This is a genomic window from Chitinophaga sp. sic0106 (genome assembly GCF_019219075.1).
In the GTDB taxonomy this organism is placed as follows: domain Bacteria; phylum Bacteroidota; class Bacteroidia; order Chitinophagales; family Chitinophagaceae; genus Chitinophaga.
This window is the reverse complement of record NZ_JAHUWJ010000010.1, coordinates 57,672-115,342: the sequence shown is the minus strand read 5'-3', so window position 1 is coordinate 115,342 and position 57,671 is coordinate 57,672. Positions and strand designations below refer to the sequence as shown.

The following is a 57,671-nucleotide window of genomic DNA, read 5'->3' as shown; positions in this document are numbered from 1 at the left end:
AACAACGCCTCCTGAGCTGGCATCAGATATTTACCGCAGAGGACTTTACCTGACCGGCGGCGGTGCGCTGCTGCGTGGTCTGGATAAACGTCTCGCCCAGAAAATTAAATTGCCTGTGCATGTTGCCGACGATCCACTGCGCGCAGTAGTGAGAGGTACCGGCATCGCACTGAAGCATGTGGGTAAATATCCGTTCCTGATGCAATAAACCTATTTTGAGATTTAGGGTAACAGCAACCCTGTTACCCTAAATCAATACATCTCAAAATTCTAGCGCGCTTGTGCGAAACCTAATCATTTTCTTAAGGCGATATTTCAACTTCTTCTTATTTCTGCTGCTGGAAGTGATTTGTATTGTATTGGTCTTTCAAAACAACAGCTTTCAGCGTACCGCCTACATTAACTCCGCCAATAACATTAGCGGGAAGCTGTACGACAAATACAACAACGTCCAGTATTATTTCCACCTCAAAGCCACCAACGATAGCCTCGTAGCCGAAAATACCCGCCTGCACAATGCCATCGCTACCAGTTTTGACAGCATTACTACCAACAACGGTGTAAAAACCGATACTATCCGCAAATACAGCGATGATAGCACCCATAAGGTGATCAGCACTGAAATACGTAAATACAACTATGCAGCGGCTAAAGTGGTGAACAACTCACTGAACAAGCCCATGAACTATATTACCATTCACCGCGGCAGCAAACAGGGCATCCGGCCTAATATGGGCGTGATCAGCTCCAGCGGCGTGGTTGGCGTGGTACGCAGCGTTAGCGATAACTATGCGGTTATTCTCTCCCTACTGTCTAAATCCAATTCCGTATCTATCAGTGCCAGACTGCAAAATGGAAAGGAAATGGGCTCCGTACACTGGGATGGTGATGATCCTGAGTATGCTACCCTGCGTGATATCCCTAAAAGTGCGGTCATGCACAAAGGCGATACCGTAGTTACCAGTGGCTTTTCCGCTCTTTTCCCCGAAAATATTCCCATCGGATATATCGTAGGGTACCTACAGGGCGACAAATCCAGTACCTCTCGTCCGATTAAACTGAAGCTGGCCACCAACTTCTACAACCTTCAATACGTTTACGTGATCGAGAACCTGCTGAAAGACGAACAACAAAGTTTGGAAGACTCGACTTACAAGCTGATTAAATGAGTATACTGTTAAGAAATATTATCCGATTTGTGCTGCTGTTGCTGATCCAGGTATTCGTCCTGAACGAAATCCTGTTACATCAGCTGGTTAGTCCGTATATATACATGCTGTTTATCCTGGCGCTGCCCTTCAACCTCCCCCGCCCTGCCTTACTGCTGCTGGGTTTGCTGATGGGCCTCTCCCTCGATATGTTTATGAATACCATGGGTATGCACGCCGCAGCATGCGTGTTTATCGCCTACCTGCGCCCGTTCATCATCAACGTACTCTCCCCGCAGGGAGGTTTCGAAACTACCCAGAAAACCCCGTCCATGACCAGCATGGGCGTGTCCCAATTCCTGATCTATGCAGCCATCCTGGTATTTCTGCATCACGCCGTGTACTTCACTTTAGAAGTCTTCGGCTTTGCCAACCCGTTATACCTGTTGCTGAAAATTATTTTATCCTCCGCAGCCAGCCTTTTCCTTATTATTCTTTACGAAATGTTATTCTTTTCGAGAAAATAACGGAAAACATATATGGCTGATCGTAGGATCAATTGAAGGTTTAAATTTGCAAAAGCTACAACAATTGCATGTCTGTTTTTAATCAGCCCAGGAGAAGAGTAATTCAATTGATCATACTCGGGATGACGACCATCATTATCGTCCGACTGTTTTTTCTGCAGGTGGTGGAAAAGAAATACGCGAAACTCGCGGATGCCAACGCCGTACTCAGAAAAGTAGTTTACCCGAGCCGCGGGATCATTTATGACCGTAAAGGTAGACCCATACTCAGTAACGATGTACTGTACGACCTCGTGGTAACCCCCAGAAGCGTAAAGAACATCGATACCGCCTACATGTGCACCATCCTCAAAATCGATAAGGAAGAATTCAGAAAGAAAATTGCCGACTGTATCAAGAAAAATGGTCCGGTACGACAAACTGTATTCATGGCCCTGCTGCCTGCCGAAGTATACGGACAGCTGCAGGAAAGCATGTACCTCTTCCAGCCTGGCTTTGAACTCATACCACGACAAATACGATCCTATCCATACGGCGCCGGCGCAAATATCCTGGGATATATCGCTGAGATTTCGCCTACCATGCTGAAGGACTCCAATTACGTATCGTATAACTCGGGCGACTACCTCGGTTTTACCGGACTGGAAAAAACGTATGAGAGTGTGCTGATGGGGCAGCGCGGTATCCAATATCTCGTTAAAGACAACCTTAACAGACCGCAGGGTCCATACGAAAATGGAGAGTTCGACAGTGCTGCCGTTGCAGGGAAAAATTTACGTCTCACCCTGGATATAGAATTACAGGCTTTCGGAGAAAAACTCATGCACGGAAAAATAGGTAGCGTGGTAGCTATTGATCCTACCGATGGCGGTATCCTCGCCATGGTCAGCGGGCCTAGCTTCGATCCAAACCTGCTCACCGGCTCCTTCAGAAGTGCCAACTTCAACCGGCTGTACCAGGATACCACCCTCCCGCTGTTTAACCGTGCCATCCAGGCACAATACCCGCCAGGGTCCACCTTCAAGCCAATGATCGCACTCGTGGGACTGGATGAAGGAGTGATCACACCGAGCACAGGTTATCCGTGTGGTGGTGCCTACTATGGCTGCGGCAGACCTATCAAATGTGAACACCATGATGCCGGTCACGCCGCGAACCTCCGCCTGGCGCTATCGCACTCCTGTAACTCTTACTTCTCCCATACCTACCGGCTCAGTGTAGACGCCGCAAAATGGGGCGGTATACGCGTAGGCGGTATGCAGAAGTGGGCGGACTATATGAACAACTTCGGTTTCGGTCATAAAATTGGTGTGGATATTCCAAGTGAAAGACCAGGCCGCATCCCTGATAAAAAATATTACGACGCTAAATATAAAGGCTCCTGGAACTCCTGCACCAACGTGTTCCTAGGCATTGGCCAGGGTGAGGTGGAAACTACGCCGCTCCAGATGGCCAACGCTATGTGTATCGTTTCTAACAGAGGGTCCTTCTTTATCCCGCACTTCGTGAAAAGTATCGACAACGATAATACACACCTGCTGGACAAGTATAAAGAACGCCATGTGGTAGCTCATATCTCCGATACCGCCTACAGTGCCGTAATCCACGGTATGACAGACGTAATCGAAAGCGGTACCGGCCGTGTGGCGCAAATCGAAGGCGTTACAATGGGTGGTAAAACAGGTACCGCAGAAAACTACGCCATCGTAGAAGGTAAGCGTACCAAAATGCCTAACCATGCGCAGTTTGTGGCATTTGCACCGGCAGAAAATCCTAAGATCGCCATTTGCGTGATCGTGGAACGTTCCGGTTTCGGTGCCCGCTACGCCGCGCCTATTGCCTCCCTGATGATTGAGAAATACCTAAAAGATTCTATTTCTTCCAATCCAAAACGTCAGGGACTACTGAAAACCGTACTGGAAACAGTGACCATACCGGAAGCCATGAGAGCTAAGTCCAAGCTGGATTCACTGAACAGTACCGTTATCAAAAAAAGACCATAACAATCACCCGTAAACGCACAAACAGATAAACAGATAATGAACCGCCCGCAAACCAAATTGACGCAAGGGATCGACTGGCCAATAGTTGGCCTGTACCTGGCATTGGTGATCATCGGATTGATGTCCATTTTTGCTGCGGAGTACAGAGGAGATGATAATATCTGGCAAAACATCATCCACCTGAATAAAAACTATTCCAGGCAGCTGATGTGGTTAGGTATTTCTATTGTAATTGCATCGGTGATATGGCTGACCGACAGTAAATTTTTTACTGCCACCGCCAACCTCGTATATGCATTCGGGATATTGTTGCTACTATTGGTACTGGGGATTGGGAAAGATGTAAAGGGCTCGCATTCCTGGCTGGTACTCGGAGGTTTCCAGTTTCAGCCGGCAGAGCTGACCAAGTTATGTACCAACCTGGCACTTGCCAAATACCTCAGCTCACAGGAAACAGATTTCAATAAACTCCGCTCCAGGCTTATTGCTGCGGCTATTGCCCTGGTACCTGCAGGCATCATCATCCTGCAATCAGAAACAGGTCTGGCACTGGTGTACTTCTCGTTCTTCCTGGTAATGTACCGCGAAGGCTTGCCGGGTGTACTCCTCGTGATTGCCTTCTCCGGCATTGTGCTGGTACTATCGGCTTTGCTGGTAGATAAAATGATACTATTCATTATTTTCTCGGTCATCACCGCGCTGGTCATATATTTCAGCCGGCGGGAGATAAAGCGAAAGCGGAGCCGGCTTTTGGTGATACTTGGTATCTATGGTTTCTGCTCGCTATTCGTCATGTTTGTAGTGCCATTTGCCTTTACCAAAGTGCTCAAAGATTATCAGGTACGCCGTATCGAGGTAATGCTGGGTAAGGAAAATGATCCGAAAGCTACTTATAATACCCGTCAGAGTATGATCGCTATTGGCTCCGGAGGCTTCTGGGGTAAAGGGTACCTGAAGGGCACACAAACCCGTTTCGACTTCGTGCCGGAACAAAGTACGGACTTCATCTTCTGTACCATCGGGGAAGACTTCGGTTTTGTGGGCAGTGTACTGTTTATTGCCATCTATGTGGCCCTGCTCTTCCGGATCATCCATGTGGCTGAGCGACAGCGATCGACATTCACGCGAGTCTACGCCTATGGGGTGGCCAGTATCATCTTCTTCCACCTGGCCATCAATATCTCGATGACGATAGGTCTGGCGCCGGTGATCGGTATCCCGCTACCGTTGGTGAGTTATGGCGGTAGCTCGTTGCTGGCGTTTACCATGTTAATATTTATTATGTTACGACTGGATGCCGACCGGCAGATGGTGTTGAGATAAGATGTTATTTTTTATCGGAAGAGGGGAAAGCACCGCGGGTGCTTTCCCCTCTTCCGATTTATACCCCCACCGCGGGTGGTGGTATAAATCGGATCAAACTACTTAGTATCTTTGTTCAATGGCACGTATTATACCATTATCCGAAGGGTCATTTACCGTAGACGGAACCAAGCAATTCACTCCTTTTAACCTGGAGACAGACAAAATGCAGGACAGGCCTCACGGCTCGCTCCTGGTAGAGATTCAGCCATTTCTGGTGATTACTGACAGGGATTATATTCTCTTCGATGCTGGCCTGGGCTTTCGTACCAAGGACGGTGTGATGCAGATCCATCAGAATCTGATCAACGCAGGTATCAACCCGATGGAGATCACCAAGGTGATGATGAGCCACCTGCACAAGGATCATTCCGGCGGTATATCGTCGGTAGATCCGGTAACCGGTGAGCGTAGCCTTTCTTTCCCCAGCGCTACTTACTATGTAAATAATGAGGAAATGCTGTATGCACTTGAGCATGCCGGCAAGTCCTACCATTCCGAGGATATTGTGATTTTGCAGCAGCGTGATAATATTGTGTTCACCACCGGCAACGGTACTATCGATGGCTACATTCACTATGAAGTAACCGGTGGGCACTGCCCCTACCACCAGGTTTTCCTGGTAGATGACGGGGAGGATAAAGTCTTTTTTGGCGGAGATGTGGCCCCTCAGATTTCCCAGATGAAGAATCGCTTTGCTGCCAAATATGACTATGACGGCAAGCGCAGTATGGAATTACGTCAGGAGTTCCTCGAGCGCGGCAAGAAAGAAGGATGGACGTTTATGTTCTATCATGATGTTAAACAACCAACCGCCAGGTTTGAATAATACGCTTAGCAGTTTTTCAGTCGCACATTGTATTTTGTAGTCAAAAAACCATGACGGACAAACAAGCATTCGGACAAGCCTGGGTAGCGGCCTGGAATTCACATGATATAGAAGAGATTTTGTCGCATTACGCGGAGGATATTACGTTTTACTCCCCTGTGGTGCAGCGTATAAACAATGAGCCAAGTGGCAGATTATCCGGTAAGGTAGCGCTGCGTGAATATTTTTTACGTGGATTGGCGGCTTATCCGGATTTACATTTTGAGCTGTATCACATTCTGGAAGGAGTTGACTCTGTGGTGTTGCACTATAAGAGTATAAATAATAGTTTGAGTGCGGAGCTGATGGTGCTGAATGAGGAGGGGTTGGTAAAGGAAGTGAGGGCACATTATAAGCCGCAATAATCATAATCAGTATTACATTCAATAAAAAGCCTTCGCCTATGGTGAGGGCTTTTTAATGAAAAAAGTTTAATGTTTTGGTTGGGTAAGCTGTTGCTGATTTATCCGCTGTGATCTTTTATTGCTATTGAGGTGGCGGATCATCATCCGTCTGAACTCCTGCTCGCTGCTAAAAACGGCGCCGGCTTTACGGGCGGGCAGTACGCGTTGGAATTCCGCGGTATACCTGGTTTTAATATCGAGCATACGTTTATCATAACCGAGGTCTTTATCCATATTGCTCCTGGCGATGGCATCCGCATCTAGGCCACGGTTGGCTTTATCGTTTAATTTCCTGTTACGTTGTTTATCCGCGATGAGTTGGTCTATTTCACCCCGGTAGTTATTATATACCGGCCAGAATTTCTGGGCTTCATCGGGGGTAAGATCCAGTGTACGTGCGATGTAGGCTATTTCTATTGATTTCAGTTGCTGCTTGGCTGTTGCATCATCCTGCTGGGCAAAGGCGCGAGGGATGCAGGTGAGCAAAACGACTATCAGAATCAATATGCTGTAAAAATTTCTCATTTATTACTCATTAGGTAATTCATCATTATGTAGAGAGGCTTCGAGCATATAATGCTGGAGGGCTTCGCTGGGTACTGTTTCATGGATTTGATTTTCCAGTTGCGGCATGGCTGCTGATTTGGCGGCCTGTGCAAAGATCGTTTCGTTATCAAAGGCATCCGCATGGTTTTGCAGGTAGGCGATAATGTCTTCGTCGCTGATGGCAGTGAGTTGATTTTCGATATCACTGTAATCGTGGCGGTAGTGTTCTTTTCCGATAAAGAAGAGTGCACTGGCACCGAGAATAACGATGATGCTGGCAGCGGCGGCCCACCGGGTCCATGTACTTTTCCGGGTTTTACTAATGGGTATAACCGGGGTAGGTTCGGTAACAGTGGTTTGAATATGGTTAAAATAGTTATCCGGCAGGGAGAAGGGATTGCTTTTGGGCAGGGAGGCCAGGAATGGCGACACTGCTTCCAATTCTTCTCCTACGGAAAGGTGCTTAACCTGGCTGAGAATAGCGTCAGGTAAGTGCTCAAAGTAGTTTTCGGGAGGGAGGGAAAAAGGGGAATGTGGTGCCACGGAGGCGTTTACGGCATCCTGTAAACGAATTTTATCGGCGATAATTTCCGGAAGCTGATCAAAGTAGCCGGTAGGTACCGAAAACGGTTGATCTGCAGGCCAATTGACCCCGGGAGCTATCTGCAGTAATTCGTTTAATATGTCGTTCCCTTTTTTCATTACTGTTTTTAGACAGTTCGTCAAATAAATGGTTTAATTAGATTTTAATCTTCTCCCAAAAAACTTTAAAAATCGCTTAAAAAGGCTGTGTGGATAGACTTTATCAGCTGTTTTTAATATATTCCTCGATTTTTTTGACCGCGTGGTGGTAGGAGGCTTTGAGGGCGCCTTCGGAGGTATCAAGTACTTTGCTCATCTGTTCGTAGGGCATTTCGTCGTAGTACCGAAGGTTAAATACAATCCTTTGTTTTTCAGGTAATTGTAAGATGGCCCGCTGCAGTTTCCATTCCAGCTTATTGGGATCAAACTGCGTATCTGCCTTGAGTTTATTACTGAGTCCTGATTCTACCTCTGTGAGGGAAACTGCTTGTTTGCGTTTCTGTTGCTCCAGGAATGTCAGCGATTCGTTGGTGGCTATTTTATAAAGCCAGGTATAGAGTTGTGCATCTTCCCTGAATCCTTCGAGATTTTTCCAGACTTTAATAAACACATTCTGTAGCACGTCGTTGGCGTCGTCATGGTCAATAACGAGTCGCCTCACGTGCCAATACAGCCGTTCCTGATATTTTCTTATGATGAGCGTAAAGCCTTGCTCCCTGGTTTCCGCGTTGCGGTATATGGCCAGTAGCGATTTATCGTCCTGTGAAACAGCCATAGGTTAAATGGTTCATGACAGGTTTAGTACTCAAATTAGATAAAAAAAGTGGGTGTAGGTTTAATGCAGTTTTTGTAAGTTTTTAAACACTGCCTATGGCACTGTTTAAAAATTCAATTCCCCCGCACCGAAGGGGCGGGGGAATTGAATAAAAAGGAAAAGCCACCGTTTTGCGGTGGCTTCTTCGTGTTTATTTCTTTTTACGTGCGATTGCTTTTTCAGCAGCGGCAACGATATGAGCTGAATCAAGACCATACTTGGTGAGCAGTTCAACTGGTTTACCGCTTTCACCGAAGGTATCGTTGGTACCTACGTATTCGATAGGTACCGGAATGTGACGGGAGGCTACTTGTGCGATGGAATCGCCCAGGCCGCCGAGTACATTATGTTCTTCAGCGGTAACGGCGCAGCCGGTTTTGCTGAGGGATTTGATGACAGCTTCTTCGTCCAGTGGCTTGATCGTGTGGATATTGATGATTTCCACGCTGTAGCCTTTTTCTTCCAGGATTTTGCCGGCTTCCACTGCGATCCACACCAGGTGGCCACAGGCGAAGAGGGTGATATCAGTACCTTCGTGGAGGATCTGTGCCTTACCGATTTCGAAGGTTTGATTTTCCGGGGTGAAGTTAGGCCATTTTGGACGGCCAAAACGGAGGTATACCGGTCCTTCGTGGTCAGCGATGGCGATGGTAGCAGCTTTGGTTTGGTTGAAATCGCAAGGTACGATCACGGTCATGCCAGGCAGCATTTTCATCATCCCGATATCTTCCAGGATCTGGTGGGTAGCACCATCTTCTCCGAGGGTAAGGCCTGCGTGGGATGCACAGATCTTAACGTTTTTATTGGAGTAGGCTACGGACTGACGAATCTGGTCGTAAACTCTACCGGTGGAGAAGTTAGCAAAAGTAGTGGTGTATGGAATCTTTCCGCCGATAGTCATACCTGCAGCGATGCCGATCATATTAGCTTCGGCGATACCTACCTGTACAAAACGGTCTGGAAATTCTTTAATAAAAGCGTTGAGTTTCATGGAACCGAGCAGGTCGGCTGTCAGTGCCACGACATTAGGGTTTTTACGACCCACTTCAAGGATACCCTCACCAAATCCGGCGCGGGTTTCTTTTTCATTCAGCGGTTGAATATCTTTTACCATAACGGATTTTTAAAATGATGCGTAAAAGTAAACAATTAGAATGATGAGTTCTAATTACTTAATACTTTATTACGGAGGCTTACTTCCCACTGCCAGGCGGTGCGCATGCAGTCTTCTATACCAATTTGTGGCAGCCAGCCAAGTTTCTCTTTGGCTTTGCTGTTATTGGCGTAGATGGCGATCACATCTCCCGGGCGACGTGGGCCCATGGCGTAATTCAGTTTAACACCGGAGATCTTTTCGAACGCCAGGATTGCTTCCAGTACGGTCACGCCGTTGCCGGTACCCAGGTTAAAGATTTCGCAGTTGCTTTCATTTTTATGGTCCAGGAGGTATTGGAGTGCTTTGGTATGAGCCGCAGCAATGTCAGTCACATGAATATAATCACGTACGCAGGAGCCATCGCGGGTATCATAATCAGATCCGAAAACGGTCATTTTAGGAATTTTTCCAATAGCCGTTTGGGTGATTACAGGTACCAGGTTATCTGGTTTGCCCAGTGGCAGCTCGCCGATCAGGCCGGACGGGTGCGCACCTACCGGGTTAAAATACCGGAGGATGATGGACTGGGTATCGTTTACATGGCTGTAATCCTGGATTATCTGCTCGCCCATTTGTTTGGTACGTGCGTATGGTGATTGTGCTTCTCCGAGCGGGGTTTCTTCTACCACCGGCAGGGCATTGGTATTGCCGTAAACGGAGCAGGAGGAAGAGAACACCAGATTAGGAATATTGAATTCCTTCACGCATTTCAGCACATTGACGAGGGAGGTCAGGTTATTGTGGAAGTACAGTAAAGGGTCAGCCACTGACTCAGGAACGGTTTTCAGTGCTGCAAAGTGGATCACCCCTACGATATCCCTGTTTTCATGGAAAACGGCATGGGTATCTTCCAGGTTGCACAAATCCACTTTATAATTACGGACTTTCTTTCCGGTAATTTTTTCGATGCCGTCCAACAATTGTGTGGTGCTTCTGATGTTGCTGTCAACAGACACTACATCGAATCCATTATTAATCAGATCTACAATAGTATGGGCGCCAATATAGCCACAACCACCGGTAACAAGAACCTTCATGATAATTTTAGATTTACGATTTAATTTTTCAGATCAATTTTTGTTGGAGTACGGATTCAAGATATTGTCCGTAGCCGCTTTTCAGCAGTGGTTTAGCCAGTTGCTGTAATTGTGCAGCATCGATAAAGCCTTTACGGTAGGCGATTTCCTCGATGCATGCGATTTTAATGCCCTGGCGTTGTTCGATCACCTGTACAAACTGCGAAGCCTGCATGAGGGAGTCGAAGGTGCCGGTATCCAGCCACGCGGTACCACGGGGTAAGATAGACACTTTTAACTTTCCACGCTTCAAATATTCTTTATTAACATCAGTAATTTCGTATTCACCACGTGGGCTTGGCTCCAGGTTCTTAGCGATTTCCACCACGGAGTTATCGTAAAAATAAAGGCCTGGTACGGCAAAGTTAGATTTAGGTTTTGCTGGTTTTTCTTCGATGGATACTACTGTCATATCATCGGCAAATTCAACCACTCCATATCTTTCCGGATCGGATACCTGGTATGCATATACGATACCACCGTCCGGATGCACGTTGTTTGCCAATTGGGTACCTAATCCGGCGCCATAGAAGATATTATCTCCCAGAACCAGTGCAACATTGTCTGTACCAATGAATTGTTCACCGATTACGAATGCCTGCGCCAGACCGTTTGGCTGTGGCTGTTCTGCGTAGCTGAGGGAGAGCCCCAGTTGGCTGCCATCGCCGAAGAGGCGTTGAAAAGCAGGGAGATCATGAGGTGTGGAAATGATAAGGATATCTTTAATACCTGCCAGCATGAGGGTAGACAGCGGGTAGTAGATCATAGGTTTATCATAAACGGGCATTATCTGTTTGCTGATCGCGTAAGTGATGGGGTGTAATCGGGTGCCGGACCCACCAGCCAGGATAATTCCTTTCATTGGTAATTCAATTCAGTTTAGTAATCCTACAAAAATAATAGTTTATAGGTATAAATGTAAGGCACACGTTTGCGTAAAATTCTTAGAGGAGCGAATTTATAGCAGCTGTAAAGCTATTAAAGCAAAAAACCTGCGACAGGCGCAGGTTTTAGCTAATATTATTCCGGAGGTGATCCGTATTATTTAAATGAAAATACTTACGATACCATAAGTAATAGCTGCCAGGAGGCCGCTGATTGGAATGGTGAGTACCCATGCCCAGAGCAGACTAACGGTAACGCCCCATCTAACGGCAGACAGGCGTTTGGTAGCTCCTACCCCCATAATGGCACCGGTGATTACGTGCGTGGTACTGGCCGGGATACCCAGGTGTTCGGTAAAGAACAGGGTAACGGCACCGGCACCTTCTGCGGCTACGCCCTCCAGTGGGGTTACCTTGGTAATACGGGTACCCATGGTTTTAACGATTTTCCAGCCACCGCTCATGGTACCAAGCGCAATGGCAGTAAAGCAGGCCAGCGGAATCCAGTTGGGCATCGCCTTAATGTTAGGGATATGTCCGGCTGCTACCATGGCAGCAGCAATGATACCCATTACTTTCTGGGCATCGTTACTACCGTGGCCAAGACTCAGGGCCGCACTGGACAGCAGCTGTAAACGTTTGAACCAGTTTTCGGCCTTATACGGATTTGCCCGGCGGCAGATATTGACAATAATCAGGGTGAAGATGAACGATACGATCATACCGATCAGTGGCGCCAGCACGATAAAGTACACGATTGGCAGTACTTTATGGTAGTTGATCACATCCAGGGTACCTGCGCTGGTTACAGCGGCACCGATGAAGCCCCCGATCAGGGTGTGGGATGAACTGGAAGGGATACCCAGCCACCAGGTAAACAGGTTCCAGGTAATGGCAGCCACCAGGCCGCTCAAAATAACTTTTAGTGTAATGAATTGTTCAAACACTGAGCTGGCAACGGAGTTGGCTACTTTAAACTCTCCAATGATATACTTGGCAATGAAAAACGCAGCAAAGTTGAAAACTGCGGCCCAAAGTACAGCCTGAAACGGCGTCAGTACCTTGGTGGATACTATCGTGGCGATAGAGTTGGCAGCATCATGAAAACCATTGATATAGTCAAAAATGAAGGCCAGTATAATAATAACAACTAGTAAGGTCATGGTGATACCGTAATTATACGTTCAGGACAGGCAGGCACCCCTTAGGAGTACTTGATGATAATGGTTTCGATCACATTGGCGCAGTCTTCGCACTTATCAGTAGCGATTTCCAGGGCCTGGTAGATCTCACGCATCTTGATCAGTTCAGCTGCATTTTGCTCTGTTTCGAACAATTCGGCAATGGCCATATCATAAATGTCATCAGCATGGTTCTCCAGGCTGTTGATTTTAACACAGGCATCGGTGATGATACGCATGTTGGACATGGTGCGGAGCTCGTGGATAGCCTTGTGCAGCTCCAGAACGCCCAGGTGGATCAGTTCTGCCAGCTTGCGGATGCTATCGTTAATATTATGAACTTTATATATATCCATTCTCTTCGCAGAACCATGGATATAGTCAGCAACATCGTCCAGGGTGGCAGCCAGGTAGTGAATGTCTTCACGGTCAAACGGGGTGATGAAGTTCTGTCCCAGCTCAACAAATATACGATGGGTGTAATCGTCGTTTTTGTGCTCCAGGCGCTCGATCAGGTGCACTTTATCTTTCCGCACAGACAGGTCGGTGGTAGCTACGAGCTCGTTCAGGACCTGAGACATTTCAACCAGATTGGAAGCAACATCTTCAAAAAGAGAATAAAATACCCGGTCTTTCGGCATGAATAATTTTACAAAAGAGTTGAAGCCTCCCATACGTTTGAGTTTAAAAATTTGCCGCAAAAATAGCCCGCACAACCCATTACTGCCAACTTCCTGTAGGAATTAATAATTCCTTAACATTGGATTAATATAAAAGTAATATAGCGATTTTTCCTTTGCATTGTCAATTTAACTAATAAAACAAGCTGCCCGGCAACTTGTTCATACCTACAATTGAATGTCAGACAAGCGTCCTTTAGATATAGCCGTTATCTCAGATGTACACCTCGGCATCTTCGGCTGCCACGCCAAAGAGCTCATACAATACCTGGACAGCATCGATCCAAAGATATTGGTGCTCAACGGGGATATTATCGATATCTGGCAGTTCAGCAAACGATACTTCCCGAAGTCCCATACCAAGGTTATCCGCCGTATCCTCAAAATGATCGGTAAAGGTACCCAGGTGGTATACCTCACCGGCAACCATGACGAAGCCATGCGCAAATACTCCGGCTTTGAACTCAGCAACTTCAAAATCGACGATAAGCTGATAATCGACATCGACGGCAAAAAGCACTGGTTCTTCCATGGCGACGTGTACGACGTTACCATGAAAAACTCAAAATGGCTGGCCAAACTGGGAGGAAAGGGCTATGATCTCCTGATCATCCTGAACCGCCTCGTTAATAATGCCCTCGAAAAATTTGGCAAAGAGAAGATGTCCTTCTCCAAAAAAGTAAAACAAGGGGTAAAACAAGCCGTGAAATTTATATCAGACTTTGAACAAACCGTAGCAGAAATTGCCGCCGATAAAAATATTGACGTTGTTTGCTGCGGCCACATCCACCAGCCACTCATTAAAGAAATGCAGGTGGGTAATAAAACCGTTACCTATCTCAACTCCGGTGACTGGGTAGAAAGCCTGACCTCACTCGAATATGCCAACCAGCAATGGACCCTCTACCATCATCCTGTTTCCAAAACCCGCGTCGTTATCCCGGAAGACGAAGATGACCTGCCGTTGGTGTTCCCTTCCAATGCCTTTTAATTTTTTACACATTTTATTAAAAAATCATAAGTTTCACATAAACATAACAGGTACTTAATATTAAATTAAAAGTAGGGTCCTACTTTTGCCAGTAAATAAACAAGTATCCGTATTGGACCTTTTGGAACAGAAAGATCATACATCAAGATGAAAGTACTGAAGTTACATCCACTCATGACAATTTCCCTCCTGCAAATGCAAATGCAACGTTTGCTGTCTTGTAACGTAGCAGTATATATGCGTCATTCTCTTGCAAATGCGTTTGATACCCTTAAAGAAGCCGGCTTCGATGATGAAAACCTGGTGGAATTTCCTATTGATGAAACATTGAGCCTCCGCGAGTTTGAAGAAGAAGTAGAAGAACGGTTCAACTTCACCCTGGAATTGTGCAACAAAGACAATAAACCTTTTACGAATAAAAGCCAGCACCTGTTTCAGATCTCCTCTTCCCAACCTAAAAAAGAAGAGAAAAATTACCAGCTGGATATTTCGCTGGATATGCTGATGAATAACAGACAGTTTCCCTCCCAGAATATTTCCTATTAAATAAATCATTTTTACTTTCGATCGTGTGCCTTTGGCACGCGATCGAAAGTAAAGAGGGGGCACGGCCGCAGGCTGTGCCCCTTTAATTTTTGGATGAAAGAAATTTTCGTATGCCCGATGCAGTTAGTACGATTTAATATTAGCATAACCATCCGTTAATACTGTGTTAATATCTACCGGATACTTTTGTATCAGAAATTAGAATGCGATTAGCACCAGATTAAAATCAACGTTCTGTATACATAGCTTATAAAAATTACATCATCCGTGCAACGAATTTATTCTGTACCGTTTTTCACACTGATAGTTGTATGTTTCCTTTCACTATCAGCCTTTGCCACAGGACCGGGAAAAGTTACCGGAAAAGTTACCGATAAAAAAACCGGTGAAGCCATTCCAGGTGTTACCATTATAGTGCAAGGCACTGCCCAGGGTACTGTTACCGACGTAGAAGGCCGCTATGCGCTTACTGTTACTACCGGTACCTATACCATCGACTTCAAATACATGGGCTATCAAACGAAGTCCATCAGCGAAGTTGCCGTGAAGGAAAACCGCGCTGCAAGTCTCGATGTAATATTGGAAATTGCTGCCTCCAAAGATCTGAAAGAAGTAGTCATCAAAGGCTCCTATAAACAGGAAACCATCAACGCGCTCTATGCAGCACAAAAGAATAGTGCCGTAGTATCTGATGGTATCTCTGCTGACCTCATTCGTAAATCACCTGATAAAAATACCGGTGAAGTACTCAAACGTGTGAGTGGTACCAGTATACAGGATAATAAATTTGTAGTAGTAAGGGGGTTAAGTGAGAGATATAATACTACACTGATGAATAATGCAGTGATGCCGAGCACCGAACCGGATAAGAAAGCATTCTCCTTTGATATCATCCCTTCTAACCTGATTGATAATATCACCATCTTTAAAACGGCTTCTCCTGACCTGCCAGCTGACTTTGCCGGCGGAGCAGTGAAGGTATCTACCAAAGACTTTCCTGATCAGGCTTTCCTGGATGTACAGCTGAGCACTGGATACAATACCCAAACTACATTTAAGGATTTTTATACCACTCCTCCTAAAGGAAAAACAGACTGGTTAGGATTTGACGATGGTTCAAGAAAATTGCCGGATGCATATAAAAATGCCTCAAAAGGAAATTACAGCCTGCTCCCGGATGCGGATAAAATTGCCATCGCCAAACAATTCCCTAACAGCTACAGTAGCGGTGAACTGCAAGGAAAGAGCCGTCCTCCTTTTGGAGTGCAGCTGGCCAATGGTAACAGCTGGCATACAAAAGGCAATAACCGTTTCGGCTATATCTTCTCCCTGAACTATAGCAACAGCCTGCGCCGCGTATACCGCGAGCGTAGCGAGCAAAACGTAACTGAACACCTCTTTGATTATAAAGATTATTCCTATACCCAAGCCAATAACCTGGGTGCTGTACTGAACCTCGCTTACAATTTTGGCAATAACAAAATTGCATTCAAGAACTTCTTCAACAACGACTTCAATAACGTATTCACCAATCGTACCGGATTGCTGTATGATAACAATGCCGGTCAGCCTCGTATCAGCTACAACGCTGAAATGACGCAGAACAGCCTGTACAATTCCACCGTAGAAGGTACGCATGTACTGGGTAACAGAAAATGGAATGTGGACTGGAATATCGCTTATGGCCGTGCCGCAAGAAATCAGCCTGACCAGCGTATCCTCTCTTTCAAAAAATATGACGGAGATGATTTCTACACCTTAACCCTGTCAAACGAAAACAACCCTAACATCCGCGAGGCAGGCCGTGTATATACCAAACTGACAGAAAATATTTACAGTGCTAATCTGAATATCGCGCTGCCATTTGAAATGTTTGGACAGTCCCAGAAATTTAAATTTGGTGGTACCAAAGTTTACAGAAGCCGCGATTTCTCTGCGGTAGCGCTGGGTTATGCTTCCGCTGTATCCAACACTAATATTCCGCTGGATAAAGGCCTGACTGTTGATCAGATTTTCACCAATGAAAACATCGACAAATACAAGATCCTGCTGGCGAAAATTGACCTGAATAATAAAGACTATAAAGGTACCGGCGACCTTACCGGCGGCTACCTGATGCTGGATAATAAAATTGCTGAAGCGCTGCGACTGGTATGGGGTGCAAGAGTGGAGTCGTATACACAGGAACTGACCACCATTGGCGAGCCAAAGCAGCATTATAACAATGTGGATGTATTGCCTTCATTGAATGCTACCTATGCACTGAATGAACAATCCAATCTCCGCTTTTCCTATTCACAAACAGTGAACCGTCCGGAGTTCCGTGAGCTGGCTACTTTCCGCTACTACGACTTCGATAACGAATACCTGATTGAAGGTAACAAGAACCTGAAGCGCAGTCTCGCCAACAACGTGGATCTGCGATGGGAAATGTTTCCCGGCGCCGGCGAAATACTTTCTGCATCTGTGTTCTACAAACATTTCAAAAATCCGATCGAACAAACCAACGACGGCAACAGCATCTTATCCTACAATAATGCGCCAAGCGCTACTGATATTGGTGCAGAACTGGAGTTCCGCAAGCGTTTAAACTTTATTTCTTCTTCTTCCATATTTGATAACCTCGTATTCTATGCGAATGCGGCCTACATTAATTCCAATGTTGACCTGCCAGCCGGCAGCGCCGATAAGAAAACACCGTTACAGGGGCAATCACCTTACCTGATCAATGGCGGATTGACTTATGCACCGGCAGACAATGACTTCTCCCTAAACCTCCTGTATAACAGAATTGGCCAGCGCCTCCGGTTCAGAGGAACTGCTGACGGGCTGGATACCTACGAGCGTCCGAGAGATATCATTGACTTCCAGATCAGCAAAAAAGTATTTCATAAAGCGGGTGAATTCAGGTTAAATATCAGCGACATTCTGGCGCAGCCGATTGCATGGTATTACAAGTTCCCGGGCAGTGATAAAACTGCTTACCAGGCAGGACACGATTACATCGTGAACTCCGTGAAACCGGGCACCACCTTCACCCTTTCATTCAGATATAATTTTCTTTCAAAAAAATAATTAAATCTGCACACAACATGAACAAGAATTATGTACTGGCACTGATGGCCGCTGCATCACTCGCTGCCTGCAGTAAGAATGATGACAACAACACCACGCCACCGCCAACAACACCTACTGACACGGTAATGGTTAGAAATACTATCGCTGCTAACACTACCTGGTCTAAAAACAAAGTATATGTACTCCGTGGATATGTATACGTAGATGCTCCTGCAAAACTGACGATCGAAGCTGGTACTAAAATTATTTCTTACCGTGACTCTGCTGGTGTTTTGTTAGTGTACAAAGGCGCAAAAATTGACGCGAACGGTACTACTGATAACCCTATCGTATTCACTTCCGGTCATAAAGATGCCAAGCCTGGTGACCTGGGTGGTGTAATCCTGGTGGGTAATGCCACCGGTAACGGTAACCACTCTAAACTGGAAGGTGGTGTGGATGCTGCACACAACCAGTTTGGGGGTACGGATGATGCGGATAACTCTGGTAGCCTGACTTACGCCCGTATCGAATACGGTGGTAAAGCAGTAGCGCCAAATGATGAGATCAATGGTCTGACACTGTATGGTGTTGGTAATGGTACTACCCTTCATCACCTGCAGATCCTGAACGGTCTGGATGATGCTATCGAAATTTTTGGTGGTACAGCCAACCTGAAATACATTATCGCTTACAACAACGCTGATGATGATTTCGATTTTGATGATGGTTACAGAGGTAAAATCCAGTACGCGGTTTCCATCAAGCAACCATCTTTCACGGATGCTAAAACCAGCGGCGATGTTTCTAACAACTTCGAAGTAGACAATACCAATCCTAATACCAAGCCGGTTACATCTACTCCTATCACCAATCCAATCCTGTCTAACTTCACAGCTATCGGCCCTGGTGTTGGTACTAACGTTAGTAAAGATTATGGTTACGGTATGCGTTGGAGAAGAGGTTCTAAATTCACTTTGGGTAACTCTATCGTAGCTAACTCTTACCTGGCTGCACTGCGCATTGATGATCAGGAAGGTATTGCTTTCTACACTGCCGGCGACAGTAAATTTGTAAACTCTCTGCTGCAGGGTGCTGGTGCTGATACGATCTCCCTGTTTGCAGCTGGTGCTTTAGTAAACAACGCTGGTATCACTGCGCTGGTTACAGGTCGCGATGCTTCTACCATTTTTGCTGCCAGCAAACTGGCTGATCTGAAACTGACAGATCCAACCAATAATGCAAATCCAAACCTGGTTCCTCAAACTGGTTCTCCTGCTGCTTCAGGTGCTAAATTTGATGGTACTCTGAATGATACATTCTTTGATAAGGTAGCTTACCGTGGTGCGGTTGATCCTGCGAACGACTGGACTAAAGCGAAGTGGGTTTCCTGGAACAGAATTGTAGTTACTCAGTAATAAACTTTTTAGCTTAAACGTTGATTTTATAAGCTGTATTTACAATTTAATCCCCCGTCCCGGTTTTCCGGGACGGGTTTTTTATTTAGTGGATTATTTGCCGAGTTTGGCCATGTATTTATCCGGTGCTTTCAGGAAAACTTCTTTGCAGGTGGAAGAGCAGAAGTGCAGGGTATCGGTTTTATAAACGGTCCATTCCTGGTAGCTGGTGTCGTAAGGCATTTCGCATACCGGATCTGGCAGTTTATCGCTTACTGCTGCAGTGGTGGTGGCGGGTTCAGTGGCTGCTGTGGTAGTGGTTTCCGCTGGTTTTGACTGCTGCGCACATGACATAATAAACAGGGCAGCTGCTACGAGTACATATTTCATTTTCGTTCTATTTTCTATCGAAGTTACGGAGTATTAAAAAAAATGGAGAATCACGGGAGATATTAGGGCCCATGATTCTCCAATTGCTATTTCCCGGAACGGGAGTAGTGAGTTGTTATTACCAGATTACCACACGTTTTGCAGCAGGCAATACCATTTTGCTGGAATCGGTACAAGCCCATGCCTGCTGGAATTCAACCAGGTGAGGCAGCGGACCGTTGATACGCCATCTTGCAGGAGAGTGAGGATCTGTTTGTACCTGGTTGCGCAGGGCAGCGTCGGTGATGTTACCGTGCCATACCTGTGCCCATCCGAGGAAGAAGCGTTGCTGCCAGGTGTAGCCATCGATAGGTTTAGGTTGTTCTTTACCTTCGAAGGATTTTTCCAGTGCATGGTAAGCAAGGGTCAGACCACCCAGATCCGCGATGTTTTCACCGATGGTGAGTCCGCCGTTGATATTGAAGCCAGGCAGTACCTGGATGCTGCTGAAGTAGTCGATATAGCTTTTGGCCAGTTTATCGAAGTTGGTACGGTCAGAAGCAGTCCACCAGTTTTTCAGGTTACCCTCTGCGTCGAACTGAGAACCCTGGTCGTCGAAACCGTGGGTGAACTCATGACCGATTACAGCGATGATACCACCGTAGTTGATGGCATCGTCAGCATTGGCATTGTAGAATGGCGGCTGGAGGATACCTGCAGGGAACACCACTTCGTTATTCAGTGGGTTATAGTAGGCATTCACTGTTTGAGGTGTCATCCCCCATTCAGATTTATCCACCGGCTTACCGATTTTAGCTACGGCTTCTTTATGCTGGTAGTTCATGGCGCTGATAGCGTTTTCTACCAGTTTATCTTTTTCAACTACGATAGTGGAATAGTCTTTCCATTTATCAGGGTAGCCGATTTTGTAGGTAAATGAAGCCAGTTTTTTGTGTGCCATTGCTTTGGTAGAATCGCTCATCCAGGTGAGTTTGTCGATTCTTTCGCCATACACTTTGCGCACGTTTTCGATCATTTCGGAAACTTTCTTCTTGGAGCTTTCAGGGAAGTATTTAGCTGCAAACAGTTTTCCCAGTGGCATGCCCAGCGTACCATCGGTAGAGCGGATAGCACGCTCCGGACGCGTTTTTTGCGCTTTTTTACCGGTTAATACGGTGCCAAAGAAGTGGAAGTTTTCGGTATCGAAATCTTTAGGCAGGTAGCCCGCAAAACGGGTCAGCAGTTGCCATTTGGTATAAGTTTTCAGTACGTCCAGCGGGGTCGCTTTCAGCAGTTTGTTAGCGTTGGTGAGGTAGCCTTTGTTCTGGATAACGAGGGTATCGGTTTTGATATCCTGTTTGCTGGTAAAGCCGTCCCAATCGAAATCAGGCGCCAGGGCTTTCAGTTCGCCGAAGGCTGCACGGTTGTAGGTTGCAACAGGGTCGCGCAGTTCTACGTTGGAGAGCTGTACTTTAGCCAGTTTAGTTTCGAAGTCCAGGATAGTTTTTCCTGGGGTAGCCTCTTTGAAGCCGGCCAGGGAGAACATTTTGTTTACGTGTGCTTCAAATTCAGCGCGTACGTTTTTGGTGGCGGAGTCTTGTCTCTCGTAGTAGCTTTTTTCACCCAGCGACAAACCGTCCTGACCCTGGTACAGCACATTCATTTTGCTGTCTTTAGCATCTGCCTCTACGTAGAAGCCGGTAAAGGTGGAAACACCGATTTTACCCAGCTCACCGTTAACAGCGGACCATTCAGCAAGGGATTTGATGCCGTCAATTTTGTCGAGGTAAGGTTGTAAAGGGGAGATACCGCGTTTTTCGATGGTAGCGGTGTCGAGGTAGGAGGTGTAATAGTCAGCGATCTGCTGCTCTTCTGTACCTTTTTTGAGGTCAGTTTTGGCACTGATTTCGGCGATGATGCCTTTAAGGCGAACTTCCTTGTTTTCTTTGTCAAGGATGTTGAATGCGCCCCAGCGGCTTTCTGTAGAAGGAACAGGGTTGTTTTTCTTCCAGTTGCCGTTTACGAAGTTGTCGAAATCGTCACAGGCTTTAACGGTGCTGTCGATATCAGCGAGGTTGAAGGCGGGTACCTTAGTTGTGTCGGTCCCGGTGGATTGCGTGGAACTGCCGGAGTTACAAGCTGCAAATGTCACCATTGCAGCGAGTAACGGTAGCTTTACCGCATTAGTTTTACTCATATTATAATCAGGTTTTACTTAAAGTTATAGAAAAGGTACCAAGTATCACAATTGGTATTACATGAGTGGCAAACTTCGGGAAAAGTGCCAGAAATACCTAAAAGCCGGAAATTTCTGATTATTTAGGTAGGTTTGTAGCTTATAAAAGGTACTTGAATGACATTTAAGTTTAGATTATACAGGATTCTGACGTCGATTTGCTTGTTTATGTCCAGTTTTACGACGCTAATGGGAATTATTGGATTGATCAGCAGTGGTTTAAACCCACAGATTTTCATCAATGTAGCCTTTTTGAGCGTGTTTTTTGTGCATAGCCTGCTGTCACTGTATCTCCAGCGGAGCCTGCTGATACCTCAGATTCCACTGAAAGAAAGTACCCCGGGTGGCATTCGCATTACTGGCGGCATCATCATTTTTTTCACCGCACTGTCCATCATCAGTGGGCTGATTATGCTGGCAAATGCAGATGTTTTGCTGGAGCCATTGCGTGAGCGGCTGGCGGCAGAAAATCCAGAAGCATTTAAAGAGATGAATGTGAGTGTGTTGCGACTGATGGGAGCCATTCTGATCATTTTCCCGGCCTTGTACCTGATCAATGCTATCCTGAGCTTCGGCTTCCTGAAAAAATGGAAACAACAGCAACAGGAACTGGAAGATAGTCGCCCGGAAGATGATAACCTGCTATTATAAATATTTATCGTACTACTATGGAAAAGCATGACATAAAAACAAGAGCAGATATAGAGTTGATGGTGAGGTCGTTTTATGACAAGGCTACCAAAGATGACCTGATAGGTTATATTTTCAATGACGTGATGAAGGTGGACTGGCCAAAGCATCTCCCGGTAATGTATGATTTCTGGGATAGCTTGCTGTTGGAAGGTGCCTATCGTGGTAACGCCATGCAGCCGCATTTTGCCATTAATAAGCTGGTGCCGCTGGAAACACCTCTGTTCCAGCGCTGGCTGCAGATTTTTGAATCCACTGTAAAAGAGTTGTTTGCCGGCGAAACTGCTGACCTGGCCATAACCCGGGCCCGCTCTATCAGTGAGATCATGAATTTTAAGATGAATAGTATTAATCATCCTGAACAACAGAAAGAGAATATTCCGCTCGTTAACCCGGGCAATCAAAACGGATAGCGTATGCAACCATTAGCTGAGCGACTCAGGCCCGCCACCCTCGATGAGCTGGTGGGACAGGAACACCTGACCGGAAAAGACAGTATTTTAAGAAAAGCAATAGAGCAGGGGCGCATTCCTTCCATGATCCTTTGGGGACCTCCGGGAGTGGGTAAAACCACTATCGCCAATATCATTGCACATACCCTCAACGTGCCTTTTTATACGCTGAGTGCTATATCAGCGGGCGTAAAAGAAGTGCGGGAGGTGATTGAAATTGCGCGCAGGCAATCGCACGCAGTTTTGTTTATAGATGAAATTCATCGTTTTAATAAATCCCAGCAGGATGCATTGCTGGGCGCGGTAGAAAAGGGAATTATCACGCTGATAGGCGCTACCACAGAGAATCCTAGCTTTGAAGTGAATGCAGCGGTGTTGTCACGCAGTCAGGTATATGTGCTCAAACCACTTGGGCCCGAGCAGTTGATGCAGTTGCTCCTTCAGGCTATGGAGAGAGATAAATGGCTGCAGTCGAAAAATATCGAGTTAAAGGAAACGACCGCATTGTTTAACATCTCCGGGGGAGATGCCCGGAAGCTCCTTAACCTGTTTGAGCTGGTGGCAGGTACCATCCAGACCGATCCGGTTGTGATCACTGATAAAGCCGTAATGGAAATAGCGCAGCAGCGGGTGGCCATTTATGATAAAAGCGGTGAACAACACTATGACATTATATCTGCCTTTATAAAATCCATCCGCGGCAGTGATCCTAATGCAGCTGTATACTACCTGGCCCGCATGATCGATGGTGGTGAGGATGTGAAATTTATAGCGCGGCGACTGGTGATTCTGGCTTCGGAAGATATCGGGAATGCCAATCCCAATGCCTTATTGCTGGCCACCAACTGTTTCCAGGCAGTAACGATGATCGGCTATCCGGAGTCAAGAATTATTTTATCGCAGTGTGTGACTTACCTGGCTTCTTCGGCAAAGAGCAATGCCTCCTATATGGCCATCAATGCAGCGCAGTCCATGGTGGCTAAAACCGGTGATCTGCCGGTGCCTATGCATATCAGGAACGCCCCTACGAAAATGATGAAGGAGATGGGGTATAGCAAAGGTTATGCTTATGCACATGACTATGAAAATAACTTTGCAACGCAGGAGTTTTTACCTGAAGCAATTGCCGGTACTAAGTTCTACGATCCTGGGAAAAATGCCAGGGAAGATGAACTGAGGAGATATTTGAAGCAGTTGTGGAAGGATAAGTATAATTACTGATTAAGTTTTTTGTTTAAGTGGCTCGGGACCTTCGGTCCCGAGCCACTTTTTTTGAGGCAATCGCAGACGGCCTCAAAAAAGCCATGCTATTTCTCCCGCTCCTTATCCAGGATGGTAAACTCGCACGAAATCCTTTCTCCATTTTCATCTACCAACGTAATCGTATGCTTGCCGGCTTGCGGGCGCAGTGCCATCTGGTGAAAGTCAGTTGTGGTGCCGATGAAATCATTATCCAGGCTCCAGAAAATTTTAGCGGCCGTATTCCTGTGTGTGGCAGTGAATATGGTTTGCCCTGGATTGCCATCGATTTCTACGGGCACGAATATACGCGTATTGGGCCGTGGGTAAATCAGCTCCATGGGGGCTTTGTCCAGCCCTAAAGACGCGAGGCAATCCGGTTTATAAGGTGGCAGTGGCTCATAGTAATTTTTGCTGCGGTAGTAGTATTCCTGTGAAGGGGGCAATACGAACCAGGGTTTGTGTTGCATATACTGGGGAGATTCACAGGCTTCTGTTACACGAAATTGCCCGTTACGGTCGAGGTGAATCAGTTGGTGATATGGGCATACGCCGGACCTGATGCCGGCTGCCGGCACCCAGATGGAATCTTTTTCTTCACAGATCTCGCTGGCTCTGAGGCCACTTTTGCGGCATACCTCTACTTTTTTCATTTGTTCGTAGGGAGGTGTAAACCAGGTGTTGGCGGGTAGCAGGCGGAAGATGTCGAATAGTATGGGAGCTGCGGTGGATACGCCGATGAGTCCGGGTCGGCCTTCACCATCCGCGTTACCTACCCATACGCCCACCACGTATTGGGGCGTTACACCTATGGCCCATCCGTCTCTGAAACCGAAGCTGGTACCTGTTTTCCAGGCTATGCGCTGGGAAGAGGAAAACTGTTGCCATAGTAGTTCCTCACCGGGGCGCATGACTTCCGTCATGGCTTCGAAGGTCCACCAGATGCTGGCGGCGTCTAATGGTGCGCTGTTGCTCAGGCCATGCAGGGATGGCTGTTCTGCATTATGGATATAGTTGGGTGAGTGGATATCGTCCGCATCGTATTTCCCTTTGTATTGATCGAGGTGCAGCAGCATGCGGGCCATACTGGCGTACATGCCACCCATTTCCCAGAGGGTGGTTTCGCCACCTCCGAGGATCATGGAGAGGCCGTAGTGATCGGCGGGTTTGTTGAGGGTGGTGATGCCCATTTGTTTGAGCAGCACGTGAAAGCGTTCGTAGCGGTAGGTTTGCAGCATCCGTACGGCGGGTATGTTTAAGGAACGTGCCAGGGCGCGTGATGCCGGCACTGCACCGTCGTAACCAAGGTCGAAGTTTTGCGGAGAGTAGCCGGCAATTTGTGTGGGTACATCCGGGATGAGAGTGTTGGGTAGTATCATCCCATCGTGCAGCATGGCGGCGTAGAGGATGGGCTTCAGGGTACTGCCGGGGCTGCGCCTGGCCTGGATAATGTCGACATGACTTTCCAGTTCCGGATCAGCGGTGTTGTAAACGTTGCCTACATAAGCGAGTGCGTTACCGGTTTCCACATCCAGCACCAGTGCGGCAGCGTTGTTGATGCCGTTGGCTTTGTAGCTCTGGTGATAGCGTGTAACGATGTCCGTTACGTTTTTTTGCAGTGCTGCGTCGAGGGTGCTTTTAATGCGTGTAGGGCTTTCCGTTAGCTGCTTTTTGTAATCGCTCCGGAATTTGTCCAGCAGGTGCGGTGTAAACTGTGGAAGCTGTAAAGGCTGGTCCGGTAAGGGTTCCAGCTGTGCCAGTTCGTAAGTGGATTGATCGATTGTTTTGTTAGTGTATAGTTTGTGCAGTAGTTGATTTCGTTTAGTCATCAACGTTTGTCTGTTTCTGCCGGGGTGTACTAATGCCGGGCTGTTAGGTAGTACTGCCAGTGCTGCCATTTCTCCCCACGAAAGCTGGTTGGCATTCCTGCCATAATATCTCCAGGCAGCTGCTTCGAGACCGACTACGTTACCGCCGAAAGGTGCGTTGGCGGCATACAAGGCGAGTATTTTATTTTTTGATGCGCCGAATTCGAGTCTGGTAGCCAGTATGGCCTCGATGCATTTTTGCCAGAGTGTACGCGGCTTGTTTCGGGCGATGCGTATTACCTGCATGGTAAGCGTACTACCACCGCTCACTACTTTATGGCCGCTGATATTCTGTTTGATGGCGCGCGCCATGGCGAGTGGGTCTACACCCCAGTGGTAACGGAAACGTTTATCTTCATAGGCAATAATACATTTGCGGAATTTTTCCGGCACCGCTTCCTGGTATGGAAACCGCCACTGGCCATCCTTTGCGATGGTAGCGCTGAGCAGGTCGCCATTACTATCTTCCAAAACAAAAGAAGTAGGATTGTTAAACAGATTTTTGGGCAGGCAAAAATAATAGGCAATCAGGAGTACGCTGATGGCGGATAGCCACCACTTTTTGCGCAGGCACCATTGTTTGAATTGGAGTCGGGTCATCAGGCTGCAATGATAGGATAAAAGTTTGATCTGTTCATTATCATCATCCCCCGAATGAAGAATGAACAAAAGGAACGGACGGAATTTCACAGGTTCTTGATAGCTTGCGATGTTGTTTTTAACCAATCATTTCTAAAACCATATCTTATGACTGAAGCACAATTCGGCGAATTAGTCAAACACATCAAGCACTCCCATAATGAAGTTATCCGAAGTGTAAATGTTAACCTCATTAATCTTTATTGGCAGGTGGGTGAGTATATCCACAATAAGATGAAGACAGCCATTTGGGGTAAAAAAACTGTTAAGGAATTGGCGGTTTTCATTGCAGCAAAACATCCGGAACTACATGGGTTTTCTGAAAGAGGCTTATATCGTATGTATCAATTTTACAAAACTTATTACCAGGAGATTAGTGATTATAAGTTAAGTAATAAATTAATAAGTACTGATATTCAATACGATATAATTGTGTCATCGCCAATGACACAATTTACGGATATTCGTAATACGATGTTGGTGAAAGTAACATGGACCCACCATCTGGTACTTATGGGACTAAAGTATCCGGATGAACGAAAATTTTATCTGGAACTTTGTATCAAAGAGAACTACACTGTAAAAGAACTGGAACGCCAGCATAAAGCATCCCTATTCGAACGCTACAAAGTTGGTCAGTATACTATTCCGGATACAGTAAAAAATCACCATGCAGATACCAGCAGTGCCTTTAAAGATAGTTATGTTTTTGAGTTTCTTAATCTTCCGGAATCATTCAAAGAAAGGGATTTGCAGGCTGCATTGAATGAACGCATCAAGGCCTTTGTATTGGAGCTCGGGAAGGACTTTATTTTTATGGAAGAGAATTACCGGGTACAGGTTGGTAATGTAGATTTCTTCATTGACCTGCTGTTTTATCACCGCAAGCTCCACTGCATGGTCGCATTTGAGCTTAAGACCGGTGAGTTCAAACCGGAATATTTAAAGAAGCTAAGTTTTTACCTGGAAGCACTTGACAGAGATGTAAAGTATGACGAGGAAAAACCCAGCGTAGGTGTACTGCTTTGTCAGGAAAAAAATTCTCAGATAGTGGAATACTCCATTAACCGGGAATTATCACCGATACTTATCGCAGAGTACCAGACGTTTTTACCAAATAAAGAAATGTTGAGGAGGAAATTTACAGAGTTGTTTCAGAATGAAAAGACAGAGTGATAATGATGATTTATAAATATTAATTTAATTTATATTAATTGAAAATCAATACTTTTAAATTGTCTCATCGCCGATGACACAATTTAAAAGTATTTTTTATGTATATGAAATGGGGAACATTTCATTCACCCCAAAAATAAAAAAGCTGCCACATTTCGTGGCAGCTTCTGGTTTGACTGACTATGGTATAAATCGTACTTACTTCAAGCTAAAGCCCGTCTCTTTCACATCCCTGCTATTTCCACCAATAAAGAGTTTGAACTCACCTGGTTCAGCAGCATATTTCAATTCGTTGTTATAAAATTTCAGGTCGTTTTCGGTAATAGTAAAAGTTACCTGTCTGGACTCGCCCGCCTTGAGTGCAATACGCTGAAAGCCTTTCAGCTCCTTCACCGGCCTGGTGATACTTGCTACCATGTCACGGGTATACAACTGCACGATTTCAACGCCATCCTGTTTACCAGTATTCGTTACCGTTACAGTAGCTTTTATATTTCCACCTTTTGTAAACGTGTTGGAAGATAAAGTGATATCGCTGTAGCCAAACGTCGTATAGCTAAGACCGTAGCCAAAAGGATACAGTGCCTCGTTGGACACATCCAGGTAGTTGGAGCGGAATTTAGTAAACCATTTATCGTTGCCGGCGAGCGGACGTCCGGTAGGTTTTTGTGCGTAGTAAAGAGGTACCTGACCTATGTTTTGTGGAAAGCTGGTGGTGAGTTTACCGGAAGGAGTTACCGCGCCAAACAGCACATCTGCAATGGCAGCACCACCTTCACAACCACCAAACCATACGTTCAGGATGGCAGGCACATGTTCATTTTCCCAGCCCAGCGTCATCGGACGACCAGCAAAAAGCACCAGTACTACCGGTTTACCGGTGGCTACCAATGCAGCGAGCAATTCTTTCTGCGTATCGGGAATACCAATGTCTGTTCTGCTGGCGCTCTCACCACTCATTTCGGATGATTCACCCAGTGCTGCCACGATAATATCAGATTTCGCTGCTGCCTCCAATGCTTCTTTTCTCAGTTCAGCAGCGCTGCGGCCATCTCTGTGCAGGGAACGGCCAAACATAGTACTGTTGATTTCCAGCATGGAATCAGCAGTAAGGTTGGAACCTTTTGCATAATTGATGGTCACCTGGCTACCAACTTCTTTCTGCAGCGCTTCGCGGAGTGAAGCATGCTTCGTGATTTCCGCGGATACAGACCAGGTGCCGGTCATGTTTTCCCTGGAATCAGCCAGTGGCCCGATCAATGCAATGGAACCCTGTTTTTTCAGCGGCAGCAGCTGTTGCTGGTTGCGCAGCAATACAAATGATTCCGTGGCCGCTTTGCGTGCTTCCAGGCGATTTTGAGCGGTGTAGATATCACCGGCACGGTCGCCTTTGGAATTACGGTAAGGGTCAGCAAACAGGCCTAATTTGTATTTGGCTTCCAGTATACGGCGACAAGCAGTATTGATCGTATTGATATCTATTTTACCTTCCTTCAGCGATTTGGCAATGGTGCCGGTAAAACCTTCTCCCACCATATCCATATCTGTACCTGCTTTCAACGCCAGTGCAGCTACCTGTTGCAGATCACCCAGCCCATGTGCAATCATCTCATTAATGGCGGTGTAATCCGTTACCACAAAGCCTTTGAAGCCCCATTGCTTACGGAGCACGTCGGTCATCAGCCATTTGTTGGCGGTAGCCGGAATGCCATCCACATCATTAAAAGAAGTCATGACGGTGGCAGCACCTGCATCCACAGCGGCTTTATATGGAGGGAAGTAGTCATTGTACATGCGTACATGACTCATATCGGTAGTATTGTAATCCCTGCCGGCTTCTGAAGCACCGTACAATGCAAAGTGTTTTACGCAGGCGAGGATATTGCTGTTTTCAGAAAAGTTATTACCCTGATAACCTTTTACCATGGCGGCTGCTATTTTAGAACCCAGGTAAGGATCTTCGCCGGAACCTTCTGCAATTCTTCCCCAGCGGGCATCGCGGGCGATGTCCACCATGGGGGAAAATGTCCAGTTGATACCATCAGCACTGGCTTCAATGGCTGCAATGCGTGCGCTTCTTTCAATCATATCCATATCCCAGGAGCAGGATAATGCCAGCGGAATAGGGAAAGTAGTTTTGTATCCATGTACTACATCCAGGCCAAACAGCAATGGAATTTTCATGCGGGACTGCTCCATGGCAATCTGCTGTGTTCTGCGAATATCTTCCACCTTGGTCATGTTGAGCATAGCGCCCACCTGACCGGCTTTAATCTTGGATTCCACGCCGGTACTTACGGCAGAACCAGTCACCACTTCACCGGAAGTGAGCAGGTTCAGCTGTCCGATCTTTTCTTCCAGCGTCATTTTTTTCATCAGCGCATCCACAAATGTGTTCATTTGCTGCTGATTTTGTGCAAAAGCTGTGTGGCAGAACAGACTGAAAGCCAGCAGCAGCGGTAATCTTGAGTGTCTCATGTCAGAATCGTGTGGAAAATGTGATTAAAAACGAATGGTGCAAACTACCGGGAAATGGTCTGAAGGAAAACGCAGATCCCGTGAATCGGTCAGTACTGCATAGTCCAGTACCTCGATATTATTATTAACAAAGATAAAGTCGATTCGGCCTTCTTTGACCACATTTATCCAATTATGATATTTAAAATCCTGGAAAGTGCTGTCCGGTCCGTATGGTTTGGTTTTAGCAACCAGCCTGGCATCGTTGAATTGTTTCGCCATGGTGCCATATGCGCTGGTGGCCGGGCTTGAATTAAAATCACCTGTGATGATCACCGGTGTGGACGGGTCCGACAGCTGATGAATTTTTTCGAGGATCATTTTTGCGGAGTTCTCCCTTGCCTGCACGCCTTCGTTATCAAAGTGTGTATTGAAGAAATAGAAGGTTTTACCGGTCGTTTTTTCCGACAGCTGTGCCCAGGTGCAAATGCGGATATAAGCGGCATCCCAGCCTTTGGAAGGCACATCAGGGGTTGGCGACAGCCAGAAGTTACCGGATTTTACGAGCTCGTATTTTTCTTTATTATAAAATATGGCCGAGAACTCACCGCCTTCCTTGCCATCATTTCTCCCCACACCTACATGTTCATATGCTGGCATAGCCTCCAGGTCGTGCATCTGATCAATGAGGGCTTCCTGCACACCAAACACATCGAAGTGATGGTACTGGATCAGGTCGCGCACCATATCCTTACGGTGAGGCCAGGCGTTGGCGCTATCATAGGCAATATTGAGGCGGAGGTTGAAGGTGGCCGCTTTCATGGTAACCAGCTGCTGGTCTACCAGGTGAGGTGCCAGTGCTTTCTGCCAGATGCGGTAGCCGATGGGCTTCATGTGCAGCTGATCCGCTTTAAAGAGTTCCGCTTTGATGGTGCCATTGGTATTCAGCATTTTGCTGAATACATCTACAAATGAAGTGTTAGGCTGTTTGGCGAGGAATTGCTGAATCGCTTTGTTGGTTTTCACCATTTCCGGCAACAGGTGCGCCCTGCTGGGACTAGGTTTTATGGAGATGTAGGTGACAGGGGTGTTTGGCATCCGCTGTCTGATCATTGTGTACAAGGTTTGGAAGCGCTTCAGCGCTGCTGTTGCCTTTACGGTATCAGATGCCAGGTCATTCTCTCCGCAATAAATAACTATTTGCTTGGGTTTATAAGCAAAGATGACATCGTTGGCATAGTGGATCACATCCAGCAGATTAGAGCCGCCAAAGCCACGATTAATGATATGATGGCCAGGGAAGTAATTATTGACATCCTGCCAGTAGGTAAAGGAAGAACTGCCGATAAACAGTATTTCGTTTCCGGTGGGGGCATCAATGGAGTCCTGGTGTTTGAACGCCTGAATATCAGCAGCGTAAGGATACTGCTGTTGCGCATAGGTACTGCTGAAAAAGCAGAGGCATAGTACTGCAACCAAAATTTTTCTCATGGAACGTCGATTAATAGCTTCACTTTGATGTATAGTGTTACAAAGCTACCATCTTACCCCATTTGGGAGAAAAAAAATTACCTGGAGCGCAGCACGATCGTATTAGTATCACGCTTAATAACTTCTGTATTAAGAACGGTAGAAAGTACGAACAGCGCGTCATCCAGGGAAGATATGAGGATGGGGCCGTTTACAGTTCTGTTGCTCAGCGCTGTATTCTCCATAATTATCTTCTTGCCAAAATTATCTTCCAGGTAAAGGAGGATGTCGTTTACTTTTGGGTCCTGCAGTATGAGCTTTTGCTCTTTCCAGGCGGAGAATTTTTCGGGGGAAGTACCAGCGGTGATGAATTTTTTTTCTACGTCGTTATAGGCTACGAGCTGGCCGGGTTCCATAACAATATCGGGTGCTTTGCCGCTGCTGAAGTGCAATCTGATTTTGCCACTCTGTAGTACTACTTCCGTTTTGCGCCGCCGCTGGCGAATGTCGAAAACGGTGCCCAGTACGGTAACGGTGAGATCTTTGGTATGTACCAGGAACTTTTCACCTGCCTTTATATGATTAGTATCTTTATTAATATGACTAACATTAAACAACGCTTCCCCTTCCAGCCATACTTCCCTGTCGTTACCGCTCTTCCAGTTTTTATGATAGGTGATTTTGGAATTAGCGTTGAGGTCTACCTGTGAGCCATCCGGCAGGGTCACTTTCCTCATTTCTCCGTAGCCGGTACTGGCAATCAATTGCTCGTTATTTTGTTTCAGGACCAGGTAAGCACCTGTAATAAGTACGATGCCTGCCAGCACAGCAGCGGCTTTGAACAGTATACTCCGGGAAAGGATGCGTACTTTGGCAGCCGGCGCAGGTTGCGACAGATTGGCCTGTATAGCCTGGAAATGCTTTTCCCAGGAGGCCTCCACTTCCTCATCCGTGGGTGTGTGGGTAGCAAACGTAATGCCTTTTAAGTACCGGCGGGCATTTTCAATAGCTTCCTTATGTTGGGGAACGGCGCTGATCACCGCCTGCCAGTAGTGGTCGTTATCTGCTGACGGCGTGTACACCCATTCCTGGAAATAGGAATCCGTAAGAAAATCGCTTTCCTTATAGTGATTATATTTATGTGCAATGGATTCTCTTTTCATTCTATTTAATATAGTATCCGGTGCTGTTGTTTTTACCCCAAACTATTTTATAAATTTTCTTCAAATTGTATAAACAGCAAATATTAGAATAATAACATAAAGAACATAACCTTTTCTTTAAGGGCTAACAAGCTCCTGGCCATAATCTTATATGTAGCTTTTACCGAGATATTGAGAATAGATGCCACTTCTTTGTATGAAAGATTTTCATAAAACTTGAGGAAGATCGCTTCCAGCTGGCGGCCCGTCAACGTTTTTATTGCTTTTTGTAATTTAACTTGCATCTCCTCGTTGAGTTCATGACTAACGATGACATGCTCAATGGAGAATTCATGTTCTTCCTCTGCAGACTGATTTAATACAATTTTATCGTGCTGCCTGATTTTTTTAATGAGAACGTACCGGAATGATGAGTAGAGATAAAAATTGGGTGATTCTACATGTGATAATTTCTCACGCCTGTTCCACAAATCCAGGAATACCTCCTGAATACTGTCTTCTATAAGATGCGTGTTATTGGTAAACTTCCTGCCGTAGTTGTAAAACCGCTTGTAATATTCTTTGTACAATCCGGAGTAGGCTTCAATATCGCCATTCTTTATATGTTGAAAAACCGGATTGTCCATTGTTTAGGTCAGAGATTGGAATGTTGTGTCTTACAAAATTATTGAAAAAGGAAACGATAATACCAGTTTTTGAGACTTTAGAACCACCATATTATGTTAAGTAATTGTTATCGGTAACGCTGATGTATAGCAGTCGTCATGCATATGAGAAAAATAAAAATAGATATAATGAGTTTAGTATTTTGATTGTCAATATGTTATGGGAGATGTTATGGTAGCCATAGCAGAAGGTACTTTTTAGTGCTCCATTCCACCGAAAAAAAATTAAATCCACCGTGGGGTAATTTTTTCCGTTCCTGGCACTAACAGCTTAAAAGGAACAAATTCCACTTTAACTAACGAAAAAAAATTCGCCAACTATGACGCTGCGCTATTTTAAGCGGTTGCTTGTCGTACTATTGCTGGCTGCAACCAGCCAGGTGTATGCACAGAAAGCTGTCCCTGTAATTGATGCCTTGAAAGCTATTACCCGCGAGTTCAAAGCAGATTTTGTGTATGATCCGCAGGTAGTTAAGAAAAAGACAACCACCTACAATGTTTCCAACTTCACCGGAAAGTCGCTGGAAGATGTATTGAAAGGAGTGCTCTACCCTAATGACCTCGTATTCCTTTACGTAAAGCCTAACTACTACACCATTGTAGAAAAGGATCGCGTAGGCGAATACCAGGCCCCCGCAAAAAAATTAAATGAAGACAACCTCCAGGCTACTACCCAGGCTAATCAGAAGGTGAAAGTAAGCGGTATCGTTACCGATGCTAACGGTCGCCTCTTCAGCGTAATGGTAGTAGAAAAAGGTACCTCCAACGGTACCATGACCAAAGAAGACGGGAGTTACACCCTCACCGTTTCAGGTCCTAATGCTGTCCTGGCTTATTCTATCATTGGCTATACCGCCAAAGAAGAAGTGGTAGGCAGCCGTACCGCCATTGATGTGCAACTGGCTGAATCTACCAAACAATTGGGAGAAGTAGTAGTTACCGCACTCGGTGTTAAACGCGACGAGAAAGCACTCGGTTACGCCGTGCAGTCTGTAAAAGGTTCCAACATGCAGACCGTAAAAGGCGTGGACGTAGGTACTTCCCTCACTGGTCAGGTTTCCGGCCTGACGGTTAAAAACTCTACAGAATTTAACGGTGCACCTAAACTCGAAATGCGTGGTGAAACCCCACTGCTGGTTATCGACGGTGTACCTTATGGTAATATGACCCTGCGCGATATCCCTACGGACGATATCGAAAGCATCAACATGCTGAAAGGTCCTACCGCCGCAGCTTTGTACGGTTCCCGTGGTGCTGCCGGTGCGGTGATGATCACTACCAAACGTGGTAAGGAAGATCGTCTCACCATCGACGTGAACAGCAACACCATGTTCAACCTCGGCTACCTCGCCATCCCAGAAGTGCAAACTTCTTATGGTCATGGTCTGGATGGTAAAATCGCAACCGACTATGTATGGGGACCTAAACTGGACATCGGCCAAACTGCTATTCAGTGGAACCCGATCACCAAACAGAATGAGGATATGCCACTGGTATCCAGCGGTAAAGACAACCTGAAGAATTTTATGCAAACAGGTCTGATCACCAATAACAGCGTTAGCGTTACCAAAGGTGGACAGAACGGTTTCTTCAGAGCTGGTGTAAACCATATCTATAATAAAGGACAGTTCCCTAACCAGAAACTGAACATCCTTAACTATACCATGAGCGGCGAACTGAAAGCTGGTGATAAATTCACCCTGGAAAGCCACATGGGATACACCCGCACCACCGCTCCGCAACTTTGGGGCAGCTCTTATGACCAACAAGGTTATATCTACCAGATCCTGATGTGGACTGGTCCGGACTACGATATCCGTCAGTATAAAGACTACTGGGTTAAACCAAATGTGCAACAAAACTGGTTGTACAACGCCTGGTATGATAATCCATATCTGATCGCGTATGAAAAAACAAGAAGTACAGAGCAAAATAAACTGAACGCCAGCCTGGTAATGAACTACAACTTTACCAAAGACCTGAAGCTGATGTTTAGAAACGGTTACGACTACTATAAAAATGAAGACGTAGTACAAAACCCTGCTGGCATCAATTCCACCAGAGGTATGACTATCGGCAATTCCTTCCCTTTTGACTTTAGCGGTAAAGGGCTTTATGGCCAGAACCAGTCATGGGGTAATAGTATTAACTCCGACCTGCTTTTGACCTACAACAAGCAAATTGGTAAATGGAATATCGACGCGTTGGGTGGTGGATCTCTTTTCTACTATAACCAAAGAGAGCAGGGTGCAAAAACCAGAAACGGTTTAGCTGTACCAGGCTGGTATTCTCTGGCTAACGCGGTGCCTTCTACTACTGCCGGTGTGGATGGTATCATTAACACTTACGGTACCTGGGCACGTCAAACCAACTCTGTGTATGGTAAAGCTACCCTTTCCTGGAACAGCGCTGTATTCCTTGATGTTACCGGAAGAAATGACTGGAGTTCCACACAGGCTTCTGATGCAAGATCTTACTTCTACCCTTCTGTGGCTACCAGTGTGCTGATGTCTGAGTTCATCAAAATGCCGGAATGGATTGATATGTGGAAAGTGAGAGGTTCCTGGACTATGACCAAAACTCCGCTGGATGTATATGCCAATAATCTGGCTTATACCATCAATAACAGCTGGGGTACTACCAGTGCCACCACGCCGGATAACCTGGCCGGAAGCAACCTCCTGCCAACTACCACACGCACCTGGGAATTTGGTGCCGCTGCTTATCTGTTCCAGAAACGCCTGCACGTAGATATTGCTTACTTCACTAAGCTGTACTACAATAACCAGATTAAACAAACCCTTGCACCTTCTTCTGGTTATGCCACTACGCTGATCAACACCGACGAAACATTTGCCCGTCGTGGTGTGGAAATCACCTTGGATGGTACCGTGATGAAGCAGGGTAAGTTCCAGTGGAATTCCATGGTGAACTTCTCTACACAACACAGATATTATGTAGACATCGATCCTGTATATTCTGCTAAAAACCTTTGGACTAAATCCGGTGGTCGTTATGATGTATATGCAAGAACTGGTCAGGCGCTGAGAGATCCGCAGGGTAACCTGATCCACCAGGGTGGCCAGGTACAGTTTAATCCTTATACACAGCAGTTTGGTTACACTGATCCTGACTTTGTATTTGGCTTTATCAACAACTTCACTTACGGTAACTGGAACCTCGGTATCTCTATCGATGGTCGTATCGGTGGCGTATTGTACGATTACATCTATGCTAAAATGTTCGATACAGGTGCTAACCCTGAAACCGATAACCAATGGCGTTATGACGAGGTGGTTAAAGGTTTGAAAAACTATGTGGGTAATGGTGTGAAAGTCGTGAGCGGAGAAGTTACCTACGATAATTTTGGTCAGATCAAAACTGATACCCGTAAGTATGCACCGAATGATGTACCGGTTAGCTATCAGGCATATATGCGCAGATTTGGTAACTCCAGCGAAACAGGCGTAATGAGCAAGAGCTTTGTAAAGGTTCGTGAAATCTCATTAGGCTACAAGTTCCCGCAGGCATGGTTCGGTAAATCCGGTATCAAAAACGCTTCTGTGGCTGTAACCGGTCAAAACCTGTTCCTGTTTACCAAATTCAAATACTCCGATCCGGATGTTGATTCTGAAGATATGAACGCGCCTGCTCAACGTATGGTGGGTGTTAACATTAAGGTTGGATTCTAAAATTATATACTAACATGACTAAGCATATATCTAAAATATCTGTTATTGCGGCGCTGGTGACTGGTTTTGGTCTTAGTAGCTGTACTAAAAAGTTTGATGATATCAACACCAATCCAGATAAGCCTTCCCAGGCTTCCTCAGAGTGGCTGGCTACCAATATGCTGACTTCCATTACCTCTAAGGATATCTCCCAGGGTACAGGTTTCCGTCAGCCATTTTCCTTAGGGAAATATATCAGCTGGACGGAGTTGGTAAGCGACAACCAATACAATAAACTTACAAGAGTTGATTTCGCACGTTTGCTGGTACTGCGTGATGTAGAGCCAATGATCAAAAATGCGAGCACTTCGGAGTTAAAAACAACGTTCGAAGGCTTCGGTCATTTCATCCGTGCGTGGCAGTTTTTCCTGACCACTATGCAGGTGGGTGATATCCCGTACTCTCAGGCTATTCAGGGATCTACCGGCGTTATCAAAGCTAAATACGATACCCAGAAAGATGTATTCATCGGTATCCTGAGAGAGCTGGATCAGGCAGATTCACTGTTCGCGAAAGGCGTAAACTTCACCGGTGATTTCATTTACCAGGGAAATGTGGATAAGTGGAGAAGATTAGCGAATACTTTCCAGCTGCATGTACTGATGAACCTGTATAAGAAAACCGGTGATGCAGACCTGGATGTGATCAATAAGTTCAAAGCAGTGGCTGCACGCCCGCTGATGCGTGATTACAGCGATAACTTTGCCGTTACATATACCGCTTCTGCTGGTTATGCTTACCCTTGGTCCAATACACCGGCACAAATCAACTCTTTCGTGGATTACCCGGTAATGTCTAATTCCATTATGGACCCAATGATTGCTTCACAGGACAGACGCGTATTTTACGTGGCAGAACCTGCGCCTGCATTAATCAGAGGAGGCAAATCCGCCAGCGATTTCAGCGCTTACCTCGGTATCGATCCTGCTGATGAAATGTCAACGATCGTGACCAGAAAAACAGCCGGTAATTCCTGCGGCGTAAACAAACGTTACGAGCAACTGTATAACGCTGAGCCTGTGGGACTGATGAACTACTGGGATCTGCAGTTTATACTGGCAGAAGCTACCGTTCGTGGCTGGATTTCCGGTACAGACGCACAGACCTACTATGCAAATGGTATCAAGTCGCATATGAACTTCTATGTAAAATATACTCCTGCATCCTATGCACACGGCATGGTGATGGATGATGCGTATATCAATGCATTCCCTGCTACTGTAGCGCTGACTGGTTCTTCAGAGAATCAAATCAAGCAGATCATCACGCAAAAGTATATCGCTGGTTTCTTCCAGAACTCTGATTTCACTGCGTGGTATGAAAACAGACGTACAGGTTATCCGGTATTGACCATTAACCCTGCTACTAACCTGAATACACCAGCAAATGCAATGCCTTTGAGATGGCTGTATCCGCAAAAAGAGCTGGATTACAACGCCGAAAATCTGAGTGCTGCGCTCCAAACACAATACAATGGCAATGATGATAACAACGTTATCATGTGGTTGCTCAAATAAGCTTTAACCTTGTGCAGATATAAAACTAAAAGGGTGTTCCGATTGCGGAACACCCTTTTAATTTGTAGCAACAGCCTGCGTCTCCTGCGCGGGGAGGCGGGCGCAGCCCATCTCTATTTCTTCACTTCCACCCACTTACCAGGGGTGAAAGCACTAATGGTATTATCATACATCGCTTCACAACTGGTGGCCGGCAGGTAGAACCTACCCAGATAGGCCGCATTCAGCAATACGTTATAAGTACGTGACCTGTTTTCCTCTACGTTAAAGTAAGTGTATACCCTGTCATCACGTATATCCATATACGTAGCCGGCGAGGACCTGTTGGCGCTGTCATTGCCCATCAATCTGGTATTCAGTATTTCCCAGCCTGACGGGAATATCTGCGACAACGCCATTTGTTCGTAGTACCCGCGCTTGCCCGGATTCCGTATAGTCACGGAAGCAACGAAGTCTTCTCCCTGCCTGAGGCTCGCAGGATCTATCGGCTGCCCTTCCCTGGTGAGGTAATGTACCTGCATATCCAGGATGTCAGCGTTATTGCTGGCTGCCGGCTCACTGCCTGATTCCGGCTGGCCGCGGGAGATTACCCTCACATACAGCATATTACTGCCGCTGTTATTGATGGCAATGCTACCGGTATTGTTAGCGTTGAGCGGTATCTGCGATACTACGGAGTTACTGTTGACAGTAGCCTTGCTGCCATTAATAGTATAGCTGAAATTCATTTTGCTGCTGCCTTTGTTGGCCCCGGTGAACTTAGCAATGGCGATCAACGCGTACGCAGTGGTTTGTGTGCTGTACCAGGAGTCGTACTGCGACAGCTTGCTGGCTATTTCCCTGGTGAGGGCGTTCGCCTTGGCTGTTTGGCCCAGTATCGCCTCAGTTTCCAGGATCATGGCTTTATCGCGAAGATCGGAGCCGAAGGTACCGCCCAGCTGATTATAAGCTTTCACATCTGTGGTAAGGCCTGCCACGAGGCTGTTAGCCACTTCCGGTTGTCCGGCGAGTTTATAAGCTGCTGCCAGACGCCATTTGGCCGGTGCGGAAATATATCTGAATTCTTTTAGCCTGTTCATAGCGCCCAGCTCCGGCACTTTCGCCAGGGCGAGCAGGTACAGGCGGTAGGCCTGTGTGAGATCGCCGCCGTAGAAGTTAGTGGTATTTGGCGCCCAGGTGTTTGCTTTGTTACGCTGGTATTTTTTCCATTGATCCAGCAGGCCGGCAGGCAGGGTGTAGCCTCTGGCTTGTGCTTCCACGAGGAAGTGACCACCGTAGTTAGTGCCCCACTCGTCAGCAGTAGCACCGCCAGGCCAGTAGGCAAAGCCGCCGTCAGAAGTCTGGAAGCTGCGGAGCTTATTGATCCCTGCTTTCACGTTGCGGTCAATTTCCGCTATCTGCGATTCTTTCAGGTCCATCAGCTGGTTTAACACCAGTTGCGGGAATACACCGGATGTAGTTTGTTCGATACAGCCGTGTGGATAACTGATCAAAAACTGCAGGCGTTTGCCCAGGTTCAGTGAAGGAATAGTAGATACTTCCAATACCGCAGTATTGGTTCCTGCCATGCCCACAGGGGTGTAGCTGGTACTCCAGCCCTTGCTGCCTTCCAGCGTGTATTCTTCTACGTTAGTGATAAACGGATTCGGATTTCTTACCTGTAACTCTACATTGTCTTCTGCCTGTTCACGGCCGCTGGCGGCTACTACCTTGATTTTAGCCACACCTACCTGCGGTCTTACCTTCACATCAAAGTACACAATTTGCTCACCCGGCATCGGGAAGGAAACGGTTTTAGTACGCTCTCCTACTACTTCCAGCAATGGGTTAGTAGTAAGGGTAACGGTAGCACTTTTTACAGTAGGCTCCAGTCCAAACACGGTTACCGGCAGCTGCATCGTTTCGGATGGACCCAGTACCCGCGGCGCTGAAGTGAGTACCATCAGCGGTTTTTTCACCGCTACGGTTTTTTCTGCCTGACCGTAAGCACCATCCTGACCTGCTACCACCATGGCTTTTACGGAACCGATGTAAGGTGGTAATTTAAATTTATGCGTTTGCTTTTGTCCTGATTTCAGGTAGAAAGGTCCCATGTATTTCACTACCGGCTTAAAGCGGTTGGCTTTAGCTGCGCCGGCATTACGGTTCAACCCTTCGTCGCCACCAATGCTCAGGATGCGGTCCATGTCCACACCCCAGGCGCCGATCACATAATCAAACAGGTCCCAGGTGCGTACGCCCAGTGCTTCCCGTGCATAGAAAGAACTATGCGGGTCCGGCGTTTTAAAGCGGGTGAGGTCCAGCAATCCTTCATCCACAATAGCGATGGTATAGGTCATAGCCTTACCACTCGCCTCGCTCACAGTGATGTTGGCTTCTGCTTCCGGTTTCAGCTTGTCTGGCATCGCGATCTGTGGTTTCAGGATCGTCTGGGGATCTTCTACCAGGATCGGAATGGTGCCGTACATACGGATGGGGAGGTCGTTGAGAGTTTGTGCATGTGGCTGCAGCAAACTAACGTTTACGTATATATTAGGCGCCATATTTTTGGCGGCCTTGAATTTATAGGTAGTCTGGCCTTTTTTAGTATTGATCCATTCCGTTTGCAGCACTTTACTACCGCTTTCGATGCTGATCAGGCCTCTGCCGCCTTCACTGCTCGGAATAGTCAACGTGATATCCTCACCTGTTTTGTAGCTGGTTTTATCGGAGGTAAACACCAGCATGGAGGCCTCTGCTGGATTTTCTTTCTGCATACGCTCTGCCCATCCCGGGTAGTCGATGTACACGGATTTACCAGCGGTATGGCCGCTTTGCAGGTCTTTCACCCGGATGAGGAAACGGCCCCATTCCGGTGAGTTGATGCGCAGTGGATAGGTGCCTTTACCATTGTTAAGTGTGACCACCGTTTTCTCCAGCAGCTGGTTATAACTGTCTTGGGTGAAGTTGGAGTAGTCGTCGGCATCGCCGCCATCCCACCACCATCTCCAGCGGACTTTATACAATTCCACCTGAACTTCCCTGCTGCCGGAAATTAATCTTCCTTCGTCGTTCACATTTACGATATCGACTGTGTGCGACTGATCTGTGAGCAGCATGCCGGTAGTGCGGTCGCCTTGTGGCATACGTACGCCCACATAAGCATTGTAAGGATTATAGGGCAGGGAGAAATTATCGATACTGAAATCGCCTCCCGGTTCAAATACTTTTACTTCAAAGTTGGCTTTGAGCTGTCCGGGTGCGGGCTTGCCCAGCGGGATGTTGGCGCTCACCGGTGCACTGCCGTTGTCACTCAGGCTACCTTCGAAGATGGTTTTACTCTCTGCTTCAAAGCGGGTTACAGGGTCATCAAAACTGAAGTCCTGGAAGCCTTTAAAGGAGGTTTTTTGCTGAGTGAGATTTACATCTACCTTAGCTTTCAAATGCTGAGCAGTAGCTCCAAACAGCCACATAGCGGTAAGGGTACCCTGGGTGCCTGATTTGGATAGGGCATTACCCGGGAAGTCCATTTTAATTTTTAACCGGTTGGGCTTCACTGTTTCAATGCGCACATTTTTGGTAAAGGTGGCACCACCTACTTTTACTTTAGCGAGCCAGCTGCCGGTGATATCTTCCGGTTGTGTAACGGTAGCGAAGTTATAGAAGCCATTGAGACTGCTGTTAGCATTAATACGCTTATACAGCTGGCCTTTCGGATTGTACAATTCCAGTGTAACCGGGAGGTCGGCAGGCAGCTTTTTGTCTTTGTCTTCCAGGATGAATGTGAGATAGATGGAGTCGCCGGGACGCCATACACCTCGTTCTCCGTAGAGGAAGCCTTTGATGCCCTGCTGCACTTCCTCACCTTTCACATCGAAGCGACTAAGCGGCAGGGAGCTACCATCATCCAGTTTCAGGTAGCCGCGTTCGGAACCTTTTTTGGCAATGAGCAGGTAGGGTTTGCGTTTAAGATCAAAGGTAGCCATGCCATCACCATCGCTCTTGGTTTTAAAGATCACCTGGTTTTGGAAGTCGAGCAGCTCCAGTTCCACGGCCATCAATGGTTTGGTATCGCGTATATCCGTTACCGCTACCACCATGCTGTTATCATTGCCACGTTTGGCGGTGAGGCCAATGTTGGACGACATGATGTTGCGGGACGACCACCGGTCTTTATTATAGTACGAGTTAGAGCAGGGATTATCTCTGTCATCCCAGCGGAAACCCATTGGGTAGTAGGAGTCGTAGTTGCCCCAGAACTCATCATCTTCATCTACTCCTTTATGTTCTGAGTAGTATCCGTAGTCTTCATATTCACCTTCCTCATCGGAATTGGTTGCGGCTGGCGTGTTGTCTGCGCTGCAGGCGGTCATCGCATATTCGCGGCGGAAGCCAATGGTGATGCGGTAAATAGCCCCTGGCTCAGTTTTTACCAGCTGATCCAGGTCCAGGAAGAAACGATTTTTCTTGTGGAGGTTCAGGGATTTGTCGTTATCGAGGCGAATAGTTTTCTGTACTACGGGCTTGCCTACACGTCGTAATTCCTGGGAGCCATTCAGGTCGTTTTGTTGCAGGTATTGTGGAATGTTGTTTTCATAAATTTTGATGATGCTAACATCCACTGCTTTCAGATTCACGGCTTCAAACGGTATCACCATTTTATTACTTTCCGGCAATATCACGCCTTTTCCTGGAATGCTTACGGACGGCATGGTGTTCTCGAAATTCACGTTGGCGCTGTAGTTGCTGGATAAGCGTTTATCCGTGATATTTAGTATACCCTCGTTGATTACCACGCTGTAGTTGCCTTCCAGGCGATTAGGGGCGTATACTTTTACTTCGCTGCCGTCAATGCTGTAGCGGAGGTCGCTCTGGCCGCTGATGCTGATCAGTCCTTCCAGCGACTGTGCCATGCTGATAGGATCGGAGAACTGCACCAGCAGGTGTTGTTCCGGATCGGACATGGCTTTTGTATTGAGTACTTTGAAGTCGCCTACTGCTGGTACTTCTATGGTTTCTTTGCCATCTTTATCTACTTTCAGTGAAGCGCCATTCCAGGTAAGTGCCAGGCTGGTGGCGCTGTTGTGGCGTTGAATATTATTGATGGTGTATTTAGAAGTATGTTCGGCAGCGTTATGCTCCCACGTAATGGGCAGCTTTTTGCCCTGGTAGGTGGCCGTCAGGATTTTTTCGATGTCCTGCGGCTGCTCAGCATCTGCGGTGTAAAGGCTTCCAGAGAAGGACATCCGGTCGAGAGACGAGTTGTCGGCTGCCCGGAGACCATTCATGTCTACCGTAAAAGAAGGCTGGATAACTTTAAAACTAAACTCGAATGTTTTAAGGTCGGCAGGTACTTCCATCACTTTATCCAGCAGGAACTTCGCGTTGTATTGCTTGCCCGGCTGCAGGTTTTCATCGGGCCTGAACTCGATGGTGGTGGCGTCAATCCAATAGGTTTTACCCTTGATGGATGGCGAGAACTCGAATACCTGTTTTTCTACAGGTTCGTTTTGTGTGTGGGTAACGTTGGCTTGTCCGGCCAGGTGAACGCGAATAGCACTTTGCTTGGAAATAATCCCCGCCGTATAGGCTTCGATGTATTTCGCAAAGGCGACACTCGGTTCTTTCTTAGTTGTTCTACATGCACTGTACAGGCACACAACTGCTACACAAAATAGGGATGCTAAAACAGCATGACGTATTTTTGGGTACATCAGTAAAGGATTATGGTGATTAACTGGTGCGAATATACTGATTATATCATGTGACCCCTTTCCAGGCGCAGGAATTTATTCACGCAGGATGGCAGTTCTTCTTCATAGTGGGTAACGTATATCAGCGTTACCGGCATATGCTCGCACAATTGTTCTATCACTTTTTTGAAATGATTTTTTTGTTGTTGATCAAGCCCCTGGCAGGGTTCATCAAAAATCAGCAGTGGCGGATTCTTTACCAGGGCGCGTGCCAGCAGTACCAGGCGCTGACTGCTTTCAGGAATCAGTTTAAAAGGCTGGTCTGCTGCATCGGCAATGCCCAGTATCTCCAGCCAGCTGGCGGCAATGGCTTTCTGCTCTTCTGTAGCGGGTTTGGTGCTGCCAATAATGTCAGAAAAGCCGGAGCATACTACTTGCAGGCTCTTATCTCTCGCCGTAAAATATTGGTGTAATTCGGGAGATACAAAGCCTATCTTTTTCTTTATGTCCCAGATGCTTTCCCCACTGCCACGTTTGCGGTCAAACAACCAGAGCTTATTAGCGTAGGCTTGTGGGTTATCACCGTTCACCAGACTGAGTAGCGTGGATTTTCCGGCTCCGTTATGTCCCAGTAAAGCCCATTTGTCATTGGGCTTCACCAGCCAGGTTATGTCTTCCAGGATGGTGTTTTCACCGTATTTCACCTTTACCTGCTCCATGCGGATGATGGAATCAAACTGTTGCGCTGCAATATTTTTAGTAAGGGATGCTATCTTCTCTGTTTCAATTAAGGGTAACTCAGCTACTGATTCATCCGGTAATGGCAGTTGCAGGTATTCATCGCGTGTATACTTTCCCGTTATAGTCCCGTTATCCAGTGTAAGTACATGAGTAATATGTGCAGGTATTTCCCGGGGAGATGTAGTGAGTATCACCGTTGTGCCGCCGCTTATTATTTCGTTTACCATCTGGCTGAAATCCTTCCGCGTTTGTACATCCAGACCTACATAGGGATTGTCGAGCATCAGGAGGGTAGGATTTTTCAGCAGGCCATGAGCGATCATTACTCTCCTGGTTTCCCCGTTGGAGAGTTTGATCAGGCGTTTAGCCAGGAGCGGCTGCAGTTTCAAAGGAGCCAGCAGCGCAGGTATATCAGTGATCCCAAGATGTTCCGCTACAGTAGGACTATTATCCGCATCCATGCTGTTGAAGCGCTGCTGGTAATAGAAGTCCGTAGTGGTGTTGGATAAATTTTTAAAGGTATGATGATGCCCCACGAAGGCAATCAGGTTACGATAGTTGAAATACGGGTCCGTAATAACATGCGATAGTTTATATCTCTCATAAAAATGATACCGGATACTCCCATTGATGATATTAAACTTACCTAGTATGGTATTGAGTAACGCCGTTTTTCCGGAGCCACTGGGACCGGTGATGGCCCATTGTTCGTTTTCCTTAATATCCCAGGAGAGCCCGGAAAAAAGGGTTTTATCAAGGTATCGTACGGTGATGTGTTCCAGCGAAAGGAACAGATCTGCATTGGTTCCCATATTAATCTGTTATTTAGTGATGCATGTGGGGGTAAAAATAGCAGGATTATTGAAAGGTTCGTACTTTTATGTGATAAATCTAAGGCGATGCGTTGGGAGATAAAATCATTTGATGAATTGACTACAGCTGAATTGTATGCAGCCATTCAGCTAAGGGTAGCAGTGTTTGTAATTGAACAGAATTGTCCTTACCAGGACCTGGATTATTCGGACCAGAAAGCCCTGCACCTGATGGGATACGATACAGAAAACCGGCTGGCAGCATATACCCGGTTGTTTGATAAAGGCATCAAGTACGCGGAAGCGAGCATCGGCAGGGTGGTAACGGCATCTTTTGCCAGGGGCAAGGGCGCAGGCCGGGAGCTGATGGAGGAATCTATTAAGCAGATTTATCAGCAGTTTGGGCAGCAGCCGATCCGGATTAGCGCACAGCAGTACCTGGAAAAGTTCTATACTTCGTTAGGATTTAAGACTGTGAGTGAGATGTATTTGGAGGATGATATTCCGCATGTGGAGATGTTGAAGGCATAGGCATTTCAGGCCCTAAACGGCTACAATTTTTTACAATAGCAAAGGGCCGCAGCAAGCGGCCCTTCTACAAACGATCAAGGGACCAAAGGTCCCTTGATTGCAAAACAAAATTTATCTGGTGGAAACCGGCTTCTTCTCTTTGGGTGGCACATATCTTTCTCTCACCTTATAGAACGGCAATACATACGATACGGTGTATTGCATATCAAATACTGCACTTTTGGAACCGCTGCCAAAACCTGGAATCGTGAGTGGTGTGAACCCATCTTTCTCCACACTATTGATTAATATCCTGGTTCTTACATTCCATCCGAGGAAGAAGTTTTTTAGGACCTCTGTTTTTAATCCCAGTACCAGCTCAGCCCAGTGGGCGGTCACATTGGTTTTGGGATAGGAGCCTGACAGTTGTCCGCCCCAGTAGGGAGCATGAATGGTGTAAGTAGGCACTTCATAGTTGAAGTGGGAGATGCCGTAACGGATACCCCCATAGAACATATTCTTTTCGTTGACATACTGTCTTTTCAGAAAATTATAGTCCAGGCCTATGGTGGCAAACATACCGTTGCCCTTATAGGTATAGTTGGTATCAGAATACGGGGTGTTGGTGTAACCTACTTCCAGCGCGGCGTAGGTATTGGCTTTGAGGCGTGCATCGGCCACAATGGTGTACTCCTGGCGGTAGGGATAGTAGATGTTATTAACAATCCTTCCCAGGTCCACGCCTATACGTAGTCCGCCGGGAACGAGCCAGGAACTGTCTTTCACCGGAGCGGCAGTAATTTTTTTAACAGCGCTTTGATGCGTCGTGTCTGCTGCTGATTTGGCAGCAGTGGTAACTGGCTTTTTCTGTGCAAACAGGGTTCCGCACAAAAGGCAGCTACTCAGTATAAAAGAAAAGTTGAAGGTGCGTATCATTGCTGTTTACTACTGACTTTTGAGTAATTATAACCGAGTCGATCAGGTGTCTGGTGGCGATCACTGTATCCAGCATAAAGGTAGTACCAAAGCCACATCCCGGCGAAATAAACATCGGCGTTCGTGTATACCTGAACGTGAGTGTATCTTTCCCTACGAGGGAGTCGATGCGCAGCATAAAGCGGCAGGTATCATTCACAGGGTCCAGGTTGAAGTACACGTTATTGGTACGCACATTATTAAGCAGGGTATCTTTATCCAGTGCCAGTGTGGTAACGGCACGGAAGGTGGTGTCCCATACGAAGTTCAGGCTGTCGCGCCGGAACTCCACGTGTACATCGGCGCGCAACGTTTGGTCGCAAACCTTTGTTTCATTTTCGCAGGCCGCCATCCCAATGAGGACGAGGCCTGCGATGATCAGTTGATAAATCGTTTTCATGCTGAAATTTGCGTTGGCAATATATTAAATTCCCAGCTCCTTTTTGAGAAAACGGGCAGTATGGCTGTCTTTACAGGTGCTTACCTGCTCAGGTGTGCCGGTACAGAGTATATTACCGCCGCCAGCGCCGCCTTCCGGCCCCAGGTCCACGATATAGTCGGCCATCTGGATCACGTCCAGGTTATGTTCAATCACCAGCACGGTATTGCCTCTGTCTACCAGTTTATTCAGTACCTGCAGCAGCAGTTGAATGTCCTGGAAGTGCAGGCCGGTGGTTGGTTCGTCGAGGATGTAAATAGTTTTACCGGTATCTTTCTTGGAAAGCTCGGTGGCCAGTTTCACACGCTGTGCCTCGCCACCGGAAAGGGTTACGGCGGACTGCCCCAGGGTGATATAGCCTAAGCCTACGTCCTGTAAGGTTTTTATTTTACGGTATATCCAGGGAACAGGTTGGAAGAATTCCACGGCCTCGTCTACTGTCATGTCCAGCACATCGGAGATGGATTTGCCTTTATAGCGGATTTCCAGTGTTTCGCGGTTGTAGCGGCGACCATTGCATTTTTCGCAGGGCACGTATACGTCCGGCAGGAAATTCATTTCTATCACGCGCATACCACCGCCTTCACAAACGTCACAGCGGCCTGTTTTTACGTTAAAGGAGAACCGACCGGCGTTATAGCCGCGGATCTTGGCTTCCGGCACCTGGGAAAACAGGGTGCGGATGTCCGTAAAGAAGCCGCAGTAGGTAGCCGGGTTGCTTCGTGGGGTGCGACCAATCGGGGATTGATCGATTTCAATTACTTTATCGATATGCTCCAGTCCTTTGATGCTTTTGTAGGGCATCGGTACCATTTTGGAATCGTACGCGTGTTTGGACAGGATAGGATATAATGTTTCGTTGATGAGGGTGGATTTACCGCTGCCGGAAACGCCTGTAACGCAGATGAAGGTTCCCAGCGGGAATTTTACGCTTACGTTTTTGAGGTTGTTGCCGGTAGCGCCTTTCAGTTCCAGGAAGTTGCCATTGCCTTTACGGCGCTCCGCCGGGATTTCCGGCAGCGTGGTGCCGTTAAGATAGCCGGCGGTAGGCGTTTTTAGCTTCAGGATTTCCTTTGGCGTGCCTGCGGCAATAATCTGGCCGCCGTGCACACCTGCGCCCGGACCAATATCCACCAGGTGATCGGCGTGCAGCATGATGTCCTTATCATGTTCCACCACAATCACGGTGTTACCCATTTCTTTGAGGTTGCGCAGGGCGTCGATCAGCTGCATGTTATCGCGCTGATGGAGGCCAATACTGGGCTCATCGAGGATATAGGTGATGCCCATCAGCTGGGAGCCTATTTGCGTGGCCAGCCTGATACGTTGCGACTCTCCGCCACTGAGTGTTCTGGTAGCACGGTTCAGGGTAAGGTAGGTCAGTCCTACGTTGAGGAGGAAGCCGAGTCTTTCCCTGATTTCCTTCAGGATATCTTTAGCGATGACGTTTTGTTTATTTTCCAGTCGCTCTTCGATGCCGGTAAACCAATTATACAGTTGGTCCAGGTCCATGTTGCCCAGTTCAGCGATATTTTTTTCATCTACCTTGAAGAACAGGCTTTCCTTTTTCAGGCGGGTACCTTCACATACGGGGCAGGTGTCCAGTTGCATAAAGCTTTCGGCCCAGTTGCGTACGTGATCGGAGGCGGTGTCGTTGAAAAAGCGGCGAACGGTGTTGATCACCCCTTCAAATTCTGTGGAGTATTTGGAGGTGTCGATGGTTTCATCGATATCTACATCCGCTTCCAGTTTACCGTTTTCATCTCCAAAGAGGAGCATGTTGAGTGCTTTCTGGGGGATGTCGGAGATAGGCGCGGTGAGGGAGAATTTATATTTTTTAGCGAGTTGCTGTACCTGTTTAAAGGTAAAGGTATCGCGGGCTTCGCCGAGTGGTTTGAGACCGCCATCATTGAGGGAAACGCTGTAATCGGGGATTACTTCGTCCATATTGATCTGGTAGATGGTGCCGAGGCCTTTACAGCGAGGGCAGGCGCCATAGGGCGAGTTAAACGAGAAGGTGTTCGGAGAGGGCTCTTCGTAGGAGAGGCCGGTTTCTTCACACATCAGCTGTTTACTGAACTGGCTTACTTTGCCGCTGTCATGGTCCTGGATAAACAGGAGGCCTTTGCCCATAGTGAGTGCTTTTTGTACACTCTGGCTGATGCGGGTGCGGGCATCTTCCTGTACCTGTATGCGGTCGATCACGAGTTCGATTTCGTGGATCTTGTAGCGGTCTACCTGCATACGTTCTTTCAGGTCCATGATTTCTCCGTCTACGCGTACTTTGAGGTAGCCTTGTTTGCGTACCTGTTCAAAGAGTTCGCGGTAGTGTCCTTTACGGCCACGTACCAACGGCGCGAGGATTACGAGTTTCTTTTTGTTATAGTGCTTAAACAGGTGCGCGAGGATTTCTTCTTCGGAGAAGCGTGTCATCCGTTTGTTGGTGTTATAGGAATAGGCAATGCCTACACGCGCAAACAGCAACCTGAGAAAGTCATAGATTTCTGTAATGGTACCCACGGTAGAGCGTGGGTTCTTGTTAGTGGTTTTCTGTTCGATGGAAATAACGGGCGACAGGCCGGTGATTTTATCCACATTGGGTCTTTCCATATCGCCGATAAACTGGCGTGCGTATGCAGAAAAGCTCTCCATGTAGCGGCGCTGACCTTCCGCATAGATCGTATCAAAAGCCAGTGATGATTTTCCACTGCCACTGATACCGGTAATGACCACCAGTTTGTTTTTGGGCAACTGCAGGTCCAGATTTTTCAGATTATGCTCCCTTGCGCCGTATACGGCGATATGGTCATCTGAAGGAATCTGTGGAGCTAAAGCAGCAGATACATTCTCTTTTTTCTTTGCCATAATAAGTCAGGTGTTCACTCAAGTGCGTGTCCGCTTAGAATTTATAGTTTCCAGGTTAGCAGCATCTTTAAGTAAGCGGGCAGTTGTGAACAGGAATTAAGGTATAAAGTTACCGGATTTTTGGGAAAGAAAAGAGGCCTGCCGGAATTACGGACAGGCCTGTATTTGGCATAGGAAACCGGGGATTATTGCGGAAATGCCTGCCATTCCAGTGAATAAGTGGAACCATTACATTGGTAGCCGCGCAATTTTTTTCCATAATCAATCACATGGCTGGTGATGGGGTAGCTGGTGACGGCACTGGTAGTATCATTCAGATAATTCAGGCCGAGAATTTTGCGTTTAGGGTTGTATGGGAGTAAACCGCTGTAACGCATTATCCTGATGGGCCATTCATCTGGCTGATCTACTTCATCATAGTAAGCATGCAGGGTTTCTGTACTGTCCACCGTCCCGTCAAATAAGTAGTTGAGTGAGGAACCATTGTGATTTTTCAAAAATGGTCCGTAATCCGCAAATTGCCATACTGAAATGTTATTGCTGACGCCATCAAGGGTTCTGGAAATGCCGTTAATGGTCCGGTATGGCTCACCGTAGCTGATATGGCCCGTTTGGAGGCTGCTTACCCATGGATTGCTGGTATAGGTGCATAGATAGTCAGAGGGACGACCGATACTGTCCATTCTTACGGAAAGTATGGTGTCCATGTGATCCATGGAATAGAAGTACACGTAATTGCCCGCATAGGAAACTTGAAAGTACCATTGGCCATAATAGCTGCCAAGATTCTTGTTGAGCGACATGCCAGTGAGCTTTCCTGTGCTGTCGTAGATGTTGTACGCCATACTGGCGCCCGGAATGCCATTTACAGTAAAAGTGATCTGTTGGAGTTTCCAGAGGGTGTCAGGCGTAGTGTTGACCACGGCCAGTGCGCCTTTTTTATTAACAGGTTGCAGGTCGATGGCAGTGTCGCGGCGGCAGGCGGCCATCAAGAGCAGCAGAGCGGCGAGAATGGGGCGGCGGCTGAAAAGTTGGGACATAGTTAGGCTGATTAGAGGTTAAGAAATGAATACCAGTTATCAGCAGGTGTAATCGGTAATAGGTTGATGGTAAAATTAAGTGCTGGTGAAAGGAAAGAAAAAGTGGTTTTTCGGGTAGGTATATACGAAAAACCGGGTATCATGAACTGTGATACCCGGTATGTCCCTACACTGTTATTGTGGCTTTTGCCCATGGTATTGCCTGAACTTTTTCAAGGCTTCATAGGCTGCTCTTTGTTTTTCATTTTCCTTGCCAGGGTGGGCATTATTATACCCGCCTATGGATTTGAAAGCCATCACCATATCATAGTCCATGGCTATGTGGCCTGACTCAAAAGGTACAGTACCATAATTGTTTCTGAACCACAGCTTCCATTTGGGGCTTCCTGGAACGAATGTGACAGATGGATTGTTATAATCTGGTCCTGGAAACATGGAGGTGGTGAATGGATTCTGAGCAGGGGAATGGCAGCTCATGCAGGAGGAAAGCGCTAATCTGGGATAGATATTACCGTTTTCATCTGCGGCGTTGAGTGAAACGGCTCCATCGTTAGGCCCACTGAGCCTGCCGCCCCATCCCAACGTTTCTTTACTGTATAAAGGTGCGTTTTTGTTGATCACTGTTTCGCGAAGTTTAGGATAGGGTGGGGTTACCGGACTGTTGACTTCCGGATCATTTCCCCACATTGCTCCCAGGGGTACCATCTTATCCCAGCCGGTACCATGGTGGTCTTTGTCGTACACGAATGTGGAATAAACCCATCCGGTCTGCGGAGAGGATTTGCTGTCTTTTACAATCACATCCATCTGGAAAAAGCTTACCTGGCGCAGTTGGTATCCTTTGGCCGTATCAGCTTTGGTGGGGACGTTACCGTATACATAAAAAGTTTGTGCGCTGTCCATTACCGGCCATTGGGGATAATTTATGTTGGAAAAAGCGAGTTTAACGATGACGCTGCCTTCCTGGAATTGTGCAGCATTATTTGACAGGTTGTAACTGTCGCCTGTTTGCCCCCAGATTTTCCCTACTGTATAGGCTGCAAGGGAATCGTAGAGGGTTAGCACGTAGCCGGTTTCAGTTTCCGGAAGTGAGGTAAACATGCCTTTCACATTACCGTTACCCAGGTAAGTACCGAGGATGGGCTCTCTTTCAGATCCGATCCATGGTTCATGGAACCAGCCGTGGTCAGCAGCGGACCAGGTATGATTGGAGGTGAAAAAAGGCAGTAGGTGTGGTTTGACATAGCTTTTCAGGGAGTCCATATAGGCGAAAGCGTTTGCTGGTCCGATGGGCTGCCCTTTCAATGCCTGCTGCCAGGAAGGATTTTCAAGCGTCCGGAAAGTATCCGGATAATTGTGACTAAGCTGGAATAAAGGGTACGGGTATTGTGAGGAGTCGGGCACCTGGCTCATATGATTGGTGAAAGCGCCGTTTCCCACGACTGCAGGTGCTGTATACCGCTGGGTGATGGCAGGTGTATTACTACCGCCGCAGCTATAGGTACCTATTGCTAATGCGCCTAAAAGGAATATGACTTTTAAGCTGTTCCATTTTCTTTGCATAACCAGGAGGGTTTAATGAAGGATAAGTGATTTTAGAATCTCTACAGCAAAATTACCTGGGTATGTGGGGAGAGAAAAAGTGGTTTTTCGGGTATGTATACACGAAAAAAAGCTGGTCATACGACCAGCTTTTTCCCAATATTTGAAAACGTAATGGTTTTACGCTTTGTATTTTTTGAATACGCAGATAGCGTTGTGACCACCAAAGCCGAAAGTGTTGCTCATGGCAACGTTTACAGTACGTTCCTGTGCTTTACCGAGGGTCAGGTTCAGGTTGGTAGGGATACCTTCACCCAGCTCTTTGGTGTTAATGGTAGGAGGTACGATATCTTCCTGGGTTGCTTTGATACAAGCGATCGCTTCGATAGCGCCGGCAGCACCAAGCAGGTGACCTGTCATGGATTTGGTAGCGGAGATGTTGAGTTTTTCTACATGCTCACCAAACGCAGTGCAGATGGCTTTCAGCTCGCTGAGGTCCCCAACCGGAGTGGAGGTGGTATGTGAGTTGATGTAATCTACATCAGCCACAGTCAGCTCTGCATCTTCCAGGGCCTGTTCCATACCCAGTCTTGCGCCGAGGCCTTCAGGGTGGGTAGCAGTGAGGTGATATGCATCGCAGGTCATGGCGCCGCCTACCATTTCACCGTAGATGGTAGCACCACGTGCAATAGCGTGCTCATATTCTTCGAGGATGATAGCACCGGCACCTTCTCCCATCACGAAACCATCGCGGTCAGCGTCGAAAGGACGGGAAGCGGTAGTAGGATCGTCATTGCGGGTAGAGAGTGCTTTCAGTGCGTTAAAGCCGGCAATACCAGCGCGGGTTACAGGGGCTTCGGAGCCACCAGCAACAATCACATTGGCTTTACCCAGGCGGATATAGTTGAATGCATCCACCAGCGCACTGCTGGAAGAAGCACAGGCAGAAACTGTACAGAAGTTGATACCCATGAAACCGTATTTCATGGCAATCTGGCCGGCAGCAATGTCGGAGATCAGTTTCGGAATAAAGAACGGATTGAATTTAGGCACAAAATTTTGCTGTGTAAATTCTACGATCTGCTCCTCGAAGGTAAGCATGCCACCGTTTCCGGAAGCCCAGATCACGCCGACTTTAGTTTTATCAATGCCTTCGTTGGTGAGGCCTGCATCCAAAACAGCTTCCTGAGCAGCCGCCATAGCGTACTGGGTGAAGTTGTCCATTTTGCGGGCTTCTTTTTTATCCATGTATTTTTCTACATCGAAGTTTTTAACCTCACAGGCAAATTTAGTTTTGAACTCTGTGGTGTCAAATTTGGTGATGGGACCAGCGCCACTAACACCAGCCTTTAAGTTGCTCCAAAAAGTATTTACATCATTCCCGATAGGTGTTAATGCCCCCAAGCCGGTGATCACAACCCTTTTCAGTGTAACAGTACGCATATTTTTTACTTTAAAAACAAAAGTTAGAGCGCAAATTTAGTTACTTATTGTTATGAATAATCATAATCATTAAGATATTCTGTTATAATATCTGTTAAATAGTCTTAAAAATGACCAGGGGCAAAGGTTTTAAGCCTTTGCCCCTGGTATAAAAATTAAAAAATCAGACTAATATGGTAAATAATTCTGCTACGCAGCCGCCATTGTTGGCTCCGCCACCACGGTAACCGGATTGGTTCTGGACTGCAGGAAGGCAATGATCTCTTCATCGGAGGAGTATTTACCGCCAATGTCCACAAAATGCTTTGCCAGCAAATCGTAACGCTTGGCCACCAGCCACAGCCATACATGGAGGAAGTGAATGCCATCAAATACGATCGCATCGTTTTCGATATATAATCCTAAAGTTTTCTTAAAATATATCGGATGTTCTGTCCAGTGCATGTTAGGTTTATCGTGGTGACTGATATGATATCCGTCGTTCCAGCATTTGTGGTTATACTTGGTATTGATGCAGGTGATACTGTTTTTATAGGCATTGTCAGGATCGGCAGCATCAATGAATGCGTGCTGTGCCCAGTTGCCCACCATCATAATCACGCGGGAAATCAGCAGCGGTAAGATGAACACCACGAAGGTTGCGGGGAAATTAACAAAAGATAAACCGATGCAGGCAAAAATGAAAAAGAGTTCGCCGCGGATGGAGCGTACCATCAGGTTTTTCCTTTTCTTGCGGGAGAAGTAACAGGCGAGGTTATACACCCCTCCCCAATAAAATCTCCATAAGTAATGCATAAACCCTTTGAAAGAGTCACGCTGATAGGCCATTGTAGAGCTTTCATCCTCCGGCATGTTGTTTTCCGGGTGATGCATACCTATATGGTGACTATAATATGTTTCAGGTGTTTGGCCAAACAGGGGGCCTATCACCCAGGGGAGGTAATGATTCAGCAACTGGTATTTGCGGTCAAAGAAAACGCGATGGCTGGTGCAATGCAGCATCAAACCAAAAGGACCTTTAAACGTCACGTTGTTCATAAATTGGTAGGCAATTGCTACTGTCCACCATACCCAGTTGTTCAACCCTGGTATGTATAGCAGGAGTGCCAGCGGCCAGAGGGTAAACGTGATCTGCAAGGTCAGGTATACAAACGGCAGGTCCCTTTCATCACGGATGTAACGGAGTAGAAACCGGTCCAACGCTGTGTAGGCGGCAGGTTTCGTATAAATCGGGTCAGTGATGTTCGTGAGTTGCTTCATGTAAGTCTTTGTAAGTTGGCTACAGCAGAACTGCCTCCGTGAATGAAATTGAGCGGTATATTTGCTAAACGTGGAAATCACGTGTGATATTATCCAGCAAAAAAAACTGTTTAGGGAAGATAAGCAATTTAAGCTGGTCTGCCACTATTTTTGTAATTTCCGGCCCCGGAAATCGGCAGAATGCTGTTAAAAACCGTTAAAACACGGAAAAGCATTCTGGAAACTGTCCAAAATATTCCCAAATGAAGAGACTGACACTCAAAGATGTAGCCAGAATGGCTGGCGTAGCACCTAGCACCGTATCGTTTGTCTTAAACGGCAAAGCAAAACAGATGCGTATCCGCGATGAGGTAGCACAAAAAATCATGAGTGTGGTCAATCAATCCGGCTATGAGCCACATCGTGTAGCCGTTAACTTACGCACCGGACAATCCAAAACGCTGGGGCTCATCGTAGAAAGTATTTCCGGCAGCTTCTTCGCCAGCCTGGCCCGCACCATTGAAACGGAAGCTGAGCGCCTGGGCTATAATGTTGTTTACTGTAGTACCGAAAATAACGCCGAAAAAGGGGGTGAGCTGATTCGCATGCTGGGACGCCAGATGGTAGACGGATACCTGATCACCCCCGCTCCCGGTATGGAAAACGAAATCAGACGCCTGTTGCAGATGCACAAACCGGTAGTGCTGATGGACAGCTATTTCCCAGGCATCAAAGCACCATATGTGCTGATCGATAACTTCCACGGCGTACAACTCGGAATGGATCACCTCTTCGAAAGAGGCTACCGCAAAATCGGCTACGTAACCGTTGATGTATCGCTCATACAATTGGCTGAACGCCAGCGCAGTTACACGCAAGCCCTGAAGAAAAAAGATATCCCTTTCCGTAAGAAACGCGTGCTGGAGCTGAATTACCACGACAGCAGGGAACAAAACCTTGCCACCCTGGAAGCCTTTATCCAGGAAAACAGCGATATGGACGCTATCTTCTTTGCTACCAACTATTTGGGGATTTTGGGACTGGAAGCTATGGGGCGATTAAAAATAAGTATGCCTAAGCAAATGGCAGCTGTTTGCTTCGATGATCATGATATTTTCCGCCTGTATCCTCCGGGTATAACGGTGATAGAACAGCCAATTGAAGGTATCGCAGCCAAGGCTATCAGCCTGCTGATGAAACAGCTCGATAAACAATCCGGTCCGCTGAAAGAGTCACAGGTGGCACTCCCCGGCCGCTTAATTGTGCGCAGCTCAACGTGATCATGCGTGCAAAGGGGTGTAGCCTGACTACTGCTGGCCGTTTCATCATACCCAGTGCCCCCCAGCTCCTGCCGGTTATCAAATTCTTCCCAATATTTGCCCGCGATCTAAAAAAAAATTATACATTTATTGCCAGTAGCGGTAAAGAGATAGTAAAGATTCTTCAGAGAATCTTTTTTTAATTCACCTGTGCTAAATCGATTTTGTAAGTATTCCATT

43 protein-coding genes (1 of these 43 only partly in view) are annotated in these 57,671 nt (G+C 46.8%); 19 read left to right on the top strand and 24 right to left on the bottom strand.

Annotated features, from left to right (window positions below):
• The 7 genes from KW844_RS16320 to KW844_RS16290 all read left to right on the top strand — a co-directional run.
• Nucleotides 1-208, top strand: the 3' end of a protein-coding gene (locus KW844_RS16320) for a rod shape-determining protein (protein WP_073078293.1). The gene continues 815 nt to the left of window position 1, outside the view; 208 of the gene's 1,023 nt are visible here — the last part of the coding sequence; its start codon lies beyond the left edge, outside the window; its stop codon occupies nucleotides 206-208.
• Nucleotides 209-281: 73 nt separating this feature from the next.
• Nucleotides 282-1,169, top strand: a complete 888-nt coding sequence (mreC, locus tag KW844_RS16315) for a rod shape-determining protein MreC (protein WP_218377854.1) — start codon at nucleotides 282-284, stop codon at nucleotides 1,167-1,169.
• Entirely contained in the window at nucleotides 1,166-1,675 is a 510-nt protein-coding gene (locus KW844_RS16310; protein ID WP_073078289.1) for a hypothetical protein, read from the top strand. The genes mreC and KW844_RS16310 overlap by 4 nt, the downstream gene beginning before the upstream one ends.
• A 68-nt stretch (nucleotides 1,676-1,743) precedes the next feature.
• Nucleotides 1,744-3,678, top strand: coding sequence for a penicillin-binding protein 2 (gene mrdA, locus KW844_RS16305; protein WP_218377853.1), 1,935 nt, complete (start codon nucleotides 1,744-1,746; stop codon nucleotides 3,676-3,678).
• A gap of 36 nt (nucleotides 3,679-3,714) precedes the next feature.
• Nucleotides 3,715-5,001 carry a rod shape-determining protein RodA gene (gene rodA, locus KW844_RS16300; protein WP_218377852.1) on the top strand — a complete coding sequence of 429 codons (1,287 nt, stop codon included), beginning with the start codon at nucleotides 3,715-3,717 and terminating at the stop codon, nucleotides 4,999-5,001.
• 118 nt (nucleotides 5,002-5,119) lie between these two features.
• On the top strand, nucleotides 5,120-5,869 hold the full coding sequence (locus tag KW844_RS16295) for an MBL fold metallo-hydrolase (protein WP_255578487.1): 750 nt from the start codon (nucleotides 5,120-5,122) through the stop codon (nucleotides 5,867-5,869).
• 50 nt (nucleotides 5,870-5,919) lie between these two features.
• Complete coding sequence (locus KW844_RS16290; protein WP_218377851.1) at nucleotides 5,920-6,273, top strand: nuclear transport factor 2 family protein; 354 nt, start codon at nucleotides 5,920-5,922, stop codon at nucleotides 6,271-6,273.
• Nucleotides 6,274-6,339: 66 nt separating this feature from the next.
• Here KW844_RS16290 and KW844_RS16285 read toward each other — a convergent pair whose 3' ends face one another.
• The 8 genes from KW844_RS16285 to KW844_RS16250 form a co-directional block, all read right to left on the bottom strand.
• Complete coding sequence (locus KW844_RS16285) at nucleotides 6,340-6,837, bottom strand: hypothetical protein (protein ID WP_218377850.1); 498 nt, start codon at nucleotides 6,835-6,837, stop codon at nucleotides 6,340-6,342.
• Nucleotides 6,838-6,840: 3 nt separating this feature from the next.
• A complete protein-coding gene (locus tag KW844_RS16280) occupies nucleotides 6,841-7,560 on the bottom strand; it encodes a hypothetical protein (protein ID WP_218377849.1) in 720 nt (239 codons plus the stop codon).
• A gap of 103 nt (nucleotides 7,561-7,663) precedes the next feature.
• Nucleotides 7,664-8,215, bottom strand: a complete 552-nt coding sequence (locus tag KW844_RS16275; RefSeq protein WP_218377848.1) for an RNA polymerase sigma factor — start codon at nucleotides 8,213-8,215, stop codon at nucleotides 7,664-7,666.
• 190 nt (nucleotides 8,216-8,405) lie between these two features.
• A complete protein-coding gene (locus tag KW844_RS16270; protein WP_218377847.1) occupies nucleotides 8,406-9,368 on the bottom strand; it encodes a transketolase family protein in 963 nt (320 codons plus the stop codon).
• A gap of 50 nt (nucleotides 9,369-9,418) precedes the next feature.
• A complete protein-coding gene (galE, locus tag KW844_RS16265) occupies nucleotides 9,419-10,447 on the bottom strand; it encodes a UDP-glucose 4-epimerase GalE (protein WP_218377846.1) in 1,029 nt (342 codons plus the stop codon).
• Nucleotides 10,448-10,475: 28 nt separating this feature from the next.
• On the bottom strand, nucleotides 10,476-11,348 hold the full coding sequence (gene rfbA, locus KW844_RS16260; protein WP_218377845.1) for a glucose-1-phosphate thymidylyltransferase RfbA: 873 nt from the start codon (nucleotides 11,346-11,348) through the stop codon (nucleotides 10,476-10,478).
• Between the two features lie 183 nt (nucleotides 11,349-11,531).
• Complete coding sequence (locus KW844_RS16255; protein WP_218377844.1) at nucleotides 11,532-12,533, bottom strand: inorganic phosphate transporter; 1,002 nt, start codon at nucleotides 12,531-12,533, stop codon at nucleotides 11,532-11,534.
• A 41-nt stretch (nucleotides 12,534-12,574) separates the two neighbouring features.
• Nucleotides 12,575-13,225 (bottom strand): DUF47 domain-containing protein, encoded by a 651-nt coding sequence (locus tag KW844_RS16250; protein ID WP_218377843.1) that lies wholly within the window; start codon nucleotides 13,223-13,225, stop codon nucleotides 12,575-12,577.
• A gap of 184 nt (nucleotides 13,226-13,409) precedes the next feature.
• Between KW844_RS16250 and KW844_RS16245 the strand changes: the two genes are divergently transcribed.
• The 4 genes from KW844_RS16245 to KW844_RS16230 all read left to right on the top strand — a co-directional run bounded on the left by KW844_RS16245 (nucleotide 13,410) and on the right by KW844_RS16230 (nucleotide 19,243).
• Nucleotides 13,410-14,222 (top strand): UDP-2,3-diacylglucosamine diphosphatase, encoded by an 813-nt coding sequence (locus KW844_RS16245; protein ID WP_218377842.1) that lies wholly within the window; start codon nucleotides 13,410-13,412, stop codon nucleotides 14,220-14,222.
• Between the two features lie 147 nt (nucleotides 14,223-14,369).
• A complete protein-coding gene (locus KW844_RS16240) occupies nucleotides 14,370-14,768 on the top strand; it encodes a hypothetical protein (protein ID WP_218377841.1) in 399 nt (132 codons plus the stop codon).
• Between the two features lie 267 nt (nucleotides 14,769-15,035).
• Complete coding sequence (locus KW844_RS16235) at nucleotides 15,036-17,843, top strand: TonB-dependent receptor (RefSeq protein WP_218377840.1); 2,808 nt, start codon at nucleotides 15,036-15,038, stop codon at nucleotides 17,841-17,843.
• 17 nt (nucleotides 17,844-17,860) lie between these two features.
• Entirely contained in the window at nucleotides 17,861-19,243 is a 1,383-nt protein-coding gene (locus KW844_RS16230) for a hypothetical protein (protein WP_218377839.1), read from the top strand.
• 93 nt (nucleotides 19,244-19,336) lie between these two features.
• Here the strand turns inward: KW844_RS16230 and KW844_RS16225 are convergent, their stop codons facing one another.
• Both KW844_RS16225 and KW844_RS16220 read right to left on the bottom strand, forming a co-directional pair.
• A complete protein-coding gene (locus KW844_RS16225; RefSeq protein WP_218377838.1) occupies nucleotides 19,337-19,612 on the bottom strand; it encodes a YHS domain-containing protein in 276 nt (91 codons plus the stop codon).
• Between the two features lie 118 nt (nucleotides 19,613-19,730).
• The gene (locus KW844_RS16220; protein WP_218377837.1) at nucleotides 19,731-21,788 is read right to left on the bottom strand and encodes a M13 family metallopeptidase; all 2,058 of its coding nucleotides are present in this window, start codon (nucleotides 21,786-21,788) and stop codon (nucleotides 19,731-19,733) included.
• Between the two features lie 207 nt (nucleotides 21,789-21,995).
• On the opposite strand from KW844_RS16220, the gene KW844_RS16215 reads away from it, so the two are divergent.
• The 3 genes from KW844_RS16215 to KW844_RS16205 are packed head-to-tail and all read left to right on the top strand — an operon-like array spanning nucleotide 21,996 to nucleotide 24,190.
• Complete coding sequence (locus KW844_RS16215) at nucleotides 21,996-22,478, top strand: hypothetical protein (protein WP_218377836.1); 483 nt, start codon at nucleotides 21,996-21,998, stop codon at nucleotides 22,476-22,478.
• A gap of 17 nt (nucleotides 22,479-22,495) precedes the next feature.
• The gene (locus KW844_RS16210; RefSeq protein WP_218377835.1) at nucleotides 22,496-22,930 is read left to right on the top strand and encodes a group III truncated hemoglobin; all 435 of its coding nucleotides are present in this window, start codon (nucleotides 22,496-22,498) and stop codon (nucleotides 22,928-22,930) included.
• A 3-nt stretch (nucleotides 22,931-22,933) separates the two neighbouring features.
• Nucleotides 22,934-24,190 (top strand): replication-associated recombination protein A, encoded by a 1,257-nt coding sequence (locus KW844_RS16205; protein ID WP_218377834.1) that lies wholly within the window; start codon nucleotides 22,934-22,936, stop codon nucleotides 24,188-24,190.
• An 86-nt stretch (nucleotides 24,191-24,276) separates the two neighbouring features.
• On the opposite strand, the gene pbpC is transcribed toward KW844_RS16205, so the two are convergent.
• Entirely contained in the window at nucleotides 24,277-26,676 is a 2,400-nt protein-coding gene (pbpC, locus tag KW844_RS16200) for a penicillin-binding protein 1C (protein WP_218377833.1), read from the bottom strand.
• Nucleotides 26,677-26,823: 147 nt separating this feature from the next.
• Here pbpC and KW844_RS16195 point away from each other — a divergent pair, with 147 nt between their 5' ends.
• Nucleotides 26,824-27,891 carry a YhcG family protein gene (locus tag KW844_RS16195; protein ID WP_218377832.1) on the top strand — a complete coding sequence of 356 codons (1,068 nt, stop codon included), beginning with the start codon at nucleotides 26,824-26,826 and terminating at the stop codon, nucleotides 27,889-27,891.
• A gap of 198 nt (nucleotides 27,892-28,089) precedes the next feature.
• Here the strand turns inward: KW844_RS16195 and bglX are convergent, their stop codons facing one another.
• The 4 genes from bglX to KW844_RS16175 form a co-directional block, all read right to left on the bottom strand.
• Nucleotides 28,090-30,369, bottom strand: a complete 2,280-nt coding sequence (bglX, locus tag KW844_RS16190) for a beta-glucosidase BglX (RefSeq protein ID WP_218377831.1) — start codon at nucleotides 30,367-30,369, stop codon at nucleotides 28,090-28,092.
• 24 nt (nucleotides 30,370-30,393) lie between these two features.
• Complete coding sequence (locus KW844_RS16185; RefSeq protein ID WP_218377830.1) at nucleotides 30,394-31,839, bottom strand: endonuclease/exonuclease/phosphatase family protein; 1,446 nt, start codon at nucleotides 31,837-31,839, stop codon at nucleotides 30,394-30,396.
• Between the two features lie 77 nt (nucleotides 31,840-31,916).
• Nucleotides 31,917-32,981, bottom strand: coding sequence for a FecR family protein (locus tag KW844_RS16180; RefSeq protein ID WP_218377829.1), 1,065 nt, complete (start codon nucleotides 32,979-32,981; stop codon nucleotides 31,917-31,919).
• An 83-nt stretch (nucleotides 32,982-33,064) separates the two neighbouring features.
• Nucleotides 33,065-33,607 (bottom strand): RNA polymerase sigma factor, encoded by a 543-nt coding sequence (locus KW844_RS16175; protein ID WP_218377828.1) that lies wholly within the window; start codon nucleotides 33,605-33,607, stop codon nucleotides 33,065-33,067.
• Between the two features lie 359 nt (nucleotides 33,608-33,966).
• Here KW844_RS16175 and KW844_RS16170 point away from each other — a divergent pair, with 359 nt between their 5' ends.
• Both KW844_RS16170 and KW844_RS16165 read left to right on the top strand, forming a co-directional pair.
• Nucleotides 33,967-37,338, top strand: a complete 3,372-nt coding sequence (locus tag KW844_RS16170) for a SusC/RagA family TonB-linked outer membrane protein (protein ID WP_218377827.1) — start codon at nucleotides 33,967-33,969, stop codon at nucleotides 37,336-37,338.
• Nucleotides 37,339-37,352: 14 nt separating this feature from the next.
• Nucleotides 37,353-38,894 carry a SusD/RagB family nutrient-binding outer membrane lipoprotein gene (locus tag KW844_RS16165; RefSeq protein ID WP_218377826.1) on the top strand — a complete coding sequence of 514 codons (1,542 nt, stop codon included), beginning with the start codon at nucleotides 37,353-37,355 and terminating at the stop codon, nucleotides 38,892-38,894.
• Between the two features lie 113 nt (nucleotides 38,895-39,007).
• On the opposite strand, the gene KW844_RS16160 is transcribed toward KW844_RS16165, so the two are convergent.
• Nucleotides 39,008-44,587 (bottom strand): alpha-2-macroglobulin, encoded by a 5,580-nt coding sequence (locus tag KW844_RS16160; protein WP_218377825.1) that lies wholly within the window; start codon nucleotides 44,585-44,587, stop codon nucleotides 39,008-39,010.
• A 41-nt stretch (nucleotides 44,588-44,628) separates the two neighbouring features.
• Nucleotides 44,629-46,119 carry an ATP-binding cassette domain-containing protein gene (locus KW844_RS16155; RefSeq protein ID WP_218377824.1) on the bottom strand — a complete coding sequence of 497 codons (1,491 nt, stop codon included), beginning with the start codon at nucleotides 46,117-46,119 and terminating at the stop codon, nucleotides 44,629-44,631.
• Between the two features lie 87 nt (nucleotides 46,120-46,206).
• On the opposite strand from KW844_RS16155, the gene KW844_RS16150 reads away from it, so the two are divergent.
• Nucleotides 46,207-46,650: a GNAT family N-acetyltransferase gene (locus KW844_RS16150; RefSeq protein WP_218377823.1), complete on the top strand. Its 444-nt coding sequence runs from the start codon at nucleotides 46,207-46,209 to the stop codon at nucleotides 46,648-46,650.
• A 111-nt stretch (nucleotides 46,651-46,761) separates the two neighbouring features.
• Here the strand turns inward: KW844_RS16150 and KW844_RS16145 are convergent, their stop codons facing one another.
• The 7 genes from KW844_RS16145 to KW844_RS16115 form a co-directional block, all read right to left on the bottom strand.
• The gene (locus KW844_RS16145; protein WP_218377822.1) at nucleotides 46,762-47,520 is read right to left on the bottom strand and encodes a DUF6048 family protein; all 759 of its coding nucleotides are present in this window, start codon (nucleotides 47,518-47,520) and stop codon (nucleotides 46,762-46,764) included.
• Nucleotides 47,521-47,527: 7 nt separating this feature from the next.
• On the bottom strand, nucleotides 47,528-48,004 hold the full coding sequence (locus KW844_RS16140) for a DUF6452 family protein (protein ID WP_218377821.1): 477 nt from the start codon (nucleotides 48,002-48,004) through the stop codon (nucleotides 47,528-47,530).
• Nucleotides 48,005-48,028: 24 nt separating this feature from the next.
• Nucleotides 48,029-50,908, bottom strand: a complete 2,880-nt coding sequence (gene uvrA / locus KW844_RS16135) for an excinuclease ABC subunit UvrA (RefSeq protein ID WP_218377820.1) — start codon at nucleotides 50,906-50,908, stop codon at nucleotides 48,029-48,031.
• Between the two features lie 185 nt (nucleotides 50,909-51,093).
• The gene (locus KW844_RS16130; RefSeq protein ID WP_218377819.1) at nucleotides 51,094-51,948 is read right to left on the bottom strand and encodes a hypothetical protein; all 855 of its coding nucleotides are present in this window, start codon (nucleotides 51,946-51,948) and stop codon (nucleotides 51,094-51,096) included.
• 174 nt (nucleotides 51,949-52,122) lie between these two features.
• Entirely contained in the window at nucleotides 52,123-53,511 is a 1,389-nt protein-coding gene (locus KW844_RS16125; RefSeq protein ID WP_218377818.1) for a hypothetical protein, read from the bottom strand.
• A gap of 159 nt (nucleotides 53,512-53,670) precedes the next feature.
• Complete coding sequence (fabF, locus tag KW844_RS16120; RefSeq protein WP_218377817.1) at nucleotides 53,671-54,933, bottom strand: beta-ketoacyl-ACP synthase II; 1,263 nt, start codon at nucleotides 54,931-54,933, stop codon at nucleotides 53,671-53,673.
• Between the two features lie 189 nt (nucleotides 54,934-55,122).
• Nucleotides 55,123-56,193, bottom strand: coding sequence for a fatty acid desaturase (locus tag KW844_RS16115; protein ID WP_218377816.1), 1,071 nt, complete (start codon nucleotides 56,191-56,193; stop codon nucleotides 55,123-55,125).
• Between the two features lie 242 nt (nucleotides 56,194-56,435).
• Here KW844_RS16115 and KW844_RS16110 point away from each other — a divergent pair, with 242 nt between their 5' ends.
• Entirely contained in the window at nucleotides 56,436-57,452 is a 1,017-nt protein-coding gene (locus KW844_RS16110; RefSeq protein WP_218377815.1) for a LacI family DNA-binding transcriptional regulator, read from the top strand.
• The last annotated feature ends 219 nt before the right edge of the window (nucleotides 57,453-57,671 follow it).

Coding starts and splice junctions, on each gene's coding strand:
- KW844_RS16310 (WP_073078289.1), top strand. CDS start 1,166: ATGAGTATACTGTTAAGAAATATTATCCGATTTGTGCTGCTGTTGCTG.
- mrdA (WP_218377853.1), top strand. CDS start 1,744: ATGTCTGTTTTTAATCAGCCCAGGAGAAGAGTAATTCAATTGATCATA.
- rodA (WP_218377852.1), top strand. CDS start 3,715: ATGAACCGCCCGCAAACCAAATTGACGCAAGGGATCGACTGGCCAATA.
- KW844_RS16295 (WP_255578487.1), top strand. CDS start 5,120: ATGGCACGTATTATACCATTATCCGAAGGGTCATTTACCGTAGACGGA.
- KW844_RS16290 (WP_218377851.1), top strand. CDS start 5,920: ATGACGGACAAACAAGCATTCGGACAAGCCTGGGTAGCGGCCTGGAAT.
- KW844_RS16285 (WP_218377850.1), bottom strand. CDS start 6,837: ATGAGAAATTTTTACAGCATATTGATTCTGATAGTCGTTTTGCTCACC.
- KW844_RS16280 (WP_218377849.1), bottom strand. CDS start 7,560: ATGAAAAAAGGGAACGACATATTAAACGAATTACTGCAGATAGCTCCC.
- KW844_RS16275 (WP_218377848.1), bottom strand. CDS start 8,215: ATGGCTGTTTCACAGGACGATAAATCGCTACTGGCCATATACCGCAAC.
- KW844_RS16270 (WP_218377847.1), bottom strand. CDS start 9,368: ATGGTAAAAGATATTCAACCGCTGAATGAAAAAGAAACCCGCGCCGGA.
- galE (WP_218377846.1), bottom strand. CDS start 10,447: ATGAAGGTTCTTGTTACCGGTGGTTGTGGCTATATTGGCGCCCATACT.
- rfbA (WP_218377845.1), bottom strand. CDS start 11,348: ATGAAAGGAATTATCCTGGCTGGTGGGTCCGGCACCCGATTACACCCC.
- KW844_RS16255 (WP_218377844.1), bottom strand. CDS start 12,533: ATGACCTTACTAGTTGTTATTATTATACTGGCCTTCATTTTTGACTAT.
- KW844_RS16250 (WP_218377843.1), bottom strand. CDS start 13,225: ATGGGAGGCTTCAACTCTTTTGTAAAATTATTCATGCCGAAAGACCGG.
- KW844_RS16245 (WP_218377842.1), top strand. CDS start 13,410: ATGTCAGACAAGCGTCCTTTAGATATAGCCGTTATCTCAGATGTACAC.
- KW844_RS16240 (WP_218377841.1), top strand. CDS start 14,370: ATGAAAGTACTGAAGTTACATCCACTCATGACAATTTCCCTCCTGCAA.
- KW844_RS16230 (WP_218377839.1), top strand. CDS start 17,861: ATGAACAAGAATTATGTACTGGCACTGATGGCCGCTGCATCACTCGCT.
- KW844_RS16225 (WP_218377838.1), bottom strand. CDS start 19,612: ATGAAATATGTACTCGTAGCAGCTGCCCTGTTTATTATGTCATGTGCG.
- KW844_RS16220 (WP_218377837.1), bottom strand. CDS start 21,788: ATGAGTAAAACTAATGCGGTAAAGCTACCGTTACTCGCTGCAATGGTG.
- KW844_RS16215 (WP_218377836.1), top strand. CDS start 21,996: ATGTCCAGTTTTACGACGCTAATGGGAATTATTGGATTGATCAGCAGT.
- KW844_RS16210 (WP_218377835.1), top strand. CDS start 22,496: ATGGAAAAGCATGACATAAAAACAAGAGCAGATATAGAGTTGATGGTG.
- KW844_RS16205 (WP_218377834.1), top strand. CDS start 22,934: ATGCAACCATTAGCTGAGCGACTCAGGCCCGCCACCCTCGATGAGCTG.
- pbpC (WP_218377833.1), bottom strand. CDS start 26,676: ATGACCCGACTCCAATTCAAACAATGGTGCCTGCGCAAAAAGTGGTGG.
- KW844_RS16195 (WP_218377832.1), top strand. CDS start 26,824: ATGACTGAAGCACAATTCGGCGAATTAGTCAAACACATCAAGCACTCC.
- bglX (WP_218377831.1), bottom strand. CDS start 30,369: ATGAGACACTCAAGATTACCGCTGCTGCTGGCTTTCAGTCTGTTCTGC.
- KW844_RS16185 (WP_218377830.1), bottom strand. CDS start 31,839: ATGAGAAAAATTTTGGTTGCAGTACTATGCCTCTGCTTTTTCAGCAGT.
- KW844_RS16180 (WP_218377829.1), bottom strand. CDS start 32,981: ATGAAAAGAGAATCCATTGCACATAAATATAATCACTATAAGGAAAGC.
- KW844_RS16175 (WP_218377828.1), bottom strand. CDS start 33,607: ATGGACAATCCGGTTTTTCAACATATAAAGAATGGCGATATTGAAGCC.
- KW844_RS16170 (WP_218377827.1), top strand. CDS start 33,967: ATGACGCTGCGCTATTTTAAGCGGTTGCTTGTCGTACTATTGCTGGCT.
- KW844_RS16165 (WP_218377826.1), top strand. CDS start 37,353: ATGACTAAGCATATATCTAAAATATCTGTTATTGCGGCGCTGGTGACT.
- KW844_RS16160 (WP_218377825.1), bottom strand. CDS start 44,587: ATGTACCCAAAAATACGTCATGCTGTTTTAGCATCCCTATTTTGTGTA.
- KW844_RS16155 (WP_218377824.1), bottom strand. CDS start 46,119: ATGGGAACCAATGCAGATCTGTTCCTTTCGCTGGAACACATCACCGTA.
- KW844_RS16150 (WP_218377823.1), top strand. CDS start 46,207: ATGCGTTGGGAGATAAAATCATTTGATGAATTGACTACAGCTGAATTG.
- KW844_RS16140 (WP_218377821.1), bottom strand. CDS start 48,004: ATGAAAACGATTTATCAACTGATCATCGCAGGCCTCGTCCTCATTGGG.
- uvrA (WP_218377820.1), bottom strand. CDS start 50,908: ATGGCAAAGAAAAAAGAGAATGTATCTGCTGCTTTAGCTCCACAGATT.
- KW844_RS16130 (WP_218377819.1), bottom strand. CDS start 51,948: ATGTCCCAACTTTTCAGCCGCCGCCCCATTCTCGCCGCTCTGCTGCTC.
- KW844_RS16125 (WP_218377818.1), bottom strand. CDS start 53,511: ATGCAAAGAAAATGGAACAGCTTAAAAGTCATATTCCTTTTAGGCGCA.
- fabF (WP_218377817.1), bottom strand. CDS start 54,933: ATGCGTACTGTTACACTGAAAAGGGTTGTGATCACCGGCTTGGGGGCA.
- KW844_RS16115 (WP_218377816.1), bottom strand. CDS start 56,193: ATGAAGCAACTCACGAACATCACTGACCCGATTTATACGAAACCTGCC.
- KW844_RS16110 (WP_218377815.1), top strand. CDS start 56,436: ATGAAGAGACTGACACTCAAAGATGTAGCCAGAATGGCTGGCGTAGCA.